Annotated in this window: 52 protein-coding genes (1 of these 52 cut by a window edge); 33 read left to right on the forward strand and 19 right to left on the reverse strand. The window is 42.1% G+C overall.

The window, feature by feature from the left end:
* The 4 genes from H0262_RS03415 to ampD all read right to left on the reverse strand — a co-directional run.
* Positions 1-376, reverse strand: the 5' portion of a protein-coding gene (locus tag H0262_RS03415) for a hypothetical protein (RefSeq protein WP_181209693.1). The gene continues 239 nt to the left of window position 1, outside the view; the window shows 376 of its 615 coding nt (coding positions 1-376); the start codon lies at positions 374-376; its stop codon lies beyond the left edge, outside the window.
* A 122-nt stretch (positions 377-498) separates the two neighbouring features.
* Positions 499-2,049 carry a murein biosynthesis integral membrane protein MurJ gene (murJ, locus tag H0262_RS03420; RefSeq protein WP_181209694.1) on the reverse strand — a complete coding sequence of 517 codons (1,551 nt, stop codon included), beginning with the start codon at positions 2,047-2,049 and terminating at the stop codon, positions 499-501.
* 180 nt (positions 2,050-2,229) lie between these two features.
* On the reverse strand, positions 2,230-2,748 hold the full coding sequence (locus H0262_RS03425; RefSeq protein WP_020444199.1) for a hypothetical protein: 519 nt from the start codon (positions 2,746-2,748) through the stop codon (positions 2,230-2,232).
* A 45-nt stretch (positions 2,749-2,793) separates the two neighbouring features.
* Entirely contained in the window at positions 2,794-3,381 is a 588-nt protein-coding gene (gene ampD, locus H0262_RS03430; RefSeq protein WP_181209695.1) for a 1,6-anhydro-N-acetylmuramyl-L-alanine amidase AmpD, read from the reverse strand.
* A gap of 217 nt (positions 3,382-3,598) precedes the next feature.
* Here ampD and H0262_RS03435 point away from each other — a divergent pair, with 217 nt between their 5' ends.
* The 12 genes from H0262_RS03435 to lpxC all read left to right on the forward strand — a co-directional run bounded on the left by H0262_RS03435 (position 3,599) and on the right by lpxC (position 19,135).
* Positions 3,599-5,689: a DUF4105 domain-containing protein gene (locus tag H0262_RS03435; protein ID WP_259275388.1), complete on the forward strand. Its 2,091-nt coding sequence runs from the start codon at positions 3,599-3,601 to the stop codon at positions 5,687-5,689.
* A gap of 49 nt (positions 5,690-5,738) precedes the next feature.
* On the forward strand, positions 5,739-6,581 hold the full coding sequence (locus tag H0262_RS03440) for an SDR family oxidoreductase (RefSeq protein WP_181209696.1): 843 nt from the start codon (positions 5,739-5,741) through the stop codon (positions 6,579-6,581).
* Between the two features lie 81 nt (positions 6,582-6,662).
* On the forward strand, positions 6,663-7,658 hold the full coding sequence (locus H0262_RS03445) for a hypothetical protein (RefSeq protein ID WP_181209697.1): 996 nt from the start codon (positions 6,663-6,665) through the stop codon (positions 7,656-7,658).
* A gap of 71 nt (positions 7,659-7,729) precedes the next feature.
* Entirely contained in the window at positions 7,730-8,434 is a 705-nt protein-coding gene (gene pyrE / locus H0262_RS03450; RefSeq protein WP_181209698.1) for an orotate phosphoribosyltransferase, read from the forward strand.
* A gap of 102 nt (positions 8,435-8,536) precedes the next feature.
* Positions 8,537-9,508 carry a glutathione synthase gene (gshB, locus tag H0262_RS03455; RefSeq protein ID WP_181209699.1) on the forward strand — a complete coding sequence of 324 codons (972 nt, stop codon included), beginning with the start codon at positions 8,537-8,539 and terminating at the stop codon, positions 9,506-9,508.
* A gap of 338 nt (positions 9,509-9,846) precedes the next feature.
* Positions 9,847-10,932 carry an undecaprenyldiphospho-muramoylpentapeptide beta-N-acetylglucosaminyltransferase gene (gene murG, locus H0262_RS03460; RefSeq protein ID WP_181209700.1) on the forward strand — a complete coding sequence of 362 codons (1,086 nt, stop codon included), beginning with the start codon at positions 9,847-9,849 and terminating at the stop codon, positions 10,930-10,932.
* A gap of 69 nt (positions 10,933-11,001) precedes the next feature.
* Positions 11,002-12,441 (forward strand): UDP-N-acetylmuramate--L-alanine ligase, encoded by a 1,440-nt coding sequence (gene murC, locus H0262_RS03465; RefSeq protein ID WP_011514348.1) that lies wholly within the window; start codon positions 11,002-11,004, stop codon positions 12,439-12,441.
* 254 nt (positions 12,442-12,695) lie between these two features.
* The gene (locus H0262_RS03470) at positions 12,696-13,637 is read left to right on the forward strand and encodes a D-alanine--D-alanine ligase (RefSeq protein WP_181209863.1); all 942 of its coding nucleotides are present in this window, start codon (positions 12,696-12,698) and stop codon (positions 13,635-13,637) included.
* Positions 13,638-14,145: 508 nt separating this feature from the next.
* Entirely contained in the window at positions 14,146-14,973 is an 828-nt protein-coding gene (locus H0262_RS03475; protein ID WP_181209701.1) for a cell division protein FtsQ/DivIB, read from the forward strand.
* A 152-nt stretch (positions 14,974-15,125) separates the two neighbouring features.
* Positions 15,126-16,418, forward strand: coding sequence for a cell division protein FtsA (gene ftsA, locus H0262_RS03480; RefSeq protein WP_201551241.1), 1,293 nt, complete (start codon positions 15,126-15,128; stop codon positions 16,416-16,418).
* Between the two features lie 244 nt (positions 16,419-16,662).
* Positions 16,663-17,859, forward strand: a complete 1,197-nt coding sequence (gene ftsZ, locus H0262_RS03485; RefSeq protein ID WP_011514344.1) for a cell division protein FtsZ — start codon at positions 16,663-16,665, stop codon at positions 17,857-17,859.
* 358 nt (positions 17,860-18,217) lie between these two features.
* A complete protein-coding gene (gene lpxC / locus H0262_RS03490; RefSeq protein ID WP_181209702.1) occupies positions 18,218-19,135 on the forward strand; it encodes a UDP-3-O-acyl-N-acetylglucosamine deacetylase in 918 nt (305 codons plus the stop codon).
* Positions 19,136-19,433: 298 nt separating this feature from the next.
* On the opposite strand, the gene H0262_RS03495 is transcribed toward lpxC, so the two are convergent.
* Complete coding sequence (locus H0262_RS03495) at positions 19,434-19,949, reverse strand: DciA family protein (protein WP_181209703.1); 516 nt, start codon at positions 19,947-19,949, stop codon at positions 19,434-19,436.
* Between the two features lie 267 nt (positions 19,950-20,216).
* Here H0262_RS03495 and H0262_RS03500 point away from each other — a divergent pair, with 267 nt between their 5' ends.
* A complete protein-coding gene (locus tag H0262_RS03500; RefSeq protein WP_011514341.1) occupies positions 20,217-20,945 on the forward strand; it encodes a CHAP domain-containing protein in 729 nt (242 codons plus the stop codon).
* A gap of 98 nt (positions 20,946-21,043) precedes the next feature.
* Here the strand turns inward: H0262_RS03500 and H0262_RS03505 are convergent, their stop codons facing one another.
* Both H0262_RS03505 and H0262_RS03510 read right to left on the reverse strand, forming a co-directional pair.
* Positions 21,044-21,796, reverse strand: coding sequence for a DOMON-like domain-containing protein (locus H0262_RS03505; protein WP_181209704.1), 753 nt, complete (start codon positions 21,794-21,796; stop codon positions 21,044-21,046).
* A 222-nt stretch (positions 21,797-22,018) separates the two neighbouring features.
* Entirely contained in the window at positions 22,019-22,327 is a 309-nt protein-coding gene (locus tag H0262_RS03510; RefSeq protein WP_011514339.1) for a YhbY family RNA-binding protein, read from the reverse strand.
* Positions 22,328-22,697: 370 nt separating this feature from the next.
* On the opposite strand from H0262_RS03510, the gene H0262_RS03515 reads away from it, so the two are divergent.
* From H0262_RS03515 to H0262_RS03540, 6 genes are all read left to right on the forward strand, one after another.
* Entirely contained in the window at positions 22,698-23,330 is a 633-nt protein-coding gene (locus H0262_RS03515; RefSeq protein WP_020444183.1) for an RlmE family RNA methyltransferase, read from the forward strand.
* A gap of 402 nt (positions 23,331-23,732) precedes the next feature.
* Positions 23,733-25,628 (forward strand): ATP-dependent zinc metalloprotease FtsH, encoded by a 1,896-nt coding sequence (gene ftsH / locus H0262_RS03520; RefSeq protein WP_020444182.1) that lies wholly within the window; start codon positions 23,733-23,735, stop codon positions 25,626-25,628.
* 154 nt (positions 25,629-25,782) lie between these two features.
* The gene (folP, locus tag H0262_RS03525) at positions 25,783-26,679 is read left to right on the forward strand and encodes a dihydropteroate synthase (RefSeq protein WP_181209705.1); all 897 of its coding nucleotides are present in this window, start codon (positions 25,783-25,785) and stop codon (positions 26,677-26,679) included.
* A 132-nt stretch (positions 26,680-26,811) separates the two neighbouring features.
* Positions 26,812-27,093: a succinate dehydrogenase assembly factor 2 gene (locus H0262_RS03530; protein ID WP_181209706.1), complete on the forward strand. Its 282-nt coding sequence runs from the start codon at positions 26,812-26,814 to the stop codon at positions 27,091-27,093.
* A gap of 87 nt (positions 27,094-27,180) precedes the next feature.
* The gene (locus H0262_RS03535) at positions 27,181-27,639 is read left to right on the forward strand and encodes a hypothetical protein (protein ID WP_181209707.1); all 459 of its coding nucleotides are present in this window, start codon (positions 27,181-27,183) and stop codon (positions 27,637-27,639) included.
* A gap of 223 nt (positions 27,640-27,862) precedes the next feature.
* Positions 27,863-28,579, forward strand: a complete 717-nt coding sequence (locus H0262_RS03540; protein WP_181209708.1) for a YidB family protein — start codon at positions 27,863-27,865, stop codon at positions 28,577-28,579.
* Positions 28,580-28,697: 118 nt separating this feature from the next.
* Here H0262_RS03540 and H0262_RS03545 read toward each other — a convergent pair whose 3' ends face one another.
* The 3 genes from H0262_RS03545 to trmB form a co-directional block, all read right to left on the reverse strand.
* A complete protein-coding gene (locus H0262_RS03545; RefSeq protein WP_181209709.1) occupies positions 28,698-29,819 on the reverse strand; it encodes a regulatory protein RecX in 1,122 nt (373 codons plus the stop codon).
* 40 nt (positions 29,820-29,859) lie between these two features.
* Complete coding sequence (gene recA, locus H0262_RS03550) at positions 29,860-30,918, reverse strand: recombinase RecA (protein WP_181209710.1); 1,059 nt, start codon at positions 30,916-30,918, stop codon at positions 29,860-29,862.
* Positions 30,919-31,939: 1,021 nt separating this feature from the next.
* Entirely contained in the window at positions 31,940-32,761 is an 822-nt protein-coding gene (trmB, locus tag H0262_RS03555; RefSeq protein WP_181209711.1) for a tRNA (guanosine(46)-N7)-methyltransferase TrmB, read from the reverse strand.
* A gap of 219 nt (positions 32,762-32,980) precedes the next feature.
* Here trmB and H0262_RS03560 point away from each other — a divergent pair, with 219 nt between their 5' ends.
* Positions 32,981-33,910, forward strand: a complete 930-nt coding sequence (locus tag H0262_RS03560) for a DUF2628 domain-containing protein (protein ID WP_181209712.1) — start codon at positions 32,981-32,983, stop codon at positions 33,908-33,910.
* 54 nt (positions 33,911-33,964) lie between these two features.
* Here H0262_RS03560 and H0262_RS03565 read toward each other — a convergent pair whose 3' ends face one another.
* Together H0262_RS03565 and H0262_RS03570 are read right to left on the reverse strand one after the other, a co-directional pair.
* Entirely contained in the window at positions 33,965-35,851 is a 1,887-nt protein-coding gene (locus H0262_RS03565) for a monovalent cation:proton antiporter-2 (CPA2) family protein (protein WP_181209713.1), read from the reverse strand.
* A 74-nt stretch (positions 35,852-35,925) separates the two neighbouring features.
* Positions 35,926-36,630, reverse strand: coding sequence for a hypothetical protein (locus tag H0262_RS03570; RefSeq protein ID WP_133104705.1), 705 nt, complete (start codon positions 36,628-36,630; stop codon positions 35,926-35,928).
* A gap of 245 nt (positions 36,631-36,875) precedes the next feature.
* On the opposite strand from H0262_RS03570, the gene H0262_RS03575 reads away from it, so the two are divergent.
* A complete protein-coding gene (locus H0262_RS03575; protein ID WP_181209714.1) occupies positions 36,876-37,172 on the forward strand; it encodes a hypothetical protein in 297 nt (98 codons plus the stop codon).
* 84 nt (positions 37,173-37,256) lie between these two features.
* On the opposite strand, the gene H0262_RS03580 is transcribed toward H0262_RS03575, so the two are convergent.
* From H0262_RS03580 to gmk, 6 genes are all read right to left on the reverse strand, one after another.
* On the reverse strand, positions 37,257-38,447 hold the full coding sequence (locus H0262_RS03580; RefSeq protein WP_181209715.1) for a cation diffusion facilitator family transporter: 1,191 nt from the start codon (positions 38,445-38,447) through the stop codon (positions 37,257-37,259).
* A 196-nt stretch (positions 38,448-38,643) separates the two neighbouring features.
* Positions 38,644-40,953 carry a primosomal protein N' gene (locus H0262_RS03585; RefSeq protein ID WP_409033817.1) on the reverse strand — a complete coding sequence of 770 codons (2,310 nt, stop codon included), beginning with the start codon at positions 40,951-40,953 and terminating at the stop codon, positions 38,644-38,646.
* Between the two features lie 135 nt (positions 40,954-41,088).
* A complete protein-coding gene (locus tag H0262_RS03590; RefSeq protein WP_011514323.1) occupies positions 41,089-41,469 on the reverse strand; it encodes a RidA family protein in 381 nt (126 codons plus the stop codon).
* A gap of 166 nt (positions 41,470-41,635) precedes the next feature.
* On the reverse strand, positions 41,636-43,822 hold the full coding sequence (locus H0262_RS03595) for a bifunctional (p)ppGpp synthetase/guanosine-3',5'-bis(diphosphate) 3'-pyrophosphohydrolase (protein WP_020444169.1): 2,187 nt from the start codon (positions 43,820-43,822) through the stop codon (positions 41,636-41,638).
* 345 nt (positions 43,823-44,167) lie between these two features.
* On the reverse strand, positions 44,168-44,428 hold the full coding sequence (gene rpoZ / locus H0262_RS03600) for a DNA-directed RNA polymerase subunit omega (RefSeq protein ID WP_011280985.1): 261 nt from the start codon (positions 44,426-44,428) through the stop codon (positions 44,168-44,170).
* A 186-nt stretch (positions 44,429-44,614) separates the two neighbouring features.
* Positions 44,615-45,241 (reverse strand): guanylate kinase, encoded by a 627-nt coding sequence (gene gmk / locus H0262_RS03605; protein ID WP_133104701.1) that lies wholly within the window; start codon positions 45,239-45,241, stop codon positions 44,615-44,617.
* A 254-nt stretch (positions 45,242-45,495) separates the two neighbouring features.
* Here gmk and ispH point away from each other — a divergent pair, with 254 nt between their 5' ends.
* The 12 genes from ispH (at position 45,496) to H0262_RS03665 (ending at position 57,307) form a co-directional block, all read left to right on the forward strand.
* On the forward strand, positions 45,496-46,452 hold the full coding sequence (gene ispH / locus H0262_RS03610; RefSeq protein WP_181209717.1) for a 4-hydroxy-3-methylbut-2-enyl diphosphate reductase: 957 nt from the start codon (positions 45,496-45,498) through the stop codon (positions 46,450-46,452).
* A 43-nt stretch (positions 46,453-46,495) separates the two neighbouring features.
* Positions 46,496-46,741 carry a hypothetical protein gene (locus H0262_RS03615; RefSeq protein WP_181209718.1) on the forward strand — a complete coding sequence of 82 codons (246 nt, stop codon included), beginning with the start codon at positions 46,496-46,498 and terminating at the stop codon, positions 46,739-46,741.
* Positions 46,742-46,806: 65 nt separating this feature from the next.
* Positions 46,807-47,622, forward strand: coding sequence for a thioesterase family protein (locus H0262_RS03620; protein ID WP_181209719.1), 816 nt, complete (start codon positions 46,807-46,809; stop codon positions 47,620-47,622).
* A 311-nt stretch (positions 47,623-47,933) separates the two neighbouring features.
* Positions 47,934-49,478 carry a catalase gene (locus H0262_RS03625; protein WP_181209720.1) on the forward strand — a complete coding sequence of 515 codons (1,545 nt, stop codon included), beginning with the start codon at positions 47,934-47,936 and terminating at the stop codon, positions 49,476-49,478.
* A 258-nt stretch (positions 49,479-49,736) separates the two neighbouring features.
* Complete coding sequence (htpG, locus tag H0262_RS03630) at positions 49,737-51,737, forward strand: molecular chaperone HtpG (RefSeq protein ID WP_181209721.1); 2,001 nt, start codon at positions 49,737-49,739, stop codon at positions 51,735-51,737.
* A 335-nt stretch (positions 51,738-52,072) separates the two neighbouring features.
* Entirely contained in the window at positions 52,073-53,554 is a 1,482-nt protein-coding gene (locus tag H0262_RS03635; RefSeq protein WP_181209722.1) for a C13 family peptidase, read from the forward strand.
* Between the two features lie 84 nt (positions 53,555-53,638).
* On the forward strand, positions 53,639-54,538 hold the full coding sequence (fghA, locus tag H0262_RS03640) for an S-formylglutathione hydrolase (protein ID WP_181209723.1): 900 nt from the start codon (positions 53,639-53,641) through the stop codon (positions 54,536-54,538).
* Between the two features lie 270 nt (positions 54,539-54,808).
* Positions 54,809-55,069, forward strand: a complete 261-nt coding sequence (locus tag H0262_RS13065; RefSeq protein WP_220432373.1) for a TIGR03643 family protein — start codon at positions 54,809-54,811, stop codon at positions 55,067-55,069.
* 152 nt (positions 55,070-55,221) lie between these two features.
* Complete coding sequence (rpe, locus tag H0262_RS03650) at positions 55,222-55,911, forward strand: ribulose-phosphate 3-epimerase (protein WP_011514312.1); 690 nt, start codon at positions 55,222-55,224, stop codon at positions 55,909-55,911.
* 105 nt (positions 55,912-56,016) lie between these two features.
* Positions 56,017-56,361, forward strand: coding sequence for a hypothetical protein (locus tag H0262_RS03655; protein ID WP_011514311.1), 345 nt, complete (start codon positions 56,017-56,019; stop codon positions 56,359-56,361).
* Positions 56,362-56,482: 121 nt separating this feature from the next.
* Positions 56,483-56,794, forward strand: a complete 312-nt coding sequence (locus H0262_RS03660) for a hypothetical protein (protein ID WP_011514310.1) — start codon at positions 56,483-56,485, stop codon at positions 56,792-56,794.
* A 201-nt stretch (positions 56,795-56,995) separates the two neighbouring features.
* Positions 56,996-57,307 (forward strand): hypothetical protein, encoded by a 312-nt coding sequence (locus tag H0262_RS03665; RefSeq protein ID WP_011514309.1) that lies wholly within the window; start codon positions 56,996-56,998, stop codon positions 57,305-57,307.
* A 122-nt stretch (positions 57,308-57,429) separates the two neighbouring features.
* Here H0262_RS03665 and rpmG read toward each other — a convergent pair whose 3' ends face one another.
* Complete coding sequence (rpmG, locus tag H0262_RS03670) at positions 57,430-57,585, reverse strand: 50S ribosomal protein L33 (protein WP_010201403.1); 156 nt, start codon at positions 57,583-57,585, stop codon at positions 57,430-57,432.
* Between the last annotated feature and the right edge of the window lie 86 nt (positions 57,586-57,671).

Raw genomic sequence — 57,671 nt, forward strand, 5'->3', positions numbered from 1 at the left:
CGTCGCCATAATATAAGGTATCAAGCGCTAGTTTCACCGTATTTTCTGGTGTACCTGCTTCGGTTCGATTGGTTAGTATACTTGGCTCTTTTACAGCCGCTGCGATAGGGCTGATATCTTGACTGACGATGTCGTTATCTGTCTTAGCCGTATCACTGTTAGCTATGCTATCAGTCTTATTAACATCAGGAGTACTATCGACATCATCCATGCTGTTAACAGTATTTATGGCAGATGAGCCGTCTGTTGTCTCGTCTGCTGGCTGGGTCTCTACCTTGTTATTGTCGCTACAACCGCTTATCAATAGTCCAGCACTGAGTAGACCAGTCGCAAAAATCATAGGTAAGCGTTGAGCTGCAAGCTGCTGAGTAGTCATATAAAACCTTAATATTGAGTAATTTAACAATAAGCTATTATGGCAACTATCAGCAGTATGCACTGTCAATTCTCATATTGAGCTTGTTTTGGTTTGGTAAACCAATAATTTATCACACCCTTTTAACCATGTTTGAGCTGGCGAGGACGGAAGCCTGTTGCTAATAATACTCCGCCGTAAACCAGCGCACCGACCACACACATAATCAGCAACGCAACCAAACGTTGCCACTGTGCCTTGTCGGTTGGAAAGTACGGTAGCATGACATAAAGCACAGCGATCATAGCACTGGTAGAGATTGCAAACTGCGCAAACAGTTTTTTCCAGTGACTACCAAAACGGAAAATATCACGCTTATGCAAGAAGTAATACAGTAAGCCTGCATTCACAAATGATGCGCCAGTTGTCGCAAGTGCCAGACCGCCATGCAATGGAATCTCAAGGAAATAAAATACCCCAATGAAGATAACACTAAAAATCATATTAGCAAAAACGGAAATAATACCGATTCTGACGGGCGTGCGGATATCTTGACGAGCGAAGAAAGCAGGGGCAAAGACTTTAATCAACATAAAGCCTAAGATGCCACCCGCCATGCTTTTTAGCGCAAGCGAACTCATTTGCGCATCACGTAAAGTAAATTCGCCACGTAAAAATAGCGCTTGCATGAGCACGTCAGACAGAATAAACAGTGCTGCCGATGCAGGTACACCGACTAAGATAATTAAGCGAGCTGCCCAATCGATAGTCTTTTTAAAACTGACATCGTCTTTTTGGGCTTCACTTTTTGATAGGCTTGGTAAAATGACTGTACCAATTGCCACACCAATTAAACCAAGGGGTAACTCGCTCATACGCTCAGCGGCATATAACCACGAGACTGAGCCGCCAATCATCAAAGAGGCAAAGATAGTATTTAATAGCAGATTAATTTGAGTAACCGATACCCCAAAGATAGCAGGTAGCATCAGCTTTAATATGCGTCTGACGCCTTCATGCTGGAAGTCGATTTTGGGCATCACCAGTAGTTTTTGCTGGGATAACTGCGGCAATTGCAGTAGGAGCTGTAATAAACCGGCGATAGCGACCGCATAACCGAGCGCCATAATGGGCGTCTCAAACATAGGTGCAAAAACCAGCGCGCCACCAATCATACACAGATTGAGTAATACAGGTGCAAAGGCTGGTGCCGCAAAACGTCCGTAACTTTGTAAAATGCCACTGGCAAAAGCGGTCATGGAGATAAATAATAAGTAAGGGAAGGTTAGGCGCAACAGCTCAGCGGTAATCGCAAACTTATCAGGTTGATCAGCAAAACCGGGCGCAAATAAAGTCACGACCCACGGTGCCATTAAAATAACCACTACGGTCAGCATCGATAAAATTAACATCAGCGCGCCTGACGTGCGACTGACTAATATCTGTACTTCTCGTAGACTATATTTTTCTTTATATTCAGATAAAACAGGTACAAAGGCCTGACTAAATGCGCCTTCAGCAAACAGGCGTCGCAGAAAGTTCGGTATCTTAAAGGCGACCAAGAAAGCGTCCATCAGACCGCCAGCGCCAAAGACACCTAGTAATACGATATCGCGTACCAGACCTAAAATACGAGATAGCATGGTCATACTGCTGACTACCATGGTTGAACGAAATAACCGACTTTTTGCCATGAGAACCTATTATGCCAATTTGTTTAGTGATGGTTGCTTGCTGATTTACGAGAGTCAAAAAAACTGTCAGATTATAGCACTTTCATAACCTAGGTAAATGCATTGAATATGGAATATCAAGTGTTAAAAAACGTTGATAAGATGTGCGGCTATTTTTTATTGCGAAAAGTAAATTGAGGATTAAATAGTTTTATAGATTTCATTTAGGAGTCTAAATAGCTCAGAACGTTTATCAATCATAGATTTTCTATAATTGGCTGTATCATTATGGTCGAAAGGTATATCTACAGACTCGACTCTCTTTTTAAGAGCTATAACTGTTTCGCCATATTCTCTAAGCTTAATTTGAGCACTACCATAGCCAAATAGTAGTAATAAAGATTCTGCTTTCGTTAGCTCACTAAAGCTATCGAACAATTTATTTTGAGAATCTAGGAATCCGTTAGATTTAGGAAGAGATGAATCTGGAACCAGTCTACGCCGCCAATCAGTGGCAAATGCCCAATAATTCAGAGCAATAGTATTAAAATTCTCAACTTTTTCTGCGACTTCTTTTAACATTTCAAACTCGCGGTCTACTTTAGCTTTTTTAAGCTCATTACGATGCTGTGTTGAGGATAATAGAAAAGCAATAACGCCTGCTATCAATGCACCCAAACCTATTTTTACTGCCGAATCAACCACTTCAATCCAAGTCATAATTTTTCCAATCGATAAATAGTCATTATTAAAATCAAGAAATGATTACTTTGATAGCGCAGCTACCATTTCACGCAATCTTGTCCATTCAAAACAATCACCGGGGTCAGTCTTGCGACCGGGTGCAATGTCACTATGACCAGTCAGATGCCGACGAGTTTTGGGATACGCGTCATAGATTGCGACGATTGCTTTTGCCAATGACTCATACTGCGCCGCGCTAAAGGGCACAAAATCTGACCCTTCAAGCTCAATGCCAATGCTATAATCATTACACTCAGCTCGACCAAGATAGCTCGACCTGCCGGCATGCCATGCACGCTCGTTAAAATTCACAAACTGGGTGATAGTACCGTCACGCTCGATAAATAAATGTGCGGAAACTTCAGCACCTTTTATCGTCTGAAAATAAGGATGGGCGTCCCAGTCTAATTGATTGGTGAACAAGGCTTTGACGTAGTGGTTGCCATTAGAACCGCACGCGCCAAACTCGTTAGGCGGTAGGCTAATATTGTGAATAACAATTGTATCAATGCTGATATGTTCAGGTCTTTTATTAGTGTTTGGCGATGCAAGCCACGTGGCGGCAGATAATTGACCCTCGTTGATAGTCATTGATGATGCTATAGACATAATGCTCTCTTTTATCGTGGTTATTAATCAGCAGAAGAATGCGTTTTATCGTAAATTTTGTATAAATAAATAGCAAATATATCGTCATTTCAGTATAAACAAGAGAGACGTCAATAATATTTTGCTAGAAGTCTATTGTTACTCATAAATGTTCAAATTTTTAATGAGCGTCCATCACGTGATAAGCGTATCACCTTTACAGTGCGAGATTTTACTTATGTCTATACACTCAGTTTCAAATCGTATTGCGCTAGATGGTACGCCAATACAGCTTAGCCGCCGTGCACGTTTGTCATTGGCGATAGCTGGACTGCTGCTAACTGCGCAAGCACAGGCATTTTTACCAACGCCTGCATCACTGGTTACGACTGGTGAGCTTGCACTTAATACCGATGCCAATACCAATACTAATAACAATGCTAAAGCCGAAACAGATGCAAATCAGCTGCTAAATCTATGGCGTGAGCAGGCTAAGAAAAAAAATCTTGCCCAAGATACGACGTGGCGCCGCTTATTATATTTCTCTGATGAGAAAAAAGGCTTGTTTAGCAAAAATAAAAATATCAGTGTGGTCGATGACGCTCGCTTCTTTTTGAGCCCAAATGGGCGTGAGGATTCAGGCGCTGAGCTGGATGCGATGCTTGTTGCCTTTGCTGATGAAATGGCTAATAAAACCAATAATTCTAAAACTAATCATACTGCCCAAGCTAGTAATAGCAACTCTGCGCTATGCCGTTTTCCAGCAAGAGCAAAATGGTTAAGCGATACCTTGGCTATTGAGAAGTCAGCCATGCAGGTAACTTGTCCAGAGCTGACGGCTTGGATGCAAAAGCTTGCCCCTGAGCAGCTGTCTATTATGTTTGCCCAAGAGTACTTAGACAATCCTCTGTCTGCTTTTGCTCATACCTTGTTGCGTATCGATTCAAAAGCAAGTGTGGCTGATCCAAGCCAAATTCATCATGCTTATGCGCTAAATGATACGGTCGATGGCGATACCAAAGATAACTTTGTATTGTACGCCATCAAATCTATGACGGGCGGCTATAACAATCTGATCGAGATTGACCCTTATCCAGAAAAGCTTGCTAAATATCTGCAAGACGATGAGCGTGATGCGTGGACATATCAATTGGATTTGACCCCAGAGGAAGTACAGCAAATCATATTGCATGTTTGGGAAACCAAAGATTTAAAATTGCCCTATTACTTTACCTCTGACAACTGTGCCTCTGAGATTTTGCGCCTGATAGATGTGGTACGTCCAGAGCAGCACTTATTAAGTCAGCTGCCTTATGCCGTTATTCCATCAGATGTGGTACAGCTGCTGAACAAAGAAGGTTTTCTCGCTAGCACCAATTATACGCCGGCTGATAGTACCTTACGCCAAGCACAATTGAACAAAGTCAAACAGGAGCGTGAGCAGCTCGGCTACCATAACAACCCCAAACAGACGATTAATGAGATTAAGTCGGCACAGCTCAATACAGTTTCGAGCATGTCATCTGATGGTCAGACGTTACTCACTCACCAGATTGTGGTCTCAGATACCAATCCTCTCAATCGACATTCGCTGCAAATGGGCAGTATTGGCATTGGTCAGCGCGGCGATAATAATTACATCGATCTTGGCGCGCGCGCAGGCTATCACGATACCCTTGATCATCCGTCTGGTTTTCCACAGTTCTTTGATTTAGAAGGTGCTTCTGCGACTGTGCGTTTGTATGACACAGATAATGATAAAGCCAATCAGCCAAAAAGTGTGGTGTTACAGAATTTGACTTTGATTAAAGGGCGTTCTTTTAACCCTGTCAATTCGGCTAAGAAGGGCAAAACCTGGGGCGCGAGTATAGAGGCCACGCGTGTAAACGACGGCTCGCAGCAAGACGGTACCGATCATTTAGTTGGAAGCTTGGGCTATGAGACTGGTTGGTCATGGGCGTTTGGAACGCCAAGCGCAGGGACAGGCGAGATGCCGCCGCAGCTTTGCTATACATTTTTGGCAGGTACTGCGCAAACGGGGCGTGGTATCAATAAAGGCTTTCGTGTCGGCGCAGGCGTGAACGCTGGTTGTCGTTATCAGATTAACAATCAGTTACGTGCACAGGCTGAATTGCAACTGCCATATTGGTATCATGGCAGCAGCGATGACTCTAATGTGCGCGGTCATTATTGGCAGCCTATCTCGACCTTAGGTTTACAGTACGATATCGATAAAAAACAAGCATTACGTATCAATGCCAATTATGAATGGCAAGATCGCATTGATGCCAATGACGATGTACAGCTGTCATATCGACGTTATTTTTAGTAGCCACCAGTATTTTTAGCAGCATCTTCAAAGGCAGGCAGGAATTATGATGAATACGCATAATATATTAATTATCGGTCAAGGTGACATTGGATTACCAGTGACCAATAAGCTTGCGCAAGATGGATTAAATGTCACAGGGCTGGCACGTAATGAGAGACAGCATTACGCACTGGATGATAAAGCTAAATTTATGCAAGCAGATGCGTTGACGCTTAGCGCTGAGCAACTGCAAGACTTTACTCATATTGCTATCATCGTCACCCCTGATGAGTACTCAACCAATGGTTATCACAATAGCTACTTGGCGATTAACCAGCATCTAGCGTTGCTTGCGGATAAACTAGCCAATCTTCAGCGCATTGTTTTTATTTCTTCAACTGGTATCTATGGGCAAGATAACGGTGAATGGATCGATAAAGATACCGTGCCGATGCTGCCTAAACGCGAAGCATCACAGGTGATATTGCAAGCAGAGCAAATGCTGCAACAAGGTTTTGATGATAAAGCAATTATCATTCGCCCAAGTGGTATTTATGGGCGCGAGCGCTTAATGCGTGTGCGTAAAGCTAAAGAGTCAGAGAAAAAGCCGATAGCAGCTGGCGTGTGGACCAATCGCATTATGGACTCTGATTTGGTCAATATTATCGCCAAAGTACTAACGATAGAGGTACCAAAGCCTGTTTATATTGCAACCGATTATTTGCCAGTGACGTCCTTTACGCTGACCACTTGGCTATGTGAGCAACTGGGTGAAGCGCTGCCAGTACTTGATGATAAGAATAGCGCCATGACCGGAAAGCGCCTACATAGCAATATTCCGTTAGCGTGGCTGACGTACCCTGATTGGCAAATGGGATATGAAGATATTTTGCGTCATCAAGACTCATAAGTTGCTATAGCGCTTAAATACGTTTTCAAATATATTGTTCATGAGTGCTGTTTTATAATAGCACTCACTTAGGGAGATTTCATGACCCAGCCTTTTACTTCTGATGAGGGTTTATTCAGTGTTGATCTTGTGGCAGAGGGTCAGTTTGCAAATAATAATGCGGCGCAATCAGCCGTTTTATTCAGTAGTGACCAGCCTGCGATTGTCCATCCTAATTTTGATCCGACGCAAGTGCCATTAGATCCTGCAAGACCGCTAACGGATATTCCAGAACCAGCGCGACGCTTAAATGGGCAATTACGCCGATTATATGGCAATGCTGCCCGTTTTTATCAGCCTGATAAGGACAGCTTGTCAAAATGGTCGCTTATTGCGTCAGAGGCATTAGCAGAACATTTATCCTTACTAAACGCTGCTAAATTGATAGCGCTGCCTGATAGTTTTTATCACAATCAGAGCGAGCAGCCATTAATGTCGTCGTTAAATGAGATAGTTTTGCTAGATATGTCAGATATTCAACAAGCAATTCGGGCGTATCCAAGATTGAATCGTTATGGATTTTCAGAGACGGAGAGCGAAGAGGGTGATAAAGATATTAATGCTAAAACCAAAGTATCTGCTGCACTATCTCTGCGCACCCTGACCAAACGCTATAACCCTGATGAGCTTTTAAATAGTATGTATGCTGATGACTGGCACGTAATACTGCAGCCGCAGCAGTTCGAGTTAGGTGAGGGCAGCTTAGCGACTGATATTATGGCGTGTAGCGTTGCTGTTCATGCTTTAAAGCAGTGCAGCCGCCGCAAAAGTATCAACCATAGTTATAGTGCCGCGCAAATTTGCCAGCATATACGCAGCTACTTACTCAGTCAGAGTATCTGTGAGCCTGCTCAGCGGCATGCCTATCGCCAAATTCGAATTTTTGCAGGGCATGTGATCATAGCTGCTCATCATTTGGGCTGGAATATTCAAATGAGTCGTGATGGTCACTGTTATTTTGACCTCTCCTCACGTTGCGGTCTTCTGACCCGATATCCCAATATGCAAGATTATGATATCAATGGTTGGTCAAGTTAAGCGCCAACGCCTATAATGCGCGTCATGATAATCATTTTTAAACCTTTCTTTTTGTTCATAGGAATTCTCTAATGCCCCATGCCCAATACGCTAACAATGCCCCATTTTCATCTCATGCCTTTATTCAACTGGCGTTAGACAACCAAGTCTTAAAGTTTGGCGAGTTTGTCTTAAAGTCTGGTCGCATTAGCCCGTATTTTTTTAATGCAGGTTTGCTTGCATCAGGTGAGATGTTGTCGCTATTAGCGCGTGGTTATGCAGATGCTCTAGCGGAACAGATGGCTGCTACAAATGAGGGTAAAGGCGCACAAGAACTGGTTATCTTTGGTGCGGCTTATAAGGGTATTCCCTTTGTGGCAGCAACCGCACAGGCTTTATGGTTACATCATGGTATCAATGCCAACTGGGGCTACAACCGTAAAGAAGCCAAAACACACGGTGAAGGTGGTAATTTGGTCGGCGCTGACGTCAGTGGCAAGGCGGTTTGGGTATTGGATGATGTGATTACCGCTGGCACAGCGATGCGTGAAGTGGTTGAGATTTTAGAACAAGCAGGCGCACATGTTGCTGGTATTATTGTGGCGCTTGACCGTAAGGAAAAAGGCTTAGCAGAGCGCTCGGCAATTCAGGAACTGGCGGCAACGTTAAACGTTCCAGTGCGCGCCCTTGTCGATATTGACGACTTAATCAGCTATCTGGCAGAGGGTGGTCATTCGAATCAAAATGCAACCCAACTTGCAAAAATGCAGCATTACCGTACCCAGTATGGCGTATAGTTAAGCGTAACTATTGCTATCTATACTTGCCTATATTGGCATGCTGATATGTGATTTGTGTGTATTTTATCTATTAATAACATCCTGTAAATGAGTATTCTTATGAGCCTAGAACAGCCAAAAAAATCTTTGAACATACTTGTGATTATGGATCCCATTGAGCAAGTTAATTATAAAAAAGATACTAGCCTTGCTATGATGTGGTCGGCGCAAGATCGCGGTCATCGTTTGGGTTACTGTCAGATTCATGATTTATGGCTTGATCGTGGGCAGTTGATGATCGATACGCAGTCAGTTACTGTCAAGCGTGATCCTGAGGATTTTTATACGTTAGGGGATAAGACGACAGGTTCGGTCAGCGATTATGATGTGATTTTGATGCGTAAAGATCCACCGTTTGATATGCGCTTTATTTATGCAACTTACATGCTTGATCATGCAAAGGCCGCAGGCGTACTGGTCGTCAATGACCCACAAGCCATTCGTGATTGTAATGAGAAATTGTTTGCCACTTGGTTTAGTGACTATATGAGCCCAACGATTGTGACCAGTAAACAGGCTCACATTCGCAAATTTATCGCTGAGCAGCAAGACGTTATTGTCAAGCCATTAGATGGTATGGGCGGTACGGGTATATTTCGTTTGACTGCTGATAGCCCAAATATTGGCGTGACGCTTGAGATGTTGACTGAGCTTGAAACGCTGCCGATTATGGCGCAGCGTTATCTACCAGAGATTAAAGAAGGTGATAAGCGCGTACTTATTGTCGATGGCACTGTGGTTGACTATACCTTGGCTCGTATTCCAACAAAGGGTGAGACGCGTGGGAATCTTGCCGCTGGTGGTAGCGGTGTAGCCATGCCGCTGACCGATATCGAACGTCAAGTCGCAGAAGTGGTCGCGCCTATTGTCAAAGCAAAAGGTTTAATGTTCGTTGGTTTAGACTTAATTGGTGGACGCATTACGGAAATTAATGTCACCAGTCCAACCTGTGTGCGTGAGATTGATGACCAATGTGGTACAGACATTGCGACTGACTTTATCATCGCAATAGAGCGAAGACTGGCAATCTGATAGGCTGCTAAAGTTTGTTAGTTAAATAAGCTGTAAGGATAGAGTAATGTAATGCTCATCTACTGGCACAATGAGTAAAAATAGTTGTGCTAACATAGATCGTTAAAACGTCAGGGTACTAGCGTTTTGATAACGATTTCGCGGTATTTACCAAAGCCAAGTCGCGATTATTCACGGCTTGGATTTTTGTTATTGGTCGGGCAGAAATGACTATATATCAGACCACGATTTACACTATACTATGCGGGCTTTTAAACAGCTCTAATGACCCGATGAGTAAGATGGCTATAGGACAATAAGTCCTTCATATCAATACAAAAAAGATAGGCAGGCGTTTCATGAAGACACCGCACATATTAATGATGGCTGCTGGTACTGGCGGGCATGTATTTCCAGCACTTGCGGTTAGTGAAGAACTGACTAAGCGCGGTGCGGTGATTCATTGGTTAGGCACACCAAACGGTATGGAGAATGGTTTGGTGGCGCCAACCGGTTATCCTTTTCATGCGATTGAGATGCAAGGCTTACGCGGTAAAGGGATTGGGCGTTTGCTTAAAATGCCAGTTACATTGCTTTCTGCGACTATGGCAGTGATCAAAATCATTCGTGGTAATAATATTGATATAGTGGTTGGCTTTGGCGGATATGTCAGCGCACCCGGCGGTATAGCAGCCCGTTTGACCAAGACACCGCTTATTATCCATGAGCAAAATGCCATTGCTGGCATGAGTAACCGCTACTTAGCGAAGATGGCGACCAAAGTCTTGCAAGCGTTTGAAAATACCTTTGGCAATAGTCAGCTTGATGCAAAACTTGAAACAGTTGGTAATCCAGTACGTAATGCGATTACTGGTGTTGCTGAACCTATAGCGCGTTATGATATAAATGACTGCTCAGCATTAAAACTGCTAGTGGTTGGCGGCTCACTGGGTGCACAAGTGCTAAATGAGACCGTGCCAAAAGCACTGGCGTTAATAGAAAGTCCGTTTGAGGTACGTCACCAATGCGGGCGTAATAATGAGGCTGCCACACAAGCAGCTTACGATGAGCAAGATTTGAGTATGCACAAGTTTACCGTACAGCCATTTATCGATGATATGGCAGCAGCTTATAACTGGGCAGATATTATTGTTTGCCGTGCTGGTGCGTTGACCGTTACTGAAATCCAAAATGTCGGTATTGCCGCGATTTTTGTACCATTGCCAAGTGCAGTTGATGACCATCAAACGGCAAATGCGCGGACGTTGACATTACATAAAGCGGCGATTCTATTACCGCAAAATGAATTGACGCCCAAACGCTTGAGTGAAGAGCTTGCAGCCCTTGATCGACCTGCTTGCTTAGAGATGGCAAAAAAAGGTCACGCGCTTGCCAATCGTCAAGCCTGCCAGCACGTTGCCAACATTATCTGGCAAGCTTTGTAGATAAACAAATAAATACCCGATATTTTTACCTTATTATATTTTATCCGTCTTATAAAAAGAGAAACCCTTATGCCAACCTCTGCTAAAGCCTTAACCAAACGTTTGATTGAAATACCAGAAATGCGCCGTATTCAGCATTTACATTTTATTGGTATTGGTGGTTCGGGGATGTGTGGTATTGCTGAGGTTATGAATAATCAAGGCTATCAAGTCAGTGGTTCTGATATTACTGAGAGCTTAGTGACCAAACGTTTGGCGCAGATTGGTATTGATATTGCTATCGGTCATGATTCCAAAAATATTGCCAATGCTGATGTCATCGTTGTATCGTCTGCCATCGATCGTAGCAATCCCGAAGTAAAAGCAGCACTCGAAGCACGTCTTCCGGTAGTGCGCCGTGCGGATATGCTTGGTGAATTGATGCGTTATCGTCACGGTATTGCTATTGCTGGGGCGCATGGTAAAACCACCACGACCAGTTTGCTGACCACTATGATGGCAGAAGGCAATTTAGATCCTACTTATGTGATTGGCGGTAAGCTTAATGCTTCGGGTAAAAATGCCGCGCTTGGTAGCAGTCGTTTTCTAATTGCCGAGGCTGATGAGTCTGACGCCTCATTCTTGTCATTGCATCCGATGGCGGCGATTGTCACCAATATTGATCAAGATCATATGGAAACTTATGGCAATAGTTTTGATAAATTAAAGGCAGCTTATATTCAGTTTTTACAAAACATGCCGTTTTATGGTTTGGCAGTGGTCTGCGGTGATGATCCTGAGCTGTACGCGATGATTGATGATATTGGGCGTCCAGTATTGACCTTTGGTCTTGAGCCATTTAATGATGTACAAGCCGTTGATTTGGTCACCGAAGGTACAAAAACCCATTTTACAGTACTACGCCGTGATCATGAGCCATTGCGTCTGACACTGAATATTCCGGGCGTGCATAATGTCTACAATGCGCTTGCAGCCATTACTATGGCGACTGATGAAGGCGTCGATGATGCTGCAATCACCCGTGCGCTACAGAAGTTTGAAGGGGTTGGTCGTCGTTTTGAGCAACATGCCTCTGTGGAGATAGATGATGGTAATGTGCTGCTGATTGATGATTATGGTCATCATCCAAAAGAAGTTGATGCCACCATCAAAGCGGCGCGTCAAAGCTTTCCTGAGCGTCGCTTAGTGATGATGTTCCAGCCTCATCGTTATAGCCGCACACGTGATTGCTTTGATGATTTTGTCGAAGTCCTCTCAAGTGTCGATGAGTTATTGTTGTTGGATGTCTATTCTGCTGGTGAAAGCCCTATCGCTGGTGCGGACACCAAAGCCTTAGCACGTAGTATACGTTTGCGCGGTGCCGTCGAGCCAACGATAGTGGATAAAGACAATATTGCCCCTGTTATGCAGCGATTATTGAAAGCAGGTGATATGCTGATCACCCAAGGCGCGGGTAATGTCGGGCAAATAGCTATCGATCTCGCCGCCAATAATCTTTATATCAAATAAGCCTTAGAAGCATTAGAAGCATTGCTTTAAAAATATTAGGAGCACTAACGATGACCATGAATAATACTAAAGAAAATAATAATATTGATAAAGATGGCGTTAATGTTGAGCAAAACGCTACAGATAACAGTAACAACAACATTAAAGGCAATGTTCAAAATAACGCTGCCCCTATTATCAATCCAGAAACAGCTTTAGCAGCTGCTGCACAAGCAGAGCAGGATAAAGTAAATAACAATAGCCAAAGCGCTAATATGTTACCCGCTATTAAAGAAAGTAAAGTAAAAGAGGCGAGTGAGTTTGGTAGAGTTGCTGTCATTTACGGTGGTAATAGTAATGAGCGTAGCGTGTCTTTAGACAGCGGTGCAGCTGTATTGCAAGCACTACAAAACCAAGGGGTTGATGCCACGCATTTTGATCCTAAGCATCAAGACATTACTGAACTACGTCAGTATGATCGTGTATTTAATGTCTTACATGGTCGGGGTGGCGAAGATGGTCTGCTGCAAGGCGTGCTACAGTGGTTTGATATTCCTCAAACCGGCTCAGGTATTTTAGCGTCAGCACTTGGTATGGATAAAGTACGTACCAAACAGCTGTGGCAAGGCTGCGGATTATCGACTGCACCGTTTTCACTGCTAACCGCTGATACCGACTGGCAGCAGGTGGTTAATATGTTAGGACTACCACTGATTATCAAGCCTGTTCATGAAGGCTCAAGCATTGGTATGACTAAGGTTAATAACCTTGATGAGCTTCCTGCTGCCTATGCAACCGCCGTACAATGTGGCGATGTAGTGATGGCGGAGCGCTGGATAACTGGTCGCGAGTTTACTATCGTTATCATTGATGATGAAGCTTATCCTGTCATTCGCCTAGAGCCTGCGGATATCACCAATTTTTATGACTTCGAAGCCAAATACAATCGTAACGATACCAGCTACTATATCCCTTGTGGTTTAAGTGCTGCGGATGAAAAGCATTTGCAAGATTTGAGCTTGGCTGCATTTCGTGCGGTTGATGCAAAAGGTTGGGGACGTATCGATGCAATGCAAGACGAAGCGGGCAACTTTTGGCTACTTGAGATTAATACCGTACCGGGTATGACCAGTCATAGTTTGGTACCAATGGCAGCCAAAGCTCGTGGCATGGATTTCGAGAGCTTGTGCTGGCATATCTTGGCGCAAACGGTGTAACACTTTATTAAATAAGTCACTGCCTATATACAACAAGCTGTTCTTAGTAATTATACAAGAGTGATTATTTCAATAAATGAGGTATTTAAACTACTTATCATTGTTGAATAGTAGCTTCTCATTATTCGTAATGTATCGCTATAGCTGCTATACCACAGCTTCATGTAAACTTGTGTAAATTCGTTAGTAGTAGTAGGGGTTAGGCTATTGTTTGAAGGTAAAATGCGTTAATATTGTAACTATCTAGTGGTTTTGGTGATAGTTATACAACGCTTTGGTAAGTCCTTCATTAAATAAGAGAAATGTTACATTTAAAGGCCGATAAGCACACTTTATATTGCCATTTAAAGTTACGAATTGATAGCATATCTATTAAGTAGATTTTACACTTGCATAATGGTTATAAGCGCTTTTGCATAAATAAAAAAGATCATCGATTTACGTAAATATGAATCGAATGTATGAAATATACAGATTATTTTGATTAAATATAGGGACGAAGTTTAATATGGCTCAAACTGTCAATGACGTCGCTGACTTGATGAGTGATAAAACCCGTCACCCAAAATCAAACTTTCAAGTACCCACTGCGGTTAGATACTTTTTTACCGTATTGGTGCTTGGGTTATTAGTGCTGATATTGATAATGGGCGGTAAGGCTTTACGTGACGCACCTCCAGCAGCTATTCATGTCGATCATCAAGGATTGACGGCTGCCGAATATCGGGCGCTACAGCATGTTATGAATCAGCAAAGTGTGAGCAGCTTTTTCACCTCTGATTTGCAAGCGCTGAGAGATATTACCACTGGTTTGGCTTGGGTTGATCAGGTCAGTATCAGTCGTGACTGGCAAAAAGGTATTGTGGTTACCGTATTGCCTAAGCAAGCAGTGGCAAATTTTGGTACTGAGCGTCTAGTGGATGCAACAGGCAATGTGTTTGTCCCTGCTGATAGTAGAGATTTAACGCAAGATAACTTTGCAACTTTGCAAGGCAATATGACTCAAGCGCCGGTTATTATGCAACAGATGCAGCAAGTCAATGACTGGTATGCTCCGCTTGGCTTACAAGTTGAAGATATTATTTTGTCGCCAAGAATGACGTGGCTGATTCGTTTTGATAATGGGTTACGTATTATCGTTGATAATGAGAATACAGCGCAAAAGTTACTGAACTTAAGCCAGCTGCTGGGTAATCAATTAAAAAACCGCCGTGATGAGATACAATCGGTAGATCTTCGTTACAAAAATGGATTTACGATTGCATGGAATATAGCAGTGCCAAAAGATAATGATACACCCGTAAACGAAAAACCATCGATTGAAGCACCTCTATAAGTAATATATAAAGTAGCCAACACGCTAAACTTGTCTACTTTATTTTTTATACAGAGTATACATACGCTATTATCAGCTGATAATAGACTTATTTTAATGATTTAATGGAGACATCATTTGTTCTCCTGTTTAGCGATAATTTGTCTGGTACCATGAAAAATACTGAAAATTTGGTTGTTGTCCATCTAAGTGCCACGGCAGTTTATGTCGTCATTGGTAGTGTTGTGTCTGCAAAAGACATCCGTATTATGGGTGTGGGACAAGTTAAGAATAGCGACTTTTATCAAGGTCAAATCAAGCATCGCGAACGCTTGCAAGGTGCTATCAAACAGGCTATTCAAGAAGCGGAAGATACCGCTAATTGCCGTGTGCATAGTGTCTGGCTGACGCTGGCGACTCCTGAGCTATTGAGCAAAAATAGTGCGGGCGATGTTAGAGTAGAAGATGAATTCGTTCGTGCTAAAGATATGGTACAAGCACTCTCAAATGCCAAATCGCAAGATTTGTCATCTGACTATTATCTGATGCATTGTTGTCAGCAAGGTATTTATATCGATAACCAAGAGTTTATGGTTGATGATGCCATTGATATGGTGGCGCACAATATAGCTGTGATGTATCACATGATGATGATGCCAGTTGCTGGTCGTCAAAATATCCAAAAACTATTGCAAAGCTGTGATGTGGGTATTGATCATATTGTTTTCGATGCGGTAACGAGTGCCGAATATAGCTTGATGAGCGAAGAGCGCCAACAAGGCGTTTGCTTGGTAGATATAGGTGCCAGTACCACAAGTATTTGCGTTTATAAAGAAAATAAGCTGATTTTTACCCATTGTATCGCAACGGGTAGCCATGAAGTGACGATGGATATTTCGGCAGACGTTGGTATTTCGATGATAGAGGCTGAAAAGCTGAAAAAATCGCATGGTACAGTGGATGTGAACAGCGTAGATCCAAGCTCATTTTTCCTATTTAAACCCCAAGGGTCAGGTGATGAAATCAACATTGGTATCTACAACCTTGCGCGTATTATCGAAGCCCGTTACGTGCAGATTTTCACTGAAGTAGTACGCCAGTTACATGAAGCGGATTTATTAGGCTATATTGATAAGGGCATTGTGCTCACAGGCGGCGGTAGTGCGATTAAAGGCATGATACCGTTTGCGAAAAAACTATTAAAAATGCCAGTGGTATTAACCAATACGCATCCTGCGATTAGTGCTTATAATCATTTTGATAATGATGAATCCTTTAAGCAGCTAAATCTTCAGGTTAATGATCGGGCTTATCAAACGGCATTTGGTACACTATTATATAGCCAAAGCGAGCAGTTTCGGCGCAGTGAAAAAAGCGAGCCTGAAGCGATTCAAAAAAATCGTGTGACGGGTGTTTTTCAAAGTGCTGGTCAACGTTTTGCCAGTGTACTGAAAAAGATATTATAATTGTCCTGTAATCTTGCTGAAAATCTATTTACCCAATTAGATAAGCGGTTTGTCAACTAGACCAAACAAGCATATTAAAAGCAATACCCTGTATAATAACGGCATATCTTGGTTAAGCATTACTATTTAAGCCATGGCCCTGTTTTAATCAAATACATTTATATATAGTAAGTCGATAGCGCGCCATATGCGTGTGTTACCACGTATCGACCATCACGCTATCTGCAACTGGAGAAACTTTTTTATGTCAAAATACACCATGCCAGATGATAATCAGCTTCAAAATAATGGCCAAGCAAGCTTCACTGTATTCGGTGTAGGCGGCGGCGGCGGTAATGCAGTTGAACATATGGTACAGCAAGGGATTAGAGGTGTAACATTCGTCTGTGCCAATACGGACAAACAGGCGCTTGATCGTTTGACCGCACCGCATAAGTTACAACTTGGCGCAAAAACCAACCGTGGTCTTGGTGCAGGAGCGAATCCAGAAGTGGGTCGTGAAGCAGCAGAAAGTGACGAAGAAGCAATTCGTGCACTGCTTGAGCATTCAGATATGGTCTTTATCACCGCTGGAATGGGTGGTGGTACGGGCACTGGTGCTGCACCAGTCGTAGCGCGTATTGCCAAAGAAATGGAAGTATTGACCGTTGCTGTAGTCACCACGCCGTTCAAATTTGAAGGCGGCAAACGTATCAAGGCTGCCAAAGCGGGTATCGAGCAGCTGACTAACTTTGTAGATTCTATCATTACAATTCCAAATGATAAGTTGATGAGTGTCTACGGCAACATCTCTATGCAAGATGCGTTTAAAAAAGCAGATGATGTGCTATTGCATGCAGTCCAAGGTATTGCAGAGACCATCGCTAGCGAAGGTATGATCAACATTGACTTTAACGATATCCGTACCGCAATGACCGCTAAGGGCCATGCGATGATGGGTATCGGTCGTGCCAGCGGTGATGATCGTGCGCGTCAAGCGACTGAAAAAGCCATCAGATCGCCATTACTTGATGATTTGCGCCTAGAGAATGCCAAAGGCTTACTCGTCAACGTGATTTCATCTGAATCCTTATCTCTAGATGAGATGAGCAAGATCAGTGTGATTGTCGAAGAAATTACTGATATCGATGAAGCGCATATCTTCTATGGCTCAGTGATTGATGAAAAAATGGGCGACGACTTGCATGTGACGGTTATTGCAACTGGTTTAACCTTAGATGAAAACGCTGGTGAAGAGCCTGAAGTGGTTGAGCAGCCTGTGCCTTCTGTAAATAGTACGCAACCTGTTGATCCAAACTTGCATACCAGTGCCTTGAACAGTCAAAAACAGTCTCAAGCTCAATATCAAGAAAACCCAATTCGCTCTAATACTGTGCCTGAACAGACTAAAACTAAGACCAATAGCATTCAAGACTATCTAAAGCGTCAGCAGAACAAATAGATATCATTCGTATAAATATTGCTCTCTAAAAAAGCCAGTGTTCAAACGCTGGCTTTTTTGTGCCTATTCATAATTTCTGCTATTTACCAACTACTTATATATTGGTTATTCCTATTTATAAGAAGATACTACCTCAGCCTAATAATTTAGGCAGTATTTTCAAGAGATGAAGCCTTTCAAAGCCCGATATTTCATAGCCGTCGGTTGGTGATTGCGACTAAACAGTCACCGATAATAATGCTTCGATAAGTGTTATCAATCAAAGAGATAGGTAAATTAACGCTTTTTATCGCTAGCGAACAGGGTTCGGGTAATGATACACTATGGCAATTGTAACAAAATATGTGAGAAGACAGCCATGAATCAACGAACCATAAAAACAGCAATTGCTGTTACAGGTACTGGTCTTCATAGTGGTCAACCTGTTGATTTAGAATTTCATCCGCAACCAATCGATACTGGAATCGTCTTTGAGCGTTCTGATATTACTGGCAGCACGCCAATTCCTGCCAGTGCCTTTTTGGTACAAGATACCATGATGTCATCTAATCTGGTGTTTGGTGGTACACGTGTCGGCACGGTTGAGCACTTGCTGAGCGCGATAGCGGGACTTGGCGTTGATAATCTATTAATTCGTGTATCGGCATCAGAGATACCTATTATGGATGGCAGTGCTGCGCCTTTTGTAGGACTGTTATTGCAAGCTGGTTTTTGCGAACAGGATGCTTCAAAGAAATTTATCAGGATTGTACGTACTGTACGTGTCAAAGTTGACGATAAATGGGCAGAGCTACGTCCTTATAATGGATTTGAGCTTAATTTCGAGATTGATTTTGATCATCCTGCGATTGATAAAAACTTTCAGCATGCCCAATTGCAGTTTTCAACCCAAAACTTCATTGAGCAGCTGAGTTCAGCACGCACTTTTGGTTTTTTACGTGATATCGAAGCCATGCGTCAGAACAATCTGGCATTAGGCGGTAGCATGGACAATGCGATTGTTATCGATGAAAGTAATATTTTGAACGAAGAAGGTCTGCGTTTTAATGACGAATTTGTTCGTCATAAAATTCTAGATGCACTTGGTGATTTATATCTGATTGGATACCCCATTTTGGGTCGTTTTAATGCTTATAAATCCGGTCATGCTTTAAATAACTTATTGGTACGTGAGATTTTATCTGACCATAATAACTTTGAAATTGTAACTTTTGATGACAATGTAACATGCCCTATCGAATATTTACCTTTGAATGGTATAACTGTCGAAGGATGAATACAGGAATATACACGAAGTATCGAAACATTTACGCAATATTACATAAAATGGTTATAAGTAAAGTGAAATAATATTCATATAAGTGGATATATATTTCTTTATTTTATGATAACTTGCCTGTATAGTAGATGAGATAAAAGCTGTAGCGAATAGCGAAATCATCTGTCAGTGAGGTTCACAATGTGAATGACACTGACAGATGATTTTTTTTGTTTTTGAAATTACAAAAACCCAGCCTGAATCGTATCATTTACCGGATTAGTTTACATAACTTTACATTATCTGTAGGGGTTTTTTAAGGATTTATAAGGCGTAATAGTGCTTTTTTGAGGTTTTCATCAGTGGTGACATGCTCTGCTGCCTGTGATATAGTCCGCTTTGTGTTTTGGCTAAGAGCCTGATTTTCATGGGCTTTAACGGATATTGAGCGTGATGCTGACAAGCCTGATGATGATTTAGAATAATTATTATTGGTAGATTTATTGGCTATGACGACGCGAATTTGCTTGAGTTGTTTAAATGTAATTGACTGCTCTGTTAACACTTGCAAATACGCGCTCTGCAAATAGCGAATATGATTGGCAGCAGTGACGGACTCGACACTGAGTGTCAATTGCTCAGACGTTAAGCCTACGACCCAGCAGTTATTGAGGATTTCCTCAGGTAGACAATCTACCAAAAGCGCTTTTATTTCAGTGGTCGCTTGTACATATAAACGCATACTATCAGATAGGCTTTGAGGTAGCGCACTACCAGCAAAAGCTTGATGATCGATAAGAGTGGCAAGGCGGTTAGGGTTTTTTTTGGACATCGTAATGACTCATCTAATAGGTGAAAAATCGATACTCATAATAAACAGGCTCTAAACGCTCATTTTTAAAGCAAGGTATGACGTAGCAAACGATTTATGTAGTAGATGATTAAGCTGCTAATGATATCAGCATCAGCTACTTAAGAAGTAAAAGAGCGATTGTACTAAATATTTTATCATGTTTATTTCATGATTATATTCTCTAAACTAATTCATGCTTTGTCACGGATGACGAGCAATTCTGTTTTCACAATAGGTAGTAAATTTATGAAACAAGCTTTATTAATTTTATCAGTATTGGGAATGGGCGTAGCACAGACAAGTGGTGCTGCCGAAACAACCTTTCAATCAAATAATACCTTGAGTCATACCATCACCAATATCACTACTTCTGCGAACTACGGTTCTAGTCGTAACATCTACAGCACCAACAGCGGTGCATATGTTTCTAGCAATGATGAAATCAGCCAAGCAATCGATAATTTAAGCGCGCATGCAAAACAAAAAGAATATCAGCTTGCTTCGCTAACCAATCGTTTGTCTTATGAGCAGCGTCAGCAGAAAGTAAGTTCAGTGCCAGATCGTTATTCGGCGCCTGCTATTGCAGCAGCGAATGCTTCACGAGTCGCTTTATCTAGTAGCACAGGCTATTGCGCTCGTTATGTCCGTAAAGCGTTACAATCAGCGGGCTACGAATTCACGCCTAATCCTTCAGCGTATCAATATGCGTCTCGTGGCACACTGTCACAAGCGGGTTTTACCAAAATCAGTAATAACATGGAACCACAGGTTGGTGATGTTGTTGTTTATGACCGTACCTCAAGTCGTCCTCATGGCCATATTCAAATATTTGATGGTAATGACTGGGTATCTGACTTCCGTCAAAACAGCATCAGCCCATACAGCGGTCATTACAACTATACGACGTGGCGCGATGCTAGATACGTCGATGATGCTTCAGATCGTGGTATCTACCTAGCTATGGCTGACAAATAAGTATCAGTTAAGCGCTCTCTCCGGACTCAGTAATGCTCTTTATGACATTACTGAGTTTTTTTATGACTTAAATAAGGCTAGCTATTAAGTTGATATTTTTACTTGGCAAGGGCGGATAGCCTATCAAATGGTGTCCAATACTGACTATTATGAAAGTCGGGTGGCGATGCATGTTTGGGCGCAAAGTATAAAATCATAGCGCCAAAGGATAAAATAACACAAGGATGTATGTATTTGATAAGGGCATCATTACTGTAATCTGAATTGCGATTCAATGACGTCAATGAATCTAATGGCATTCTAAAGCTGCGTTGGTAGTGATAAGGTTTATGCGTTGATATGTGGTAGTCTATTAGCAGTTTCGGGTGGTTACCGTCTATCCAATCGATAGCAGCACGTGTCTGTCCGTCAGCGTACATAAGAGGTCTTGGCGGTAGTGTTGTAGTAGAGCGATAGCTGTCAAACTCATAAAGCGCATACTGACCTTCAGGACTGGCATTGATTTCAATATATGACATTGTCATATTGGTTTTGGGGGACTTATCATTATCTTTTGAACGGCTACTTACTGAAGAACCTGCTAAAAAGCACTCAAGGCAGGTTTGTTCCCACAAATAATTTTTAAAGCCTACTTTATCTGCGTGCCACTTTGGCCAAGTCAATTGAGCAGCTAAGCACTTAAGAGGTAACGTCACACGATATTCTAGCTGCAAATAAGCTTCTGGCTGCGCTACAAGCGTTGCGCTTACCTGTACGCTAATTTGCTGTAAAGCTTCTGGCGTCACGCCAAGTTGCTGCGCGTCATCTGCTAAGGTTTCAGTTGCTAGGTATAAATCAAAACTCTGGCTCATTATCTTATTATCTCAAAAAGTATTAGCATCATAAAATATGATATAGCTGCTAACGAATATCGCATGTTAAATAGTGAACTATAAATGACATAAAAGCCGCGAGCAAAGTTGCATCGCGGCTTTTATTATTCACCGTCATCATCTGTCTAAAAATAAATCAGCAGGCTATTTTAAACCATTTTATATACAACAGACGATATAAACTTAGCAAGTAATGAGGCATTACACATTACGAGCAAGATTTGAAAGCTTAGGATTGGCATTTGGGTTTTTGCGTAGCAATAGCGCCATACGACCAATTGAGTGAATCAAAGTTGCCTTTGCAGTAGCAGCAAGCTCAGCACCGATGACATCACGCTCTTCCTTGGTACCAGCAGGCAATTTTACTTTAATCAGTTCATGATCTGATAAGGCGCGATCAATCTCTTCAGTAATGCTTGGCGTAACACCTTTATTGCCAATCATGACAATCGGTTTCAGATCATGACCAATGCCTTTTAAGCGTTTGATGGTTGCGTTATCAAGTTGCATAGAATTCCTAGGGGTTGGTAAAAACAAAATATAATAAAATTGAGAGCAATTGATGACCATTATAGTTAATCTATGATCATCTTGCATGAGATCAGCAGGATTTTGCACGATTTTACGTGATGAAAATGTTAAACTGCCATTATGGGTACATTATAAACGCTACGCTCTTATAAAGCAGTGTTTTCACTAAGAAAAATTAACGGTTTAGCCTTTTGAAGCTAATAAATAGCTTAATAGTATTGAAAATCATAGTTAATAGTGTTTTTGATAGTATGGTTGTAGAAAGTGACATAAAGCAAAAAGTCTATTAAGACATTAGTTAATAAATACATATGCGCATATAGAAAAGCACGTTATAGGAGCAGGAATTTTGGCCACACGTATTGAAAACAAAAAATTGTCAAAGAGCAGTAGTGCTTGGATGAAAGAGCACATTGATGATCACTATGTGCAAAAGGCTCAAAAAGATGGCTACCGTGCCCGTGCTGCTTATAAATTATTAGAAATAAATGAAAAAACCAATCTGATCAAAAAAGGTATGACCGTTGTTGATTTGGGTAGTGCCCCTGGCAGCTGGTCTCAAGTGGCTGGTCAATTGGTTGGGGAAAAAGGTATCTTGATTGCCTCTGATATTTTGCCGATGGATACCTTGCCGGATGTTACCTTTATCCAAGGTGACTTTCGCGAGCCAGAAGTGTTTGACCGTATCATGGCGGAGGTTGGTGATAGACAAGTTGATGTGGTGCTGTCTGATATGGCGCCCAATACAGCAGGTAATAGTGCCATTGACCAGCCGCGTATGATGTACTTATGTGAGCTGGCGGTCGATTTCGCGCTGGCAACCTTACCAGAAGGTGGCGCGCTTATTATGAAAGTGTTTCAAGGCGAGGGTACACAAGAATTACGCAAGCAGATGCAGGCGGATTTTAGTAAAATCCGTAGTATTAAGCCTGGTGCTTCTAGACCGCGCTCAAAAGAGATATTTTGGATCGCAATCAAGTAATATGAAATGAAACTCTCACCTCAAAATTAGCCAGTTAAAATCATTGAATGAAAACGGCTACAATCGTTAACTGAATAAATGGAAATGCTGCTTGAATTATTCAGGTTAATACCACATATCATGATATATTAACTTTGTTTGAAATCAACTCTTAAGCATTTTTCTAAGTGCTTATATGATATTTTTAGCAAAGTCGTCTGACAGTAAGCGCCTTATAAACTCAGTTATTTATCGTTATTGCGCGGCTTGTTTCTCTAATAAAAATATAAGGTTGTTTTATACCCTAGATTTGCAATGAGAAATGATAATTCGCCAATAGACCTTGAATAGCGAGACATACGTTTATATATAGACGTCACGTGTTTAGTAAACACACCAATAAGTATGGGATGGGAATAACTAGTGAGCGACATGGTAAAAAATACCTTATTGTGGCTGGTGGTAATCGGCGTTTTAGTGCTGGTGTTTAGTGGCTTTGATAAATCATCTGAGCCCGATAACCTTAACTACTCTGAATTTGTGACCGCTGTGTCAGAAAACCAAGTAGCCAGTGTTGAGATCGATGGCGAGCAAATCACCGGCGAGAAGAAAAATGGTTCTGAATTTGAAACCATTCGTCCAGCTGTGATGGATGACGAGCTGATGCCATTGCTGCGTGAAAATAAAGTTGAAGTCCAAGGCACTGCACCGAAGCGCCAGAGCGTATTGATGCAATTGCTGATAGCCAGTTTCCCAATTTTGCTGATTATTGGTCTGTTTTTATTCTTTATGCGTAATATGCAAGGCGGCGCTGGCGGTAAAGGCGGTGGACCGATGAGCTTTGGTAAATCAAAAGCCAAAATGCTAACCGAAGACCAAATCAAAGTAAATTTTGAAGATGTTGCTGGTTGTGAAGAAGCCAAAGAAGAAGTCGTCGAAGTGGTGGAGTTCTTACGTGATCCTGATAAATTTACCAAGCTTGGGGCGACGATTCCACGCGGTATCTTGATGGTAGGTCCTCCAGGTACGGGTAAAACGCTATTAGCAAGAGCTATTGCTGGTGAAGCTAAAGTACCTTTCTTCTCGATTTCAGGTTCTGATTTCGTTGAGATGTTCGTCGGTGTTGGTGCGTCACGTGTCCGTGATATGTTTGAACAAGCGAAGAAAAGCGCGCCATGTATTATCTTTATTGATGAGATTGATGCTGTCGGTCGTCATCGTGGTTCCGGTATGGGCGGCGGTAATGATGAGCGTGAGCAGACATTGAACCAATTATTGGTTGAGATGGATGGATTTGAAGGCAACGAAGGCGTTATCGTCATTGCAGCTACTAACCGCGCAGATGTTCTTGATAAAGCACTATTGCGTCCGGGTCGTTTTGACCGTCAGGTGCAAGTAGGGCTGCCAGATATCAAAGGTCGTGAGCAAATTCTTAAAGTGCATTTGAAGAAGCTGCCTAATACTATTGGTGTTGACGCTCATGCTTTAGCCCGTGGTACGCCAGGATTCAGTGGCGCGCAGTTGGCGAATCTTGTCAACGAAGCAGCTTTGTTTGCTGCGCGTCGTAACAAGCGCAGCGTTGATATGAATGATTTTGAAGATGCTAAAGACAAGCTATATATGGGTCCTGAGCGTAAATCAATGGTCATACGTGAAGAGGAGCGCCGTGCTACTGCTTATCATGAAGCAGGTCATGCGCTAGTCGCCGAGCTACTTCCGGGTACTGATCCTGTACATAAAGTCACTATTATGCCGCGTGGATTTGCGCTTGGTGTTACGTGGCAGTTGCCTGAGCACGACCAAACCAGTATGTATAAATCAAAAATGCTGAGTGATATTGCGATTTTATTTGGTGGTCGTATCGCTGAAGAAGTCTTTATTGATCAAATGTCGACGGGTGCCTCAAATGACTTTGAACGTGCGACCAAAATGGCACGAGCAATGGTAACCAAATACGGCATGTCTGACGCGCTTGGTATCATGGTCTATGAAGATGATGACAGCTCACAAGGTTACTTCGGTGGCGGTGGTCGTACGATTTCAGAAGCAACACAGCAAAAGGTTGATGAAGAAGTACGCCGTATGCTAGAGGAGCAATATGATATCGCTCGTGAATTGATTGAAGGCAATCAAGAAAAGATGCATGCTATGGTTGATGCCTTGATGAAATGGGAAACCATTGACCGCGATCAGCTGCAAGATATCTTAGCGGGCGAACAACCTCGTCCACCAAGAGTCTATCAGCATCATGAAGTGAACTTATCAAAGAATGATGTGAAAACAACCGGAATGACCCCTCCGCCATTACCAGCGATGTAAAAGTTACTCTTAAGTTTTGAATAAAAAAAGCCCTTTTAACAAAGGGCTTTTTCTTTATTACCAATTTAGAATGACATCAGGTTTACTGGTATCATAAGCATTATAAGTTAGAGCTAAAATCAATTTTAAGAATTCAAATTATCATGGATAAGCTATGTCACTATTCCAACCCTTACCTGCTTATACTGTGACCAGCCGCGACAAGGTCCTAAATTTATCACAGCCTCATATCATGGGCATCTTAAATGTCACGCCAGATTCGTTCTCAGATGGTGGGCAGTTTAATGCTGTTGATAAGGCAGTAGCACGATGTAAAGAGATGATCGATGCAGGTGCTACCGTCATCGATATTGGCGGCGAGTCTACCCGTCCAAATGCTGAAGTGGTAGTGACTTCTGATGAGCTACAGCGTGTGGTACCAGTCGTGACAGCGATTAGGCAGCAGCTAGGCAATGACATATGGCTATCCATTGATACCAGTAGTCCTGAGGTTATGCGCGCAGCGTTTGAAGCAGGCGCGGATATTTGGAATGATGTACGGGCACTCAAGCGTGAGGGCGCTGCGGTGATGGCAGCTAAGCTTAACATTCCTGTTATGCTCATGCATATGCGCGGTGAGCCAACTACGATGAATAATCTGGCAGAGTATGATGATGTGGTTAAGGAGGTCACGACAGAGCTAGAGGTGCGTATTGATGAAGTGACAAGCATTGGCGTCATGCGCGAAAATATTATTATTGACCCCGGTTTTGGCTTTGCTAAAAACTATGAGCATCACTGTGCATTATTGAGTGAGCTTAAGCGCTTACAAACACTCAAAATGCCAATGATGTTTGGTATTTCACGCAAGCGATTTTTAGCAGAAGTGCTGACCAAAACAGGTCTAGAAGCGCTTGCTACCACCCAACCGCTTGAGCGTGATAACGTGGGTACTGCTGCAGGTCTTTTTGCATTGCAGCAGGGGGCAAGTATCATTCGTACTCATAATGTCGCTATGATGCAGCAAGCCGTAGCGTTATGGAGCCAGCTATCTGCATATAATAAAAGCTAATAATGGTGATTATGTCTATAATTAAGAACTTATAATCAAAAATAAATTTATCGATGATAACAATTGCGAGTAATAGAGTTTTGGCACTTTAACATTTATTTAAAGCCCTTTTAAACGGATGAGAATACTTTTATGACTATTAATAACCAGCTAGAGCCCACCAATGAGCAACGTCGTATTATTTATCAAGCCCGCCGTGGTCTTAAAGAATTGGATTTTTATTTTGAACCCTATATTAAAGAGCTTTATTTAACGGCAGAAGCTGCCGAACAAGAAAGCTTTGCGCAAATGCTGACTCATGAAGACCCTGATTTATTAGATTATTTTACCAATCAAAGCCGACCAGAAGATGAGGCGATATGGGAGTTGGTTAATAAGATTAAAACGTGGCGTCACAGTAAAAGTCTGAGTTAATTGTTTAAACGGTTAGTTTTATTTTTTGATTGTTAAAGTAGTATTGAGTCTTTTCTATTAATCAGAAATATTCTTTGGTAGCTCACTATGACAGCATTAACCTCGCTACGTATCGATACTGCTATTAAACCTATAAGCTATTTATATCTGATATTTTATATTGCATTATCCAGTATCGTCATGGTATTGGCGATTCTTGCTTCATTAGCCTTATGGCAATATGTCGTTATACTCCTCATCAGCGCTGCAGTCATTGGCTATTTAGCCTTATCACGACCCATACTATTGCATCTAAGCCAGCCGCCACTTGATAAAAGTGTTTATCAAGATTGGCAGTTATTAATACGTACGAGTCGTGGGGATGCCTTGTGGCAAGCAAAGCTTAATACAGTCAGTCAATCTCATTGGGTTATCTGTTTTGATTTTAATATCGTAGAGCCTTATCAACGCCGATTTTCTGTGGCTATATTCCGTGATCAGGTTAGCCCTGAGCAATGGCGCGAGTTGACCATCTTGTCAAATATGATTGCAAACAAAACCGTTTAATTGAACTTAGTTTTAATTGTAGATGCTTACCTGCCTTATCTTACCGTACTAAATTATCTCCTACATCTCATAACAAAATGCCTATCTAGAGAGGCAAATAGATTTGCTATATTGGAATTTATATTTATAGGTCGGTTTAAATAGTAGGTGATGGTAGCAGTCGTTACTTTGCTATACCAAAACCTGTATCGACGAATGTTATTATAATAAAAAGGATAAAGTTATGAGTTTGCTAGGGAATTTAGTGAGTCAAGTAGCACGTAGTGCCATGGATCCAGAGGACGCACAGCGTAATCCAGTTAATCAACGTATCAATCCGCGTCGTGCCGGCGGTCTTGGTGATATATTGGGGAGTGTGCTTGGCGGTGGCAATCAGTCAGCGGGTTATAATCCACAACAGTACGAGCGCCGCTCAGCAGACAATGGTTTTGGGTTAGACGATATTATCGGCGGGTTAACAGGTGGCAAACAGCGCGGTGGCATGAGTTCAGGTACTGGTGGACTTGGTGATATTCTAGGTAGTGTACTTGGTGGTCAAACGACGAGAGGTGGCTTCGGTGGTAAAGGTATGCTTATCGCTGCCCTTATGCCTATGGTACTGAGTTGGATAAAGCGTAATGGTGGCTTAAGTGGTGCTCTCTCGAAAATTACCGGTATGGGCTATGAAAAACAAGCGCGTTCTTGGTTGAGTACTAATGAGCTTAACGATAATCTTGATCCTAACGATATCAATCGATTGTTTGATGACAGTGAAATACAGCAAGTCGCTGCTCATACAGGCGCTAACGAGATAGAGGTGCGTCAAGGGTTGGCTGAGCTATTACCTGAAGTCATGAACCAATTGACGCCAAACGGTAATTTAGATAACGAACCTGAAGCCAATGAAGAAATTGACCAAATTATCAGTCAATTATCAAGCCGTCTAGGGGCACTAAAATAATTAGGTTATTATTTATAGCATTTAAAACGATAAAAAAGCGCACCTGATTAGGTGCGCTTTTTTATATCTAAAATATAATAGCGAACGACAAAGGTTAAAATTGTTGCATTAAAAATTGCTAAAAACGTTCATCTAAAGTATCTAACGTATAGTTTAATGCCGCAAAGCAAATATCACTATTAAAGCCGCGATATTGTAAAAACCGTAGTTGCTTTGCTTTGTCTTTTTGTTCAGTGGGTATATCATCACCATATTTTTTGATACGCGCTGTGACTGCCAGTTTGAGCCAGTCTATACCTTCGACCAAATTATCTGCGCTGTCATCTATAAATTCACTAAACTCATCAGATTCTGCATTTGCCATATCGATAAGTTCATCGATATTATCGGGCATCGTCATCTTTTTACGATGGAATTCTTGCTTGATACGACCTCTGCCGCGTCCTTTTCTGATATTTTCACGAATCAGCATTAGAGTAGTGCGGTAATCACTTTGATAGCCTTTTTCTTCGAACTCATCGAGTAGGGCATCAATTTTAGCCGCTTCTTGCTCTTTATCTAGCAATTTTTGCTTAAGCTCAGCCTTACCGTATTCGCGGCGTGACAAATAATAAAATGCCAACCAACGTAAGCGACTTTCTGCTTTGATTGCATCCATTTCCGCTTGGCGCTGCTCAGGCGTGCGCAAATATGCCTTTAGAGCAGCTGGTAAGTTATCGATTTGGCTGTTTTGGTCGCCTCCCTGAATATCATGAGCAGCTACCGATTCAAATACTTGTTGTGAGTTCATCAAAGCTGAATCAATGCCAGTCTCATTAATAGAGACACTATCTTCTTTATTGTCATGAACCGCATGTTTAACTTCAGCGAGCATCTCTTTGATACTTTGCGCAGCAGGTGGCTGATAAGTAGGTACACTATTAGGCTCAGCGTGAAAGGTAGCAGCTGGATGAAAGTGTTTTTTACGTTTTTTGGATTTGGATGAAATTTTTAAAGAGGAAGAGGCGCCAGTCGAATCTGCCGTAAAGTTAGTGTGGTTATCTATTGTACACTTCTCATCTAAATCATATGTATTTAGATTCTGAGAGCGCTTGCCAGTTTTACTGGTACTTTTAGGCTTGTCTTTATATGAGTACCTAGTAGATGAATGTTGTTCAATGGGTTTCTTGTTTTTATGCGTAGAACTCGCTGAATCATTATCCGACTCAGCGAGTATTTCAGCTAACGTTTTAATTTTCATAAGACATCATAGTTGCTGATAACGGTCTGAAAATATACCGTTATTGTACAGGTTCAGAGGCTAGTTCTTCGTTAGTCTCAGCCACGACCGCTACTTTGCTGTCATCCTTTACGCCAAGTTTTTCAGCACGGATTTTGGCTTCTATCTCTTCAGCAATAGCAGGATTCTCTTTTAAGAACAGGACAGAATTGGCTTTACCTTGACCGATTTTTTCATCGCCATAGCTGTACCAAGAGCCCGCTTTACCAACTGCACCAATCTCAACACCCAAATCAATCACTTCGGCTAAGTGATTGGTGCCTTCACCGTAAGTAATCTCAAATTCAGCTTGGCGGAATGGTGGTGCCATTTTGTTTTTGATGACTTTAACGCGAGTTTGGTTACCGATGATTTCATCACCATTTTTGACTGCACCGATACGGCGAATATCCATACGCACAGAAGCGTAGAACTTAAGTGCATTACCACCAGTTGTGGTTTCAGGACTACCAAACATCACGCCGATTTTCATACGAATCTGGTTAATAAATAATACCATACAGTTTGAACGTTTGGCGTTACCAGTGATTTTACGTAAAGCTTGGCTCATCAAACGGGCTTGCAGACCCATGTGTGAATCGCCCATCTCGCCTTCAATTTCGGCCCGCGGCGTCAAGGCTGCGACTGAGTCAATAACGATCATATCGATTGCACCTGAGCGTACTAACATATCAGTAATTTCAAGTGCTTGTTCACCATTATCAGGCTGTGAAAGTAGCAAGTCATCCGTATTCACACCAAGCTTGCGAGCATATACAGGGTCTAAGGCATGCTCAGCATCGATAAAGGCACAAACGCCGCCCTGTTTCTGGCACGCTGCAATTGCCTGCAATGTCATAGTCGTTTTACCTGAGCTTTCAGGGCCATAAATTTCAACGATACGACCTTTTGGCAAACCGCCAATCCCGAGTGCGATATCTAAACCTAATGAACCAGTCGATACCACGTCGACATCAAGCGTTGCTGAGTTGTCACCCAAATGCATGATGGTATTTTTACCAAACTGCTTTTCGATTTGAGCTAGTGCAGCTTTAAGTGCTTTGGCTTTATTGTCGTCCATGTAGGACTCCTTGTTATCAATCATTTATAAGGATAAGTTGTATTAATATCAAAACGGCTTGTTCAATGCTATCAATGGCAATGTAAACTATCGCTGATAGCATTTTGAACTAAGCTTAGAGTAGGCAATGAGATGAGTCTTGTAGATCGCGATGTTAGTTATACATCACGCTACTATACAGTAAAATTAGATGCTGATAAAAGCGAAAAAAAGTTTAGAGATTTTAATGAGGCTCATAGTGCTTGCAACTTATATCACCAGATTATGTCTTCCTCTAACTTTATATCATTGTTTATTAGATAGGGTAATTATAACAAAATCCAAGGTATATATTGAGCATAACTGAATACTAGGCGACAATAGATGTCGTATGAGAAAACAAAAATATTTGTATATAATGCTAAAAATTGCTGTTCATATTTGAACCTGATGAGCATGCTATTTGTCAATAGTTTTGGAAGTTATCCACAATAAATAAATAAATTTTATTTAGCCAGTGTGAAACATATCATAGGATAAAATTAATATTAAAAATTTTATAAATAAATTATTTTGCTTTTAAATTATCGTTAACCTATTGATTTTAATAAATTTTTAAATCGTACAAAAAATGAACGATTTTACCTAAGCCTTTAAGCTATCTAGGCAAATGCTTGTCAAGTAGCGACTTATGCACAGGGTTATCCACAGCTTATGGGGAGAACTCACCAAGCCCTTACGGTATCAATGATTGCGCAGACAAGAGTTATCATTTAATTTACAAAACTTGGCTCTTTCTGATTTTACAAGTTTAAATTTAGCAGGATTTTAGTATGGGCAATGCCTATGTTTCACATCTGTGCTGATAATTTTTTTTCGAATTGAAAGCTATTGATACTCATCAAACATATTTATAGTCAGTTATATCAGTCTTTAACCCTTATGAGTAAAAGGTTTAAAGACTGACAGATATAAAAAAGCGGCTAAGATACTGATAAATATCTTAGCCGCTTTAAAGGAAGCCGACGTAATGCGTTTGGTATTAGTCTTTTAAATAGATTAAATCCCAAACCCCATGTCCGCTTGCTAGACCACGGCGCTCAAATTTTGTCATTGGACGAAAGTCAGGGCGGGCAGTGAAATTGCCTGCGCCTGCTTGATTGCTTAAGCCTGCAAAACCATCTAAAACTTCTACCATCCAAAAGGCATAATGTTCCCAGTCAGTGGCGGTATGGAACCAGCCGCCTTGCTTTAGGCTGCGGGTGACAATCGCCATACGCTCAGGGCTAACAAAGCGGCGTTTATGGTGGCGCTTTTTTTGCCATGGGTCAGGAAAGTAGAGCTGAATGCGATCGATATGGTTTTCTGGTAACTGTTTGAGTAGTTGAATGGCATCACCATTGATGATTCTGACATTACTCAAATTTTGAGTACCAGCCATATAAGCGCATTTGCCGATACCCGGCTCATGGACTTCAATGCCAACAAAATTACGACTTGGCTCGGCTGCTGCCATTTCAATGAACGAATCTCCAAGTCCAAAACCAATCTCAAGGGTCAAGGGTGCCTCACTGCCGTTTGGCAATTCAGCAAATAGCGCACGCAAATCGTCAATACCTTCAAGGTTACCATCACCAAAGCTGTTATTAACCAAGTAATGTGCAAATTCAGGCGCCGTCAATGCCAGCTCGGCATTTTTATTCATGTGCGTACGGCGTTTCATAAAGGTGTTGACGATACGAATGTGCTTATTGCCGTCAGGTGCGACCTCATTGCCACTAGTAGCATTAGTGTCTAAAGATTTTTGATCATCGGTAAGGCTGGTGGCGTCGACGTTGGTATTAATATCAGGATGTTGACTCATAGGATTAACAAGGCTTAATAAATGGGTAGTACGCTTATTATAAGTGAAATCTGTACGGCTGTGAATGAACAATACTTTTTTAATAATGTCAGCGCGTTTTGTAATTTAGGTACATTATTTATCTAGTGTTTCTCTGGCCCATGCAATGCTATTAGCGTTATCATATAATCCCAATAGTTAAGTTAAATGTCTTTTTAATCGCATGTAAGGCTTGTCACTATGTTATTTATTGAGACGGATTCGCCGCCCCCTTTTTACCAAGAAAAATTGCCTCCTGCCAGACGCACACAACTGGATAAATGGTTTATCGGACATCGTAGCCAACGCTATTATCTAAAACGCTTTGAGCAATTTGATGAACAAGGCTATCTGTCGCCAAAATGGCATTGGGCAGCATTTTTTGTGACCTTTCCATGGTTACTCTATCGTAAGCGTTACATGGATGCGCTCGTCTACAGCGTGGCAGGATGGTCTTTTATTCAGCTTAATATCGCGCTAGTCTTGGTAGCGGTTGAGTTCTTAGTAATTCCTTATATTGCTGATGCTTATCAGATGACGATACGCGTTAGTATTGCCGCGCTGATTTGGCTGTTTTGGTCGTTTATGGTGGCACGCTGGACGGATGCTTACTATTACCGGATGGCACGACGTGAGATTGCCGACGTGATTAATGACTATCCACAAGATGAGCGCTTGCAAAAAGCCCATCTAAGCCAAGAGGGCGGGGTGAGCCTATTTGGGCTAGGATGGGGTTTTGGATTTTTTGCCTTTATCTTAATGGTCATTAAAGTGCAGTTCTTACCTATTATTGCCAAACCAAAAGAAAACGAAGTGCTGTTTAATGCGTATGATACCGTTAAAACCACGCAAAACCATGTGGCGCTAGTGTATCGGCAAACAGGACGATGTCCGCTGGATCTGCCTATCGATAGCGGCACTGAGCAGGTACATATTGAGATTGATCATAGCGCAGCTGGCGTTGCAGAAACTGATTGTGTAGTGATTGCGACCATTCAAAATGTAAAACTCCCTATACGTTATCTCAATGATCAAACACTGGTCTTTTATCATCTGCCAAACAGTGATGATTGGGAATGCATCAGCTCATTGAATAAGAAACAAGCGCCGGAAAATTGTAGCCCTGATTAGGTGGCTACAAAGACTGAGAATTATTTTTGACAACAATTTCTATAGTTGAAAAAATTAATGCTTAGATTCAGTCGTATTATTATCTTTATCATCGACTGGTATGGCTTGGCTTTTTAGCGCTTCATAAAAATCGCTCAAATCCATCTTACGTGCTTTGCCAATATCTTCATCAAATAAGCTTTCAAGCTCCGCCATCGATGATTGAGCCGACTCAATCATACTGGCCTCATCATCATAAATAGCTTGTTGACGTTCAATCAGATCATCATCGTAATCACGGAAGGTTTGTACTGTCTCGCGCGCTTTTTCTGGTGATATGCCAAGCAGTTGTAACGACTCACGCGACATATCTAGCGAGGACAAATACGTCTCACGCCAGATATGACGAACCCCAACCTCACGTAATCGGTAGTAATGCTGGCGGTCACGTGCCCGTGCTAAGATAATTAAATCTGGATAGTTTTTACGTAAATATTGGGCGGTGGTGATAGAACGCTCTAAATCATCGATGGCAAGGATAAAGACACGTGCTTTTTTGATACCTGCTGCACGTAGGATTTCAGGGTTTTTTGGATCACCATAATAGACTTGGTTACCGAATTTACGGACAAAATCAACGCGGTTTGCCGAGCGTTCAATCGCGGTAAACTCAATATTGTGCATACGTAGCACACGACCGATAATCTGACCGACTCGCCCAAAGCCAGCAATAATCACCTGATGCTCATGATCTGGAATCGTGTCGTATTCGCGGCTTGGTTTGCTTTTGGCAAATAATGGCTCGCCGACTTTTTCTAATAACAAGAATGCCAAAGGAGTGAGTGCCATAGAGATGGTTACGATCAGGTTTAACGTATTGGCAAGTTCAGGTTGTAAGACGTTTTGGGCACTTGCAACACTGAACAAGACAAAAGCAAATTCACCACCTTGAGCCAGTGTAACCCCCAGTCGAATACTGGTTGGCCAGCGATTACCTGAAATTTTTGCAATCGCTGTAATCACTCCGAACTTGATAAACATCAATGCCATCGCACAGCCGATGATAAAAATGGGTTTTGCTAATATCAATTTCACATCGGTCAACATACCGACTGACATAAAGAACAGACCTAATAACAATCCTTTAAAAGGCTCGATACTGGCTTCAAGCTCATGGCGGTATTCAGAATCCGCCAACAATACACCAGTTAAAAATGCGCCCAACGCCATTGAGAGCCCGATTTGACCCATCAAAATTGACACACCCATTACGATAAATAGCGCGACCGCCGTTAGTAATTCTGACGCACCACTTGAGGCAACAAATTTAAAAAATGGACGAACGACGTAGCGACTGGCAAAAATAAGTCCAGCAAAAACCGCAAAAACTTTACCAAAATAAATCAAATCATAGCTTTGTTCACGCACCCCTGATAAGAAAGGAATGACCGCTAATAAAGGGATAACCGCAATGTCTTGGAATAATAAAATCGTAAAGGCTTCACGGCCATGAGTGCTCGATAGCTGCTGTTTTTCAGTCAGAATTTGTAGGACAAAGGCGGTAGATGAGAGCGCAAGCCCGAAGCCAACGATAAAAGCAGTATCGAGCTGCAAGCCAAAAATCTGATGTAACAGCCCCATCAATAAGACACCAGTCAAACCAACTTGCAAACCGCCAAGGACGAATATTGAGCGCCTGAGTGCCCAGAGCCTTGATGGCTGCAGCTCAAGCCCAATGATGAACAGCAGCATCACCACGCCAAACTCAGAGAAATGCAATAAGCTCTCAGCGTCACCTGCGACGTCCAGTACACTTGGACCTAATATCAATCCTGTGATCAGATAACCTAAAACCGTCGCAATACCAAAACGTTTACCAAGGGGTACAAAGAGCAGGGCTGCTCCCAAGAAAATTGTCGCTTGTAACATCAAATTTGGTGAGCTGGCGGCGGCAGCGAACATCTGGAATCCTTAGCAATGACGATAAATGGGCAATACAACAGCAGTATTAGAAATAAAAAGCAATTTTATAACGATTATTTTTTACGATAAATCTTCCATATGCCATTATCTGCCAGCGGATTGTTATAGGCATCGTTACGGCGCTTACGCGGTGTCTGTCGACTGTCTACGATTTTAAAATCGGGTAGGACATGGACAATAAGTCCAGTTCGATAAAACCGTACCCGTTCAGGCTCTAGCATCTCACCCTTATTATCTCGGCAAAATACATAAGCACGCAAATCAATAAACTCACGGTGCGCGACCAAACGCGTCTCATCATCCTTATCAAACGCAGCAATCATACGTGCAATGTCATCAGCACTATAATCGCCGCATTTATCCGTAAGCGCCCCGACCGAGCCGAAACTCTTGGATTCTTTTGCATGGGTTTTGGTCAGATGTAGGCGCTGCACATGATATATAAACTGCGGTATCTCAAGGCTGGCAGGCAGTGGCAAATAGTCAGGCGGCAGATTGGCAGCAGGATAAAACGCCATGGCGCGTTCAAGCAAATTGTGCCAACGTTGCTGATAGGCTTGGACTTCTGCTAAGTTACCTTCATAGATAGGCATGTCACGAATTTGACGTAAGATATCAGGTGGAAACTGGGCGCCTCGAAAGCGAGCAATGTCTTCTTGCAGCGTCGATAATAAAACTTTGGCGTGTTTTTTGCCATCCTTTGAAATCGAGTCATCGATATAACTTGGGGCGACGAATGGCGCTGAGCGTCTAGACATAGCAGAAGGTCATCCATTGGTGGCAAATGTGGCGTTTCAATTTTCAGTATACAGAATTTATATTAAAAATATGACAGAGAGGCTAAATTTCTCATCATTTTTAACATGTGATTACATTGATAAAAGTCAGTGTGATATTGGTATATGCGGTATGGAGATATTTCATTTTGCTATATTTGATTACTATCAGTCGCAAGATAGGGCATTAAACATAGTTTAAATGAAAAAATAGAAAGAGAAGACTTATGAATAATACTCTAGAAAATAAGCTTGCTATACTTAATCGCCTTAACTTATTAAAAAATATTGGAAAGATACTAATAAGAATTATAGGTGCAGGATTGGCACTTATAGTTGGACTTTGGCTAATAATGGCATCGACTATGGGACCTGCTTATTTTCCTCATATTATGAATGGTGACTTGGATTTTTGGATTCGCATGACCTTGCTAGGAGTGGGATTGGGTGTTTGGATAAGCATTGCCGTATGGTTATTGTGGCTTATACTGTGTTATTTTCATGATTTGATTAGATGTCATTAACAATTGACGATATTTAAATAATTAATGACGTCTAGATGACTGGCCGCATTTTTTTAAACCAGACTTTTTCAATGACAAACTATTTTAATGATTGTGCCCGATATGGTTATTCTCTGCTGGTCGCTCTGAGATATTGCAGACTAGGGCTTCGCTATGGGTACTCGTTTGTGGGTGTGCCACACTTTCTACCTGAATAGTAGCGTGATGGATGCCGAGCTCAAGCAGGCTTCGTTCTAGACTGCCAATCAATATACTGGACTCATGAATACTCATTTCACCATCGACGACCACATGACAAGATAAGGCGTTTAAACCGCTGGTAATACTCCAAACGTGTAGGTCATGCACTTTTTGCACCTGCGGATGAGCAAGGAGTTTTTCTTCGACATTCACTAGAGAGATACCTTCTGGCGTCCCTTCCATTAAAATATGTACAGAATCCCGTACGACACGGTAGCCACTAAATAAAATAAGTATTGCTACAATTACGGACGCTACCGCATCTGCCCATACCCAGCCAAAACTCATCATTAATAATGCGGCGATAATGGCAGCCACTGAACCCATTAAATCACTTAATACGTGCAAATAAGCACTTTGCATATTGAGATTGACCGGCTCTTTGTCATCCGATGTTTTGACCGTTACTGTGCCTTCATTGGCTCCATGATCATGACCGTGAGTATCACCACTACGGTTACCTCGGTGCATAAGCCACGCAACCAAAATATTGATCAGCATACCGATAGTGGCGACGAGAAGCATGCCTTGGGTCGCAATTTCAGGTGGCGAATTAAAGCGTTTAATGGCCTCATAAAAAATCATTAGCGCAATAATGACAAGTGTCGCCCCATTCACAGAGGCAACTAAAATCTCAAAGCGTTTATAACCGAACGTTTTTTGATGAGTAGCTGCTTTTTCCCCAATTTTAAATGCCATTAAGGTGGCGCCAAGTGCTATCGCGTCACTCAGCATGTGACCGGCATCGGACAATAATGCCAAACTGCCAGTGAGCCAACCGCCGATTGCTTCTACAAACATGTAGCCTGTAATAATTAAAAAACTTATCAGTAAAGTCCGCTGATAGCCTTTGGTATCTCGCGTGGCGACTGTTTGCTCTAGATGTTCATCATGATCGTGGCTGTCTTGATTCTTATAAGCATTATTACTTTTTCCACCACTTTCCTCACCTTCCTCAACGTGTCCATGCGTATCAGCCGATATGCTCTGATGAGCATGGTCGTTTTTTTTAGAGTTTGGATGGTCTGGATTCATAACAACACTCAATTTTGCTGATAATGGATTTGATGAGCAATATCTACTCTACATAAGGTAGGATGGTTTTTGATAACAATGATCAACTTGTTATTGTAAATTTATCATAGTCAAATATTAGAAACTGTACTGACGAAGTAAAGATAAAAGAGTAATGCGACAAATGATTATGCTAGCAATAACTCGCAAATTTGCGTTACCAGCCGACAGGGTCAATATCTAAAGTAAGCTTAAGATATTTAGCGCTCGGTAGGGTAAGGACAGGTTGCCACCAATGATTTAAAACATGATGCAGTTGCTGACGATCCTTGGCCAATAGCAAAAGCTGGGCATGATAGCGACTGTTCTTTTTACTCATGGGCGCATCGATAGGACCAAGAACGGCTAAATTGTGCCCTGTTGGCAGAATGGCAATGGCATCTTTGAGTGCTTGTGTGGTGGCAGCAAGGGTTTTACCTTCGCAGCGTATCAGCGCGGCATGACTATGAGGGGGCAGTCCCATCATTTTACGCTCTTGCAACAGCTCACGAGCAAAAGACAAATAACCGTCTTTCACCAATTTTAATAATAACGCATTGTCCGGTTGCAGCGTTTGAATCAATACACGTCCTGATTTATCCCCGCGTCCTGCACGCCCCGCTACTTGGATCATCAATTGGGCAGTATGCTCTGGCGAGCGAAAGTCTGCAGACAAAAAGCCACGATCAGCATTGGGTAGGCAAACGAGCGTGACATTGGGAAAATGATGGCCTTTGGCAACCATTTGCGTACCGACCAATATGGCAGGATTGCCTTCATTAATACGCTGATAGATATTTTCCCAGCTGTCTTTACGCCTAGTGGTATCACGATCAATTTGAATAATGGGATAAAGCGCTTTACTGGTTTGCGGATTGGCAAAGATAGCGTGCAAATTTTCGCTTAGCCTTGTTGTTCCCATCCCTTTGGCATCTAGATTTTGACTGCCACAATCAGGGCATACAGTCGGAATATAGGCTTGCCAATCACAATGATGGCATTTTAAATAAGAGTTGCTGGAATAATTGCTACGCTGGGCTTGATTATTATAATGAACGGTTAAATGCGCGTCGCAGCGCGGACAATCTGCCTGCCAACCACATGCCTCGCATAATAAAACAGGCGCATAGCCGCGACGGTTTAAAAATATCAAAACTTGATCGCCAGCTTCTAGGGTTTGCCTTATGGCGCCGATAAGCGCATCCGTCAGTCCGGTATCATAGCGCGCGCCATCATCTTGCGTTTGCTGATGAGTACTTTGCAAGCGCGCATCAATCAGCTGCATGGGCGCAGGTTTAGCATTACCAGGGCGCGTCGATAATTGACACTCTACTAGCTTGCCCTCATCGACTAATTTTAAATGTTCAAGAGAAGGGGTAGCCGTACCAAGGACGACCGGTATTTTGGCTTGGAATCCTCGATAAAGTGCGACATCAGCAGCATGATAGCGCAAGGTATCCTGCTGTTTATAGGAGCCATCATGCGCTTCATCAACGACAATTAAGCCTAAATCTGTAAACGGATATAGTACTGCCGAACGCGTACCGATAATGATTTGTGCGTGACCCGTACGGCAGTCTTGCCAACCTTGCAATCGATGAGTATTGTTCATACCAGAATGTAGCAAGACGATACGCGCAGCGAAGCGACTGGCAAAACGCGCACGCGTCTGTGGCGTTAACCCAATCTCAGGCACTAAAATAAGCACTTGCTTGCCAGCCTCCAATACTGCTTGCATGGCTTGTAGATAGACTTCAGTCTTGCCACTACCGGTAATGCCATTTAATAAAAAGCCCGTGTAGCATTTGGATTCATGTGCAGCAACAATCGCTGCAACGGCAAGCTGTTGCTCATCATTAAGATCAAGGGGCATTTTTGCCAATTTGACAGGAGTAGGTGCTTGTTTTGGTTGAATATAGCGTTCAATCAAACCCTTATCTTCTAGTGTTTTTAAAAAAGCACGCGCCATACCTTCTAATAGTAGTACATCTTCACTTGCACCATGTTGACCATGTAGCTTTAGCATATCAAACTGCTGCTTTTGCTTTTTGGCGTTAGTACGAAAGTCGTCATCAGTGATATGTGGCAGAATTCGCCAATGGGTAATGAGTAAATCTAGTGGTTTACCTTGACGAACCAAGGTGGGCAAGATGACCGCTAACACCTCACCAAGCGGATAATGATAATAACGCGCAAGCCAATAGGCGAGCTTTAGCATACTGTTATCTAAAATAGACTCAGCATCTAAACACTTATTAATGGGTTTCAGCTTATTGAGTGGTACGCTGGTATCCGCTTGAGCAATATGAGCAACCACGATTCCGATTAAAGTCTGACGACCAAAAGACACCTCAACACGACTGCCAATTTTCGGCAGTTGTATTGAGCTATTGTTTGGCGAAGCATTTGGCAAAGCACTTATATCGGACGGTAGGCTATAGTCAAATACCCGATAAAGGGGCACGGGCAGAGCAACTTGTACCAACATAAAAAGGCTTCGCAGTTTGATTAAGTCAATATGAAATAAAAATAAAGAGGGAGAGATGAATAAGCTTAGCATGAGGCTAAGCTTATGGTGATTCAATATGAAATATTGTTATTCAAGCAGTATTGAATATCTAACTTATTCAATATATAGAATAGACTCAATTTCGACCACGCCACCTTTAGGCAATGCCGCTACTTGCACCGCTGCGCGGGCAGGATAAGGTTCAGTCAAATTAGCCATGAATACTTCGTTTAATGCTGCAAAATCATTTAAATCAGTTAACGATACATTGAATTTGACCACGTCATTTAAGCTGCCACCAGCAGCTTCACAGATGGCTTTGATGTTTTCAAATACTTGCTTCGCTTGTGCATCAAACCCTTCTTTTAGTTCCATGGTGATAGGGTCAAAACCTAGCTGACCTGAAATATAAACAGTATTGCCAACTTTTACCGCTTGTGAGTAAGTGCCAACGGCTGCAGGTGCTTTATCCGTTTGGATGGTTTGACGTGTCATGATATATCCTTATCATATTTTTTGGTGTTTGATGTGCTAAAACTATTTTCTAAAAATTAATAGAAGCGTTTAGCACGATTAAAAGTTTTACATATTTCAAAATCATCTATGTGTTAAGAGATAATTTAAAAGGCATATATTTTAACAGTTATGATGATAAAAGTATTTATAGTTGATATAAACGCATAATATTGGGGAAACCAAGTAAGGAGCGTAGTTCACGAATACCTTGGGCTAAGTGATTGCGACTACGAACAACAATATGAATGATAGTATCATTGCTACGTACGTCGACCTTTTCAACCCCTATATTTAACTGCCGCAGATTATAAATAACTTTACTGATTTGCTCGTCGCTCAGTGCTATAGACAGTTTTAAATAAGCAGGAAAACGAATTTTATTATCGTGATCTTCTGAGTCACTTTGCTTGATCGCCTTATCATTGCGCCAACGTAATTGGATGACTTGATAGGGATTGTCTTTACGAATATCGTCTAGTGAAAAGCACTTATGTCGATGCACGACCAGACCATGACGGGATAAATGTCCAACGATAGGATCACCATAAATCGGATGGCAACAATTGGCAAAATCAAGCTCAACGCCTGAAGCATTGACGATCAGTTGCTGTGGTTGGGTCATGTCATCGATACGTTCTTGCGATTGGATATCACAGACTTCATCGCTAAACAAACGCGTGACCACGAGTTGCGGTAACAACGTACCGGAGCTTATTTGCTCAAATAGCGCTGATTTCTCAGTCAGTCCACGCCATTCTGTTAGATTCTTCCAGTCACTATCGGTTAGATCGTCCAAGCTTTTTTGATAAGTTTTCAGTGCGCGATCTAGTGCTTGTCTACCATGGTGCTGCTTATCAGCCGCCGATAAATCTTTGAACCAACGCAAAATCTCTACACGGGCTTTATTAGTAACCACAAACCCAAGCCATTCTGCTTTTGGCTCAGAATGGCTATTAACCTCGATTTCTACTAACTGTCCATTTTTGACTACCGTCCCAAGCTTGGCATGTTTTTTATCAATATTAGCGCCAACCGCGACATTGCCAACCATCGGACCAACAGCATAAGCAAAGTCTAGCGCAGTCGCACCTTGTGGCAACTCATAAGCGCGACCTTGCGGGCTATAACAGATGATTTTACTAGAATGCAGGTAATCCATCAGCTCATTAATAGTCGATACTGCGGCGGCAAAATCAGGGTTGCCTTCGTTTAAACAGTCCTCATCGACCAAATCTTTCATATTGCGTAATGACGCCTGAATGACTGATTGACTGACATCAGAGGCATGCTCTGCACCAATAACCCCAAGCCTTGCGGCACTTTGCATCTGCTTAGTCAAAATCGTTACTTTAACAAAATCATTGTCGCGCTCGTAGATAAGCGTCAGCGATTGATTGCCGCCAGGTAAAGGTCTGCGGATATTGTCCGCAATATGACTGTCCGCAATTTGATATTTTTTAATGAGATAGTAGGCAAGTTTGTCACAAGCTTCGATATTGTCTAGCACAATCTCAAACGCGTAATGGCGCAGCAGTGCATTAATCTCGCCGCGATTACGGAAAAATTGCCGGAAGATAACCACTCGATTGTCTAAGACTTTAACCATGCCATCAAGATCAAGATTATTGAGAACAATACTTAAATAACGATGAATGGCTTCTCTCTGAAAATTGCGCCCAAGCCCATGTTGTAGCAATTTATCAGAGATCTTGTTATACATCTCAGAGTTAAGATTGCGATAACAAAGTACCTCGATATAATCAGCAATATCGTTGAGACCCATGAGCCGTGCAAAGGGCACATAAAAGTCTAAAGTTTCTTGCGCGGTGGTACGTTGTTTTTCAGGACGTACCGCATCTAGGGTCGACATATTGTGCAAACGGTCAGCAAGCTTGATAATCAATACACGTGGGTCTGCGAGGGTAGCCGTCAGGATTTTATGAAAGGTCGCCGCTTTATTTTCTTGTTTATTATGCGTCGATGATTTTAATTTGGTCACACCATCGACCAGCCTAGAAACCACTTTGCCATAACGCTGCTCTATCTGCTCATCGCTCACTTCCGTATCTTCAACCGTATCATGCAAAATTGCCGCAATGATGGTATCTCGATCTAAGCGAAAGCCGGCTAGTATCTCAGCGACCGCAATCGGATGCGTGATATAAGGCTCTCCTGACTTGCGCTTGTCTTTAATATGCGCAACATCACCGAACTCACAGGCATCAACAATATCACGGCGTTCAGCGCCCGTGAGGTAACCTACTGAACGCAGCAGATTATATTGAGCGTCATCAACTAATGGATGACTGAGTTTGGGCAAGTTTTGAATCATAAAGTCACGATCCTATGTTCTTTTACCTGCTTAAATGATGATTTAGCAAGGTAAAGAATGGCTGAATAAGTGCTGAGCTATTAATATAGAGCTTAAGAATAAAGCTGAAAAATGGGCAGACTACCCTCTAATTAATCGTAAATCGTCGCCAATGTCAACCGCTAAGCAATAAGCTAATGTAAAAACTGGAGAATTCTTACTTAAGGTTAGGTTTTAAAAGCCAAACGGCTACTAAAACAGTAAAGCCAGTATCATTACAACCAAAAAACCACAGCCTATGCTGTGGTCTCTATCGTCAGTCAATACTCGTATGCTTGCTAAATTCATACTTTGTACGGTAATTTATTAGAAGCTGTGATCGCCTGACAATGCTAAATCTAACGAGCTAGTAGCAAAGTTATGCTCTGGCTGATTTAAAATATCACGGGTAATTTTACCAGCAGCGATTTCACGTAATGCCAATACTGTTGGCTTGTCGTTATCAACATCAACCAACGGCTCTGCGATGCCTTTAGCCAACTGACGTGCGCGCTTGCTTGCGACCAGAACCAGCTCAAAGCGATTATCAACATTATCCAAACAATCTTCAATCGTCACTCGTGCCATAAATAGCTACCTCGGTTGTTTTTACTGGTTGCGAGCATGGCGCGCCACTCAATAAAAATAATATCAAAAATATAAAGGGGGATAGCTAGACATTATAGCATTTTTTGCTTGCAGGCGTAATTGCTTTTTGCTTGTCTGCTGATAACTATTTTCGAGATGAAGCATTAAGACATATCAACGCTTCATTTACTCGTCTACTGTATTGCTAAGTAGATTGGTAATCGTGCGCTGATAACGCTGCTGTTGACGCTTTAGAGTCTGTCTATCGGCAACGATAATTGCTTTAAGCTCAGTTAAAGCAACCTCAAAACTGTCATTAATAATGACATAGTCAAAATTGACGTACTGCGCCATCTCATTAACAGCACCAGCCAAACGCTGTTCGATCACCTCCGTACTGTCCTGTCCACGCGTTGATAAGCGTTGACGTAAAGTGGCGATACTTGGCGGTAAAATAAAAATCATGATGGCATCAGTAAAGATTTTTTTGACTTGCAGCGCGCCTTGCCAATCAATCTCCAAAATGACATCGACACCAGCGTCCAGTTGCGCGCGTACACTTTGCTCTGAGGTGCCATAATAATTGCCAAATACTTCGGCATGTTCTAAAAACTGACTTTCACTGATGGCAGTCACGAACTTATCAACGTCAGTAAAATGATAATGATGACCGTCAATCTCGCCTGGGCGCGGCTCACGAGTGGTGTGTGAAACACTGACAGTCAAGTCATTGGTGGTGGCAAGTAGCTGCTTAACCAAGGAGGTCTTGCCTGTGCCAGAAGCGGCAGTGATAATAAATAATGAACCTGTCATACAGTGTGTCCTAGTAAATTATGTCTTGATAAATAAATAAAAGTATTCGAATTAATATAAAAGGCTGGTAAAAATAAAAAACACCATCATGTATGCTGACAAAAGTAGTAATCGATGCCTCATTATAAACTGCTTTAAAAGCAAATTATGCTAAAGTAGGGTATCGTTTTTATCCCAACTTTTGAATAAAAGTTTCGGTGGCTTAAGCTTTAAGCCTAGGCTTTTATATAAATTATCTAATGATAGGTCTTCTTATGCAAATTTATCTTGCCAATCCACGTGGATTTTGTGCTGGTGTGGATCGCGCGATTGCGATTGTCAACGAAGCACTGTTACGTTTTGAGCCACCCATTTATGTTCGTCATGAAGTGGTACATAACAAGTTCGTGGTATCCGACTTGGCCAATCGCGGTGCTGTTTTTGTCGAAGAGCTACATGAAGTGCCAGACGGCTCTATTGTTATTTTTTCCGCTCACGGGGTTTCAAAAGCTGTAGAAGATGAAGCAGAACGTCGTGATTTGACGGTGTTTGATGCTACTTGTCCTTTAGTTACCAAAGTACATATCGAAGTCGCTAAATTTGCGCAGGATGGTATGGATGCGGTATTGATTGGACATGCGGGACATCCTGAAGTAGAAGGCACTATGGGACGCTTTAACCATCGTCATGGCGGACAGATTCATCTGGTTGAAAACGAGAGCGATGTTGAAGCCTTGAGCGTACAGAATGCTGAGCGCTTAGCATTTGTGACCCAAACGACCTTATCGATGGACGATACCGCGCGCGTTATTGATGCATTGAGAGAAAAGTTCCCACATATTCAAGGTCCACGTAAAGACGATATCTGTTATGCCACCCAAAACCGTCAAGATGCGGTCAAGGATTTAGCGGGTCGCTGTGAGGTGGTTTTGGTCGTTGGCTCACCAAACTCATCAAACTCAAATCGTTTGCGTGAATTGGCAGAGCGCATGAATTGCCGCGCGTATTTGATTGATAATGCCACTGAAATGAATAAGAGCTGGTTCGATGGGATACAAAGTGTGGGCGTGACTGCGGGTGCTTCAGCGCCTGAAGTATTGATTCAAGAGGTACTACAGCAGCTGCAAGATTGGGGTGGTGATTTGCCAAGTGAGCTGTTGGGCATTGAAGAAAATGTCACCTTTAGCTTGCCAAAAGCTTTACGAATTCCAATGACGCAAGTTGGCAAATAAAATAAGCAGGCTTTGTATATAGCGCCAGATAGGTAAATATAAAATGAAAAAGCAGAAAAAAAGATTTGTCTTGGCAGAAGCTAGCCTTGATGAGATCAATAAACAATTAAAAATTAATACGTTTACAATTGTCATCCTGATAGGGATGCTGATGTTAAATACGACCCAGTTTATGAGAGATTACAGTCTGTTATATGGCGCGCTTATCGCCATTATGGCTTTCTTTCTATTTGTAATGGCTAAAAGTCGCACACTGCTGACGGTACAAAAGCAAGCCCTTATGCGCTAAACAAAGAAAGCCTACCTTTCTTTTATACCTAATCAATCTATTTTGAAAAGAATTCAAGGACATTCATGTCAGCTTATTACACTTTTATAAAACGTGAGCAGCAAGCAGATGGTAGTAGTGTTGCTTATTATCAGCCAACTAAGCATGCGCAAGGCGCTTGGAACGAGCATGAGCAACATATGGCGCCAGCCACCGGCTTGCTCACTGCCGAATTACAAAGTTTTATACCACAAGAAAATATGCGCATTGCTCGTATCAGCTTGGATATTTTAGGGCTGATACCGCTTAATGATTTTATCGTGACTACGCGATGTATCCGTCCGGGTAGGACTATTGAGCTTATCGAAGCAGTGATGAGCAGTCGTGGTCGCGATGCCATCATTGCGCGTGCATGGCGCTTGATTACTCAAGATACCAGTGTCATTGCAGGGCTTGAAGATCAAAAATCCATATATAAGCCTGAAGCGTTACCCGCTTGGGATGGTATGAAAGGTTGGCCCGGCGGTTTCATTGAAAGCGTACGTTTGGTAGCTGAACCTAATCGTCGTCCTGGTAAAGGTATGGTATGGATGACCAATGATATCGACATGGTAGAGGGTATGCCTACCCATGACATGGTGCATTTATTGGGCATGGCCGATACTGCCAATGGGGTTGTACCAAGGCTTGGACTGGGGATGGCAAAACTGGAATGGATGTTCCCCAATACTGATTTGCAAATTCATATGCACCGCGCGCCGCAAGGTCGCTGGCTTGGCATTGAGGCAGTGCAGCAATACGGTGATGATGGCATAGGGATTAGCAGCGCTATATTACATGATACGCAAGGACCTTTTGGTCGTAGTGAGCAAATTCTGACTATTCGTCCCATGCCGCGCTAGTGCAAAAATGTATCCAATAGGTAGTCATTGTTTGAGATCGCTCTATGAATGAAAAGCATTTGGATGAGTTAGACAATATTTTGAGTAATTCTGAAAAACAAAACGAAAGCATGTAATTAATTAATTATACAAATCAATGCTAATCGGTTGTAATGGTGTCTAACGAGGCAAGATTACTGTGTTTACAGGTTACTATGAATAAAAATAGCCGTTTTTCAGAAACATGTACAACTATTCTGGATATATTATTAGAAGCTTATTCAGAATAGTTTTTGTACTTTCATCCATTTGCTATCCAAAGGAATATGATTATGAGCGACAACAACAGTAATAATAGCAGCGATAAAAAATGTCCTTACGCCCCGACCCAATTGACGATGAGCAACGGCGCACCGGTGGCTGACAATCAAAACAGTCTCACTGCAGGCAAGCGTGGTCCATTATTAGCACAGGATATCTGGCTAAATGAAAAGCTAGGCAACTTTGCCCGTGAAGTGATTCCAGAGCGCCGCATGCACGCTAAAGGCTCAGGCGCATTTGGTACTTTTACTGTGACCAGTGACATCACTAAATATACCCGTGCTGCTATCTTTAGTGAAGTAGGTAAGCAAACTGAGATGTTTGCGCGCTTTAGTACCGTAGCAGGTGAGCGCGGCGCGGCTGATGCCGAGCGTGACATTCGCGGCTTTGCTTTGAAATTCTACACCGAAGAAGGTAACTGGGACATGGTGGGTAATAATACGCCTGTGTTCTTCTTACGTGATCCGCGCAAATTCCCAGACCTAAACAAAGCCGTCAAACGTGATCCACGTACCAATATGCGTTCGGCGACCAACAATTGGGACTTTTGGACTTTATTACCTGAAGCATTACATCAAGTCACCATCGTTATGAGTGATCGCGGTCTGCCAGCATCGTATAGAAATATGCATGGTTTTGGCTCGCACACTTATAGTTTTTGGAACACCGCCAATGAGCGTTTCTGGGTCAAATTCCATTTCCGCACGCAACAAGGCATTAAGAACTTGACCGATGCAGAAGCGGCAGAGGTGGTTGGTTCTGATCGTGAAAGTCATCAAAAAGACTTGTACGATGCCATCGAAAATGGTGATTTTCCAAAGTGGAAAATGTATGTGCAAATCATGCCAGAAGCTGAGGCGGATACCGTTCCTTATCATCCGTTTGACTTAACCAAAGTATGGCCAAAAGGTGATTATCCACTGATTGAAGTTGGCGAGTTCGAATTAAACAAAAACTCTGACAACTACTTTGTCGATGTGGAACAAGCAGCATTTGCCCCAAGTAATTTAGTACCGGGTATCAGCGTTTCACCGGATAAAATGCTACAAAATCGCTTGGTTAACTATGCCGATGCTCAGCGTTATCGTGTTGGTGTCAATCATCAGCAAATTCCGGTGAATAAGCCGCGTTGCCCTGTGATGAGCAATCATCGTGATGGTCAAGGACGTGTCGATGATAACTATGGCAGTCGCCCGCATTATGAACCAAACAGCTTTAGCCAGTGGCAAGAGCAGCCTGATTATGCTGAGCCACCATTGAAGGTTAACGGCTATGCGGCGCATTATGATTTCCGTGAAGACGATAGCGATTATTTCAGTCAACCTCGCGCATTGTTTAATTTGATGAGTGCTGAGCAACAACAAGTGCTATTTGAAAACACAGCGAACAATATGGCGGGTGTGCCGGACTTTATTCAGTATCGCCACATTCGCAACTGTAACTGGTGTGATGCTGCTTATGGCGAAGGCGTTGCCAAAGCATTAGGTTTAACGGTTGAAGATGCAATGGCAGCCCGTGATTCGGATCCTGCTCGTCATTTGCCTAGCTGCTTATAGCTGATAGGTTTATCTAAAAACATATTACTAAATATACTTGCTAAATCTATTATCATTACAATGACACCGCCTCAGGAAACTAGAGCGGTGTTTTTTATTGAATCAAGTTTTTACGCTTGAAATTTTCTCTCGCGCCCCTATTAGTATAAACAGCTTAGCAGTGTTCAAAACGTAAGCTCTCTAATATTCATTGAGTAAGTTTCGTTTGAGGACTGCTATCTTATAATAAGTTTTTAACATAAATTGAAGGAGTTTTTTATGAGTGAACTGAACCCAGTTGATAATCAAAAAGTTGATAGCATCAATGTTGATAAAAGCAGCCCAGAATTAAAAAAACATACCTTTGAAGCAGAAGTAGCTCAATTATTGCACTTAGTGACGCACTCGCTATATTCTAATTCCGATATTTTTGTCCGTGAGCTGGTTTCAAACGCCTCTGATGCCTGTGATAAATTGCGCTTTGAAGCGACTAATGATGACAGCCTTTATGAAGACGATGGCGAGCTAAAAATTCGTATCGCTGTCGATGAAGACGCTAAAACCATCACCTTTACCGACAACGGTATCGGGATGAACGAAGCTGATGCCATCGAAAACTTAGGCACGATTGCCAAATCTGGCACTAAAGCATTTTTAGACAAGCTGTCTGAATCACAGAAGCAAGATGGTCAGTTGATTGGTCAATTTGGGGTTGGCTTTTATTCGGGCTTTATCGTTGCCGATACTATTAGTGTTGAAACTCGCAAAGCTGGCGAACCTGCGGATAAAGGCGTACGCTGGGTATCAGATGGTACGGGTAGTTTTACTGTTGAGCCTATCACGAAAGAAACTCGTGGCACCGCTATTACTTTGCATTTAAAAGAGCAATATTCTGAGGGTGAAGACAGCTATTTAGACCGTGGCAAAATTAAGCAGTTGGTTAATAAATACTCTGACCATATCAGTCTGCCGATTCAGATGCGTAAAGAAGTTTGGCAAGAAGATGAGGTTGAAGAAGGCAGTGACACGCCTGCCAATGGTCAAATGGTCTTAACAGACGAATGGGAAACCATTAATAAAGCCAGTGCCTTATGGACACGTTCAGCCTCTGAGATTGAAGATGAAGAGTATATCGATTTTTATAAAAATATCACCTATGACATGGACGCGCCACTAGCATGGACGCATAACCGTGTCGAAGGTCGTGTTCAGTATACTCAGCTGCTATATATTCCGAAAAAAGCCCCTGTAGATTTGTACACTCGTGAGCAGCAGCATGGTCTAAAGCTTTATGTTAAGCGCGTCTTTATTATGGACGAGGCAGAGCAGCTGTTGCCAATGTACCTGCGTTTCGTTAAAGGTGTCATCGATTCAGCCGACTTGCCATTGAACGTCAGCCGCGAGCTATTACAAGAGTCGCGTGATGTAAAATCTATCCGCGATGGTAACGCGCGTCGTATTTTGACTTTGCTGGCTAGCCTTGCCAACAGTGAAGACAGTGATAAGCAAGAAAAATTTGCGCAGTTCTACGCTGAATTTGGTGATGTTATCAAAGAAGGCGTTGGCGAAGACATGGGCAATCAAGAACGTATTGCTAAATTGCTGCGTTATGCAACCAGTACTCAGGATAGTGTGACGACCAGCTTTGAAGACTATAAAGCACGTATGAAAGAGGGTCAAAAAGCCATCTATTATCTAACGGCTGACAATCTAGCGGCTGCTAAAAATAGCCCACAATTAGAGCTGTTTAAAAAGAAAGGCATCGAAGTTATCTTGATGACCAGCCGTGTTGATGAGTGGGCGATGAATTTCTTGACCTCATTTGATGAGACACCGCTACAAAACATTGCTAAAGGTGCAGTTGATTTGGGCGACTTGCAAGACGAAGCCGAAAAAGCTGAAGCTGAAAAAGCGCAAGAAACCATGAAGCCAGTCGTTGATAAGCTAAAAACGGCGTTAGGCGAACGTGCCAAAGACGTTAAAGTATCGACGCGTTTGGTTGATAGTCCTGCCTGCTTGGTCGTTGGTGAAGGTGAGCTATCGCCGCAAATGATCCAAATGCTGAAGCAAATGGGTCAAGATGTGCCAGAAAGCAAGCCGACGCTTGAGGTTAACCCTGATCATCCACTTATTAAAAAGCTTGAAAGTAGCGAGCAGTCAGCCGAAGATTTTGATAAATTGGCGCAAGTTATTTTTGACCAAGCATTACTAGCAGATGGCGGTCAGTTAGATGATCCAGCCGCTTATCTCAGACGTGTTAATGAGCTATTGATGAGATAATGTTTAAGGTTTGATAGAAGGTTTTGATAAAAAAGGAGGTCTTAAATTTAAGACCTCCTTTTTTGATAGGTTTTTAAGCGAATTTTACAATTCAGCCTTATGCTCTTGACCGACAATCCGTTACAATCGCGATAGATTAGCGAGCTAAGATATTAGTCAATAATATTGATGTGCGCTATCCGTCTCTTATATCCATTTCATAGTGAATTAAATATAAAATTGACATTCGTATGCCTTGCAAAAGAGTTAATTGAAAGATAGTAAACGGCATGGATATCAAAATATTTTATCATTGATTTGTTTTATTTCTCTCGACTGGCTAGAGGTCTAAGTCTTTGTCACTTGCGTCGTTAAAAACCGTTTCACTGCAGCGCTTTTCGCTCAATTTCGCTGCCAATATTATTGCAACCTTGTGGATGCTAGTAGGCTCAACACGGGCATTCTCTTGGGTTAAACCTACCTTTGTTCAGTTCGCTGTATTTGCGCTATTGGCTTTGGGTAGTAATATCCTATTTTCTTGGTTAGCCGCTCCAGATGGCAGTATTTTCAATGAGCAAGGATTGGTCAGCTATCTCATATGGCCGATGATTATTCTACTTGGCGGCATTATTCTGGCACGGCGCGCAGGCAATCAAGCGCTGGTTTTTGTGCCTGTTGTACTGTGGTTGGTTGCTGATACTTTATCCGCTCTATTACAAAGCTTAGTACAGTTTTTAGGTAGCTATAGCTGGTTGCCCGATTGGAGTTATTCGTTTTTACCAACGCTATTTTTGGTGCTGTTTTTATGGCAGACCTTGGCATTGTTATGGATATTTTCTCGTCGCCTGCGTATACCGTGGTGGGAGCGGATCATCGTCCTCATCGGTGCTGTGGCACTATTGACGATTTGGCAGCGTAACGTCGCTGACCAGCCCATATTTAAGCAGATACCGGTAGAGCCGGTGTTAGAAGAAGCGGCATTATATGAGCAGCCGCGTTTATTACAAGAGGCGCTGGCTCGTATAGATCCTAGTATACCGGGCAAAAGTGATTGGTACTTTATGGGTGTGGCGGGATTCTCTGATCAAAACGTCTTCCGCTCTGAGATTAATAAAGTACGTGAGCTGTTTGATGTGCGTTTTGGTACTAGCGGGCATTCATTGGCACTGATTAATAATAACTATACTTGGCTAGATGAGCCGATTGCCACCAAAACCAGTATTTTACGCGGCTTAAAAAGAATTGGTCAGCAGATGAACGCTGATGAAGACGTGTTATTTATGACACTATCGTCTCATGGCGATCAGGATTTTATCCATTTATCTAATCCACCGCTTGCGATGGATAATCTGGATGCAACATGGCTGCGAGAGTCGTTAGATGCCTCAGGTATTCGCTGGCGTGTTATCGTGGTATCGGCTTGTTATTCAGGCTCTTTTATTGATGAATTGGCGTCGCCGACGACAGTGGTGATTACCGCTTCGGCAACAGACAAGATGTCATTTGGCTGTACCAATAGTGCTGAGATGACCTATTTTGGGCAAGCATTTTTTGCTGAAAGCTTAAGAGAAAACACCAGTTTTTCTGCTGCCTTTAAAGACGCTGCTTATCGAGTAAAAGAGCGTGAGATCTCTATGGGTTTTGAGCCATCAGAGCCGCAAATGGTGATCGGTAGTTTGATGGAAACGGCGTTGCCAGCATTTGAGCAAGTGTTATTTGATAAAACACGACCGCCGCTTGCTAGCATTACAGATACTTCGAATGCGACAACGACTATCAATATTTCACCGAATACGGGCGCAGCCACAGTTGTGGATGATAAGAACACAGCGAACTGATTTTTATCCCATTTTTAATCAGATGCTTTTTTAAATAAGCATCTGTTTTCAACTATTTTATCTTAGCTAAAAAGGATAATGCTCATGAATAATTCTTATAACCACAGTCTCTCAGCCAGCACCCAGTTTACGCAAAAAAGTGTCAATCGCTGTTTTGATGGCGAGCAGCATTATTATAGCCATCAATCAACCTCTACCAAGACGCCAATGACCTTTAGTATTTATCTGCCTGATGAAGCACTAGCAGGGCAGCGTTGTCCGGCGATTTTATATTTATCAGGTCTCACCTGTAATGCAGATAATGTCACCCATAAGGCACATTTTCAACAAAAATGTAGCGAGCTTGGTATGATATTTATCGCACCGGATACCTCTCCTAGAAGTAGTGACGGCAGTGACAGCAATGACGTAGCAAACGATGAGCGTTATTTTGTCGGTCAAGGTGCAAGCTATTATGTCGATGCGACTCAGGCTCCTTGGTCTGAGCACTTTAATATGCAAAGCTATATCGTTGATGAGCTATATGATTTATTACGCTCAGAGTTTCCGATTCATAGTATCGGTATCACAGGTCACTCGATGGGCGGTCATGGTGCTTTGTTATTGGGCTTTAAATTCCCAGGCAAGTTTGTCAGTGTGTCAGCTTTATCGCCTGTGTGCGCCGCTAGTGAGTCGGCATGGGGTCAAGCAGCTTATACAGAGTATTTCGGTGATGACAAGAGCTTGTGGGCGCAAGCAGACGCATCGCAAGTCATTGAAGAGGTCGGTCAGCAGTACTCAAGCATCTTGGTTGATCAAGGCGCGGCTGATGAGTTTTTAGCCGATGGTCAGTTGCAAACGTCAAAATTACAACAGGCGTGTACAAATGCCAAGCAACCATTAACATTGCGCTATCAAGCGGGTCACGATCATAGCTATTACTTTATCCAGACAGTAATCAATGAGCATATTGAGCATCACTGGCGTATGGCACAGCTTAGCTAAAATTCGGTCTCATATGGTTTATTCGTTATAGCGTTTCAAGTTTAAAAGGTTAGATCTATGACAAGTTATCAAGACTTAAGTACCGTTGCTGCCGATACTCCATCAGTAGAGGGTAATTCTGTTGCTACTAAAGCCACGCTTGCCACCATGCAAGCAGATATGGATACTGCTTTAAAGAATAAACAGCGAGACCATACCAGTACCAATTTAAATAATCCTCAAATTCATGCAGTCAAATCAAGCCCAGTTATCGCCGCTTCTAGGAATGATATGATTATTCATGCCCTCGATGAGTCACAAGTGTCGCGCGTGATAGAGATGGCGTGGGAGGACAGGACACCGTTTGAGGCGATAGAGCATAGCTATGGTCTCAATGAGTCCGGTGTTATTACACTTATGCGTCAAGCGCTAAAACCGTCCTCGTTTCGCTTATGGCGTCAACGTGTGAGCAATCGCGCTACCAAGCATGAAGCGATACGAGGTTTTACGGTAGGTCGTGCTTATTGTAAAACCCAATATAAACCGCGCTAATTGTCTGCATGTGCTGAGCGTAGCTATAATATCGATACTCAGTACCCATTATAGACCCTGATTATCCGTTATAATGGACATACGTATTATTCGTGCTATGCATATATCTATATATTAAATCCTTAGTCAAATATCCATTAGGTAGCTCAATTATGATCAGTCCCTCTAAGCCGTATCTAATCGCCCCTTCCATATTATCTGCTGACTTTGCGAAATTAGGCGAAGAAGTAGAACGTGTATTGGCGTCTGGTGCTGATGTCATCCATTTTGATGTGATGGACAACCATTATGTACCCAATTTGACGTTTGGTAGCATGATTTGTAAGGCGCTGCGTGATTATGGGATTGATGCACCAATTGACGTGCATCTAATGGTTAGCCCTGTTGATAGTATGATTGAGCAGTTCTTAGAGGCAGGTGCCAGCATCATCACATTTCATCCGGAAGCAAGCTCGCATATCGATCGTTCTTTGCAGTTGATTAAAGATGGCGGCGCTGAGTGTGGTTTGGTATTGAATCCAGCAACACCATTGCATTATTTAGACTATGTCATGGATAAAGTGGATCAGGTCCTACTGATGAGTGTCAATCCTGGCTACGGGGGTCAGTCATTTATTGAAGGGACGCTAGAAAAGGTTCGCCAAGTACGTCAGCGTATCATTACTAGCGGTCGTGATATTAGATTAGAAGTAGATGGCGGTATCAAAGCCAGTAATATCCGCGCCATTGCCGAAGCAGGTGCTGATATGTTCGTCGCCGGTTCAGCGATATTTAATCAAGAAGATTATAAAGCAGCAATCGATGCCATGCGTGCAGAGCTTGCCTTGGCAAATGGGGAGTAACGCCCCATATAGTAAGTTATATACTATTAAATATTAAAGTTACCTATTATTAATAGCCGCTGTATGACTGATTATATTAAGCGACATGTCAGCTAAAGGTAAAATATGAATATGCAAAATGCAAAACATCGAGCCGAGTCCCAGCAAGACTTGCAATCACGTAGCTTAGTGCCAAAAGGTATTACTATTGGCTTAGCCATGTTCGCCCTTGTTCTGAGTCTGGCAGGTTATGGCTTTCGCCTGATGGTTGGTGAAGATGCCGGTGAAGTATTACGCCACGCGGCGGTGATCGTACCCGCATTTATGCTAGGCATTCCCCTTTTATTTTGGCTAGGTTCACGCCTACTTAACAAGGTTAAAGATATGCATATAGAGAGCTGGAATGCCATTAGTTTGGGGTATTTGACCTCTTGTATCTCAATGCTGTGGTTAATGGGTACTTATAGTTAAGTTTTTATTAGTAGAGATAAAGCTCCTTAATAAAGATAACATTGTAATATTTTTATAAGTTGTTTTTTGATACACTTTTTCACCGTTAAGTCATGCTCTATAAGCTTGACTGGAATTCTACATGAGAATCATACCGACCAGTATTGCCAATATCATTTATCCAAAAGACTTACCAAATGGTTTATTTACCAGCTTAATTATTGCCTGCCTGCTGCTAGGACTGTCTTCACTTCGTCATGGAACTGATTTACAAGGTTGGCTACACGTCTTTGAAAACTGGCTGCTCATGTTATTGATACTGCCAACCGCGACTGCGACAGTAGCGTTACCGTTCAAATATCGTGATCCGACATTAGAGTTAAAGCTCATGTACTATCTCGGTATGTTTGTTGCTTTCTTATTTACCCTAGCAAAACTGCGTTACTGGCGTTAAACGCTGGTAATTTCTATAAAACTAAGACCATCGAACGTAGGTTGTGCAAAAGACTTATAGGATAGCCCTTGAATTATAGCGCCAAAGCGTCCATTGTATGAATAAGATAGTTTTGCCCGCATGACTGTAAGACAGTAGCTTTAGTAAGTGGAATCAGCGCGTTTTTTACAGGTATAAATCGGGATAATAAGGATACAATGAATGCCATACGATATCGATAATGAGATTGAAGTAGATAATGACAGTACCGATCAGTTTGCAGGGTTTGCTAAAGAGACGACCCTTGAGCTGGTAGAAGCAGACGATGGCAAATTGCTCTTACGTGATGCTGAACAAGATGATGCGCCGCTAATGACCATTGATTTTTCTGATAAGTTAAAAGAGATATTGGGCAGTGATACCCAAGCGATAGGTCAGCATATGATTCATGCTGCAATCCAAGTGATTATGCAAAAGCAGATGAGTCAATGGCATGCGCATGTCTATGACAAAGAGCCAACGCACTATAGTTAATGATGTATAAATCAATAGCAAATAGATAAATAGTAGTCAGTCTAAATAACGACAATAAAAAAGGGTTTATCAATTGATAAACCCTTTTTTTGTTCAAATAAAACCATTTATGAAAATGGATATTATTTGATTTTTGCTTCTTTAAAGATCACATGCTGGCGTACTTTTGGATCAAATTTTTTGATTTCCATTTTGCCAGGCATAGTGCGCTTGTTTTTGGTAGTGGTGTAGTAATACCCAGTACCAGCAGTTGATACTAATTTAATTTTATCTCTCATGATGGCTTTCCTGTAAATGAGCGGTCTTCAATCGATAGGTATGGGTCTAAAGTATTAAGTTGCTGTAGATAGTATCCAGTCATAAA

The organism is Psychrobacter sp. D2 (assembly GCF_013608135.1).
In the GTDB taxonomy this organism is placed as follows: domain Bacteria; phylum Pseudomonadota; class Gammaproteobacteria; order Pseudomonadales; family Moraxellaceae; genus Psychrobacter; species Psychrobacter cryohalolentis.

Coding starts and splice junctions, on each gene's coding strand:
- H0262_RS03445 (WP_181209697.1), top strand. CDS start 6,663: ATGACCCAGCCTTTTACTTCTGATGAGGGTTTATTCAGTGTTGATCTT.
- H0262_RS03660 (WP_011514310.1), top strand. CDS start 56,483: ATGAGAATCATACCGACCAGTATTGCCAATATCATTTATCCAAAAGAC.
- H0262_RS03540 (WP_181209708.1), top strand. CDS start 27,863: ATGAGTTTGCTAGGGAATTTAGTGAGTCAAGTAGCACGTAGTGCCATG.
- htpG (WP_181209721.1), top strand. CDS start 49,737: ATGAGTGAACTGAACCCAGTTGATAATCAAAAAGTTGATAGCATCAAT.
- pyrE (WP_181209698.1), top strand. CDS start 7,730: ATGCCCCATGCCCAATACGCTAACAATGCCCCATTTTCATCTCATGCC.
- H0262_RS03530 (WP_181209706.1), top strand. CDS start 26,812: ATGACTATTAATAACCAGCTAGAGCCCACCAATGAGCAACGTCGTATT.
- ispH (WP_181209717.1), top strand. CDS start 45,496: ATGCAAATTTATCTTGCCAATCCACGTGGATTTTGTGCTGGTGTGGAT.
- murC (WP_011514348.1), top strand. CDS start 11,002: ATGCCAACCTCTGCTAAAGCCTTAACCAAACGTTTGATTGAAATACCA.
- H0262_RS03440 (WP_181209696.1), top strand. CDS start 5,739: ATGAATACGCATAATATATTAATTATCGGTCAAGGTGACATTGGATTA.
- H0262_RS03500 (WP_011514341.1), top strand. CDS start 20,217: ATGAAACAAGCTTTATTAATTTTATCAGTATTGGGAATGGGCGTAGCA.
- H0262_RS03435 (WP_259275388.1), top strand. CDS start 3,599: ATGTCTATACACTCAGTTTCAAATCGTATTGCGCTAGATGGTACGCCA.
- murG (WP_181209700.1), top strand. CDS start 9,847: ATGAAGACACCGCACATATTAATGATGGCTGCTGGTACTGGCGGGCAT.
- rpmG (WP_010201403.1), bottom strand. CDS start 57,585: ATGAGAGATAAAATTAAATTAGTATCAACTGCTGGTACTGGGTATTAC.
- H0262_RS03570 (WP_133104705.1), bottom strand. CDS start 36,630: ATGTCTAGACGCTCAGCGCCATTCGTCGCCCCAAGTTATATCGATGAC.
- H0262_RS03655 (WP_011514311.1), top strand. CDS start 56,017: ATGAATATGCAAAATGCAAAACATCGAGCCGAGTCCCAGCAAGACTTG.
- folP (WP_181209705.1), top strand. CDS start 25,783: ATGTCACTATTCCAACCCTTACCTGCTTATACTGTGACCAGCCGCGAC.
- lpxC (WP_181209702.1), top strand. CDS start 18,218: ATGAATCAACGAACCATAAAAACAGCAATTGCTGTTACAGGTACTGGT.
- H0262_RS03495 (WP_181209703.1), bottom strand. CDS start 19,949: ATGTCCAAAAAAAACCCTAACCGCCTTGCCACTCTTATCGATCATCAA.
- H0262_RS03565 (WP_181209713.1), bottom strand. CDS start 35,851: ATGTTCGCTGCCGCCGCCAGCTCACCAAATTTGATGTTACAAGCGACA.
- H0262_RS03510 (WP_011514339.1), bottom strand. CDS start 22,327: ATGCAACTTGATAACGCAACCATCAAACGCTTAAAAGGCATTGGTCAT.
- trmB (WP_181209711.1), bottom strand. CDS start 32,761: ATGAGTCAACATCCTGATATTAATACCAACGTCGACGCCACCAGCCTT.
- ftsZ (WP_011514344.1), top strand. CDS start 16,663: ATGTCAAAATACACCATGCCAGATGATAATCAGCTTCAAAATAATGGC.
- ampD (WP_181209695.1), bottom strand. CDS start 3,381: ATGTCTATAGCATCATCAATGACTATCAACGAGGGTCAATTATCTGCC.
- recA (WP_181209710.1), bottom strand. CDS start 30,918: ATGGACGACAATAAAGCCAAAGCACTTAAAGCTGCACTAGCTCAAATC.
- H0262_RS03475 (WP_181209701.1), top strand. CDS start 14,146: ATGGCTCAAACTGTCAATGACGTCGCTGACTTGATGAGTGATAAAACC.
- H0262_RS13065 (WP_220432373.1), top strand. CDS start 54,809: ATGATTATTCATGCCCTCGATGAGTCACAAGTGTCGCGCGTGATAGAG.
- rpe (WP_011514312.1), top strand. CDS start 55,222: ATGATCAGTCCCTCTAAGCCGTATCTAATCGCCCCTTCCATATTATCT.
- ftsA (WP_201551241.1), top strand. CDS start 15,126: ATGAAAAATACTGAAAATTTGGTTGTTGTCCATCTAAGTGCCACGGCA.
- H0262_RS03470 (WP_181209863.1), top strand. CDS start 12,696: ATGTTACCCGCTATTAAAGAAAGTAAAGTAAAAGAGGCGAGTGAGTTT.
- H0262_RS03545 (WP_181209709.1), bottom strand. CDS start 29,819: ATGAAAATTAAAACGTTAGCTGAAATACTCGCTGAGTCGGATAATGAT.
- H0262_RS03625 (WP_181209720.1), top strand. CDS start 47,934: ATGAGCGACAACAACAGTAATAATAGCAGCGATAAAAAATGTCCTTAC.
- murJ (WP_181209694.1), bottom strand. CDS start 2,049: ATGGCAAAAAGTCGGTTATTTCGTTCAACCATGGTAGTCAGCAGTATG.
- H0262_RS03665 (WP_011514309.1), top strand. CDS start 56,996: ATGCCATACGATATCGATAATGAGATTGAAGTAGATAATGACAGTACC.
- H0262_RS03615 (WP_181209718.1), top strand. CDS start 46,496: ATGAAAAAGCAGAAAAAAAGATTTGTCTTGGCAGAAGCTAGCCTTGAT.
- gmk (WP_133104701.1), bottom strand. CDS start 45,241: ATGACAGGTTCATTATTTATTATCACTGCCGCTTCTGGCACAGGCAAG.
- H0262_RS03425 (WP_020444199.1), bottom strand. CDS start 2,748: ATGACTTGGATTGAAGTGGTTGATTCGGCAGTAAAAATAGGTTTGGGT.
- rpoZ (WP_011280985.1), bottom strand. CDS start 44,428: ATGGCACGAGTGACGATTGAAGATTGTTTGGATAATGTTGATAATCGC.
- H0262_RS03535 (WP_181209707.1), top strand. CDS start 27,181: ATGACAGCATTAACCTCGCTACGTATCGATACTGCTATTAAACCTATA.
- H0262_RS03620 (WP_181209719.1), top strand. CDS start 46,807: ATGTCAGCTTATTACACTTTTATAAAACGTGAGCAGCAAGCAGATGGT.
- gshB (WP_181209699.1), top strand. CDS start 8,537: ATGAGCCTAGAACAGCCAAAAAAATCTTTGAACATACTTGTGATTATG.
- fghA (WP_181209723.1), top strand. CDS start 53,639: ATGAATAATTCTTATAACCACAGTCTCTCAGCCAGCACCCAGTTTACG.
- H0262_RS03560 (WP_181209712.1), top strand. CDS start 32,981: ATGTTATTTATTGAGACGGATTCGCCGCCCCCTTTTTACCAAGAAAAA.
- H0262_RS03590 (WP_011514323.1), bottom strand. CDS start 41,469: ATGACACGTCAAACCATCCAAACGGATAAAGCACCTGCAGCCGTTGGC.
- H0262_RS03585 (WP_409033817.1), bottom strand. CDS start 40,953: ATGTTGGTACAAGTTGCTCTGCCCGTGCCCCTTTATCGGGTATTTGAC.
- H0262_RS03505 (WP_181209704.1), bottom strand. CDS start 21,796: ATGAGCCAGAGTTTTGATTTATACCTAGCAACTGAAACCTTAGCAGAT.
- H0262_RS03575 (WP_181209714.1), top strand. CDS start 36,876: ATGAATAATACTCTAGAAAATAAGCTTGCTATACTTAATCGCCTTAAC.
- H0262_RS03595 (WP_020444169.1), bottom strand. CDS start 43,822: ATGATTCAAAACTTGCCCAAACTCAGTCATCCATTAGTTGATGACGCT.
- H0262_RS03580 (WP_181209715.1), bottom strand. CDS start 38,447: ATGAATCCAGACCATCCAAACTCTAAAAAAAACGACCATGCTCATCAG.